The organism is Streptomyces sp. GL_148, assembly GCF_057834205.1.
This window is the reverse complement of sequence record NZ_CM174396.1, coordinates 8066418-8123302: the sequence shown is the minus strand read 5'-3', so window position 1 is coordinate 8123302 and position 56885 is coordinate 8066418. Positions and strand designations below refer to the sequence as shown.

The 56885-nt window shown below is 73.7% G+C and carries 46 protein-coding genes (2 of these 46 cut by a window edge); 23 read left to right on the top strand and 23 right to left on the bottom strand.

Going from position 1 to position 56885, the window contains the following annotated elements; translation table 11 throughout:
* Positions 1-1203 carry the 3' portion of an acyltransferase family protein gene (locus AC3IYI_RS36645; RefSeq protein WP_489411805.1) on the top strand. It extends 60 nt beyond the left edge of the window, so the window shows 1203 of its 1263 coding nt (coding positions 61-1263); its start codon lies off the left edge, out of view; its stop codon occupies positions 1201-1203.
* 265 nt (positions 1204-1468) lie between these two features.
* On the opposite strand, the gene AC3IYI_RS36640 is transcribed toward AC3IYI_RS36645, so the two are convergent.
* Positions 1469-1891: a DUF350 domain-containing protein gene (locus AC3IYI_RS36640; protein ID WP_250741629.1), complete on the bottom strand. Its 423-nt coding sequence runs from the start codon at positions 1889-1891 to the stop codon at positions 1469-1471.
* Between the two features lie 105 nt (positions 1892-1996).
* On the opposite strand from AC3IYI_RS36640, the gene AC3IYI_RS36635 reads away from it, so the two are divergent.
* A complete protein-coding gene (locus tag AC3IYI_RS36635; RefSeq protein WP_489407738.1) occupies positions 1997-3919 on the top strand; it encodes a GNAT family N-acetyltransferase in 1923 nt (640 codons plus the stop codon).
* Positions 3920-3975: 56 nt separating this feature from the next.
* Here AC3IYI_RS36635 and AC3IYI_RS36630 read toward each other — a convergent pair whose 3' ends face one another.
* Complete coding sequence (locus AC3IYI_RS36630) at positions 3976-6147, bottom strand: AMP-binding protein (protein ID WP_489407737.1); 2172 nt, start codon at positions 6145-6147, stop codon at positions 3976-3978.
* Between the two features lie 136 nt (positions 6148-6283).
* On the opposite strand from AC3IYI_RS36630, the gene AC3IYI_RS36625 reads away from it, so the two are divergent.
* The 4 genes from AC3IYI_RS36625 to AC3IYI_RS36610 all read left to right on the top strand — a co-directional run bounded on the left by AC3IYI_RS36625 (position 6284) and on the right by AC3IYI_RS36610 (position 10104).
* Positions 6284-6664 (top strand): VOC family protein, encoded by a 381-nt coding sequence (locus AC3IYI_RS36625; protein ID WP_489407736.1) that lies wholly within the window; start codon positions 6284-6286, stop codon positions 6662-6664.
* Positions 6665-6745: 81 nt separating this feature from the next.
* On the top strand, positions 6746-8674 hold the full coding sequence (locus AC3IYI_RS36620) for an ABC transporter ATP-binding protein (protein WP_489407735.1): 1929 nt from the start codon (positions 6746-6748) through the stop codon (positions 8672-8674).
* A 65-nt stretch (positions 8675-8739) separates the two neighbouring features.
* The gene (locus AC3IYI_RS36615) at positions 8740-9120 is read left to right on the top strand and encodes a VOC family protein (RefSeq protein ID WP_243332111.1); all 381 of its coding nucleotides are present in this window, start codon (positions 8740-8742) and stop codon (positions 9118-9120) included.
* A 123-nt stretch (positions 9121-9243) separates the two neighbouring features.
* Positions 9244-10104, top strand: a complete 861-nt coding sequence (locus tag AC3IYI_RS36610; protein WP_489407734.1) for an NAD(P)-dependent oxidoreductase — start codon at positions 9244-9246, stop codon at positions 10102-10104.
* A gap of 28 nt (positions 10105-10132) precedes the next feature.
* Here AC3IYI_RS36610 and AC3IYI_RS36605 read toward each other — a convergent pair whose 3' ends face one another.
* From AC3IYI_RS36605 to AC3IYI_RS36595, 3 genes are all read right to left on the bottom strand, one after another.
* Positions 10133-12364, bottom strand: coding sequence for a regulator (locus tag AC3IYI_RS36605; RefSeq protein ID WP_489407733.1), 2232 nt, complete (start codon positions 12362-12364; stop codon positions 10133-10135).
* Positions 12365-12404: 40 nt separating this feature from the next.
* Positions 12405-12755, bottom strand: coding sequence for an RING finger protein (locus AC3IYI_RS36600; RefSeq protein WP_489407732.1), 351 nt, complete (start codon positions 12753-12755; stop codon positions 12405-12407).
* 138 nt (positions 12756-12893) lie between these two features.
* Positions 12894-13670, bottom strand: a complete 777-nt coding sequence (locus AC3IYI_RS36595; RefSeq protein ID WP_489407731.1) for an NAD(P)H-dependent oxidoreductase — start codon at positions 13668-13670, stop codon at positions 12894-12896.
* Positions 13671-13807: 137 nt separating this feature from the next.
* Between AC3IYI_RS36595 and AC3IYI_RS36590 the strand changes: the two genes are divergently transcribed.
* A complete protein-coding gene (locus tag AC3IYI_RS36590) occupies positions 13808-14656 on the top strand; it encodes a helix-turn-helix transcriptional regulator (protein ID WP_489407730.1) in 849 nt (282 codons plus the stop codon).
* A 59-nt stretch (positions 14657-14715) separates the two neighbouring features.
* Here the strand turns inward: AC3IYI_RS36590 and AC3IYI_RS36585 are convergent, their stop codons facing one another.
* On the bottom strand, positions 14716-15384 hold the full coding sequence (locus tag AC3IYI_RS36585) for a FadR/GntR family transcriptional regulator (protein ID WP_489411804.1): 669 nt from the start codon (positions 15382-15384) through the stop codon (positions 14716-14718).
* Between the two features lie 243 nt (positions 15385-15627).
* Here AC3IYI_RS36585 and AC3IYI_RS36580 point away from each other — a divergent pair, with 243 nt between their 5' ends.
* Positions 15628-16143 (top strand): gluconokinase, encoded by a 516-nt coding sequence (locus tag AC3IYI_RS36580; RefSeq protein ID WP_489407729.1) that lies wholly within the window; start codon positions 15628-15630, stop codon positions 16141-16143.
* Positions 16144-16201: 58 nt separating this feature from the next.
* Complete coding sequence (locus AC3IYI_RS36575; protein WP_489407728.1) at positions 16202-17599, top strand: GntT/GntP/DsdX family permease; 1398 nt, start codon at positions 16202-16204, stop codon at positions 17597-17599.
* 113 nt (positions 17600-17712) lie between these two features.
* Here the strand turns inward: AC3IYI_RS36575 and AC3IYI_RS36570 are convergent, their stop codons facing one another.
* The 7 genes from AC3IYI_RS36570 to AC3IYI_RS36540 form a co-directional block, all read right to left on the bottom strand.
* Complete coding sequence (locus tag AC3IYI_RS36570; protein ID WP_489407727.1) at positions 17713-17997, bottom strand: hypothetical protein; 285 nt, start codon at positions 17995-17997, stop codon at positions 17713-17715.
* Positions 17994-19151: a hypothetical protein gene (locus AC3IYI_RS36565; RefSeq protein ID WP_489407726.1), complete on the bottom strand. Its 1158-nt coding sequence runs from the start codon at positions 19149-19151 to the stop codon at positions 17994-17996. Before AC3IYI_RS36565 ends, AC3IYI_RS36570 begins: the two co-directional genes overlap by 4 nt.
* 149 nt (positions 19152-19300) lie before the next feature.
* A complete protein-coding gene (locus AC3IYI_RS36560) occupies positions 19301-20563 on the bottom strand; it encodes a cytochrome P450 (protein WP_489407725.1) in 1263 nt (420 codons plus the stop codon).
* Positions 20564-20761: 198 nt separating this feature from the next.
* Positions 20762-21337 (bottom strand): protein-tyrosine phosphatase family protein, encoded by a 576-nt coding sequence (locus tag AC3IYI_RS36555; protein WP_489407724.1) that lies wholly within the window; start codon positions 21335-21337, stop codon positions 20762-20764.
* 40 nt (positions 21338-21377) lie between these two features.
* Positions 21378-22397, bottom strand: coding sequence for a serine hydrolase domain-containing protein (locus AC3IYI_RS36550; RefSeq protein ID WP_489407723.1), 1020 nt, complete (start codon positions 22395-22397; stop codon positions 21378-21380).
* 203 nt (positions 22398-22600) lie between these two features.
* The gene (locus AC3IYI_RS36545; RefSeq protein ID WP_489407722.1) at positions 22601-23500 is read right to left on the bottom strand and encodes a DUF4436 family protein; all 900 of its coding nucleotides are present in this window, start codon (positions 23498-23500) and stop codon (positions 22601-22603) included.
* Positions 23497-24663, bottom strand: a complete 1167-nt coding sequence (locus AC3IYI_RS36540) for an agmatine deiminase family protein (RefSeq protein ID WP_489407721.1) — start codon at positions 24661-24663, stop codon at positions 23497-23499. The genes AC3IYI_RS36545 and AC3IYI_RS36540 overlap by 4 nt, the downstream gene beginning before the upstream one ends.
* A 277-nt stretch (positions 24664-24940) precedes the next feature.
* Here AC3IYI_RS36540 and AC3IYI_RS36535 point away from each other — a divergent pair, with 277 nt between their 5' ends.
* On the top strand, positions 24941-26719 hold the full coding sequence (locus tag AC3IYI_RS36535) for a serine/threonine-protein kinase (protein WP_489407720.1): 1779 nt from the start codon (positions 24941-24943) through the stop codon (positions 26717-26719).
* Positions 26720-26779: 60 nt separating this feature from the next.
* Entirely contained in the window at positions 26780-27511 is a 732-nt protein-coding gene (locus tag AC3IYI_RS36530; RefSeq protein ID WP_489407719.1) for an ATP-grasp domain-containing protein, read from the top strand.
* Positions 27512-27577: 66 nt separating this feature from the next.
* Here AC3IYI_RS36530 and AC3IYI_RS36525 read toward each other — a convergent pair whose 3' ends face one another.
* Positions 27578-31162, bottom strand: a complete 3585-nt coding sequence (locus AC3IYI_RS36525; RefSeq protein ID WP_489407718.1) for a S8 family serine peptidase — start codon at positions 31160-31162, stop codon at positions 27578-27580.
* 161 nt (positions 31163-31323) lie between these two features.
* Here AC3IYI_RS36525 and AC3IYI_RS36520 point away from each other — a divergent pair, with 161 nt between their 5' ends.
* Positions 31324-32829, top strand: coding sequence for an MFS transporter (locus AC3IYI_RS36520; RefSeq protein WP_489407717.1), 1506 nt, complete (start codon positions 31324-31326; stop codon positions 32827-32829).
* Positions 32830-32860: 31 nt separating this feature from the next.
* Here the strand turns inward: AC3IYI_RS36520 and AC3IYI_RS36515 are convergent, their stop codons facing one another.
* Positions 32861-34816: a glycosyl hydrolase family 28-related protein gene (locus AC3IYI_RS36515; protein WP_489407716.1), complete on the bottom strand. Its 1956-nt coding sequence runs from the start codon at positions 34814-34816 to the stop codon at positions 32861-32863.
* A 296-nt stretch (positions 34817-35112) separates the two neighbouring features.
* Between AC3IYI_RS36515 and AC3IYI_RS36510 the strand changes: the two genes are divergently transcribed.
* Both AC3IYI_RS36510 and AC3IYI_RS36505 read left to right on the top strand, forming a co-directional pair.
* On the top strand, positions 35113-35769 hold the full coding sequence (locus AC3IYI_RS36510) for a DUF6629 family protein (protein WP_489407715.1): 657 nt from the start codon (positions 35113-35115) through the stop codon (positions 35767-35769).
* A gap of 448 nt (positions 35770-36217) precedes the next feature.
* The gene (locus AC3IYI_RS36505; RefSeq protein ID WP_489407714.1) at positions 36218-37876 is read left to right on the top strand and encodes a GMC oxidoreductase; all 1659 of its coding nucleotides are present in this window, start codon (positions 36218-36220) and stop codon (positions 37874-37876) included.
* 86 nt (positions 37877-37962) lie between these two features.
* Here AC3IYI_RS36505 and AC3IYI_RS36500 read toward each other — a convergent pair whose 3' ends face one another.
* The 5 genes from AC3IYI_RS36500 to AC3IYI_RS36480 form a co-directional block, all read right to left on the bottom strand.
* On the bottom strand, positions 37963-38442 hold the full coding sequence (locus AC3IYI_RS36500; protein ID WP_489407713.1) for a carboxymuconolactone decarboxylase family protein: 480 nt from the start codon (positions 38440-38442) through the stop codon (positions 37963-37965).
* Positions 38439-39521 carry an NAD(P)H-dependent amine dehydrogenase family protein gene (locus AC3IYI_RS36495; RefSeq protein ID WP_489407712.1) on the bottom strand — a complete coding sequence of 361 codons (1083 nt, stop codon included), beginning with the start codon at positions 39519-39521 and terminating at the stop codon, positions 38439-38441. The genes AC3IYI_RS36500 and AC3IYI_RS36495 overlap by 4 nt, the downstream gene beginning before the upstream one ends.
* Before the next feature lie 64 nt (positions 39522-39585).
* A complete protein-coding gene (locus AC3IYI_RS36490; protein WP_489407711.1) occupies positions 39586-39768 on the bottom strand; it encodes a DUF6126 family protein in 183 nt (60 codons plus the stop codon).
* A 17-nt stretch (positions 39769-39785) separates the two neighbouring features.
* Positions 39786-40475, bottom strand: a complete 690-nt coding sequence (locus AC3IYI_RS36485; protein WP_489407710.1) for a helix-turn-helix domain-containing protein — start codon at positions 40473-40475, stop codon at positions 39786-39788.
* Positions 40476-40544: 69 nt separating this feature from the next.
* Complete coding sequence (locus AC3IYI_RS36480) at positions 40545-42113, bottom strand: ATP-dependent DNA ligase (RefSeq protein WP_489407709.1); 1569 nt, start codon at positions 42111-42113, stop codon at positions 40545-40547.
* A 400-nt stretch (positions 42114-42513) separates the two neighbouring features.
* On the opposite strand from AC3IYI_RS36480, the gene AC3IYI_RS36475 reads away from it, so the two are divergent.
* From AC3IYI_RS36475 to AC3IYI_RS36465, 3 genes are all read left to right on the top strand, one after another.
* A complete protein-coding gene (locus AC3IYI_RS36475; RefSeq protein ID WP_489407708.1) occupies positions 42514-45240 on the top strand; it encodes an alpha/beta fold hydrolase in 2727 nt (908 codons plus the stop codon).
* Positions 45237-46175, top strand: coding sequence for an ABC transporter permease (locus tag AC3IYI_RS36470; protein WP_489407707.1), 939 nt, complete (start codon positions 45237-45239; stop codon positions 46173-46175). The genes AC3IYI_RS36475 and AC3IYI_RS36470 overlap by 4 nt, the downstream gene beginning before the upstream one ends.
* 153 nt (positions 46176-46328) lie before the next feature.
* On the top strand, positions 46329-47216 hold the full coding sequence (locus AC3IYI_RS36465; RefSeq protein WP_489407706.1) for a carbonic anhydrase: 888 nt from the start codon (positions 46329-46331) through the stop codon (positions 47214-47216).
* Between the two features lie 13 nt (positions 47217-47229).
* Here the strand turns inward: AC3IYI_RS36465 and AC3IYI_RS36460 are convergent, their stop codons facing one another.
* Positions 47230-48180 (bottom strand): aldo/keto reductase, encoded by a 951-nt coding sequence (locus tag AC3IYI_RS36460; RefSeq protein ID WP_489407705.1) that lies wholly within the window; start codon positions 48178-48180, stop codon positions 47230-47232.
* A gap of 285 nt (positions 48181-48465) precedes the next feature.
* On the opposite strand from AC3IYI_RS36460, the gene AC3IYI_RS36455 reads away from it, so the two are divergent.
* Together AC3IYI_RS36455 and AC3IYI_RS36450 are read left to right on the top strand one after the other, a co-directional pair.
* On the top strand, positions 48466-49581 hold the full coding sequence (locus AC3IYI_RS36455; RefSeq protein ID WP_489407704.1) for a LacI family DNA-binding transcriptional regulator: 1116 nt from the start codon (positions 48466-48468) through the stop codon (positions 49579-49581).
* A gap of 351 nt (positions 49582-49932) precedes the next feature.
* Entirely contained in the window at positions 49933-50925 is a 993-nt protein-coding gene (locus AC3IYI_RS36450; protein ID WP_489411803.1) for a hydroxyacid dehydrogenase, read from the top strand.
* 157 nt (positions 50926-51082) lie between these two features.
* Here the strand turns inward: AC3IYI_RS36450 and AC3IYI_RS36445 are convergent, their stop codons facing one another.
* Positions 51083-51883, bottom strand: coding sequence for a sugar phosphate isomerase/epimerase family protein (locus AC3IYI_RS36445; RefSeq protein ID WP_489407703.1), 801 nt, complete (start codon positions 51881-51883; stop codon positions 51083-51085).
* On the bottom strand, positions 51880-52992 hold the full coding sequence (locus tag AC3IYI_RS36440; RefSeq protein WP_489411802.1) for a LacI family DNA-binding transcriptional regulator: 1113 nt from the start codon (positions 52990-52992) through the stop codon (positions 51880-51882). Before AC3IYI_RS36440 ends, AC3IYI_RS36445 begins: the two co-directional genes overlap by 4 nt.
* Before the next feature lie 240 nt (positions 52993-53232).
* Here AC3IYI_RS36440 and AC3IYI_RS36435 point away from each other — a divergent pair, with 240 nt between their 5' ends.
* The 4 genes from AC3IYI_RS36435 to AC3IYI_RS36420 all read left to right on the top strand — a co-directional run.
* The gene (locus AC3IYI_RS36435; RefSeq protein WP_489411801.1) at positions 53233-54357 is read left to right on the top strand and encodes a Gfo/Idh/MocA family protein; all 1125 of its coding nucleotides are present in this window, start codon (positions 53233-53235) and stop codon (positions 54355-54357) included.
* Complete coding sequence (locus AC3IYI_RS36430) at positions 54354-55511, top strand: dihydrodipicolinate synthase family protein (RefSeq protein ID WP_489407702.1); 1158 nt, start codon at positions 54354-54356, stop codon at positions 55509-55511. The genes AC3IYI_RS36435 and AC3IYI_RS36430 overlap by 4 nt, the downstream gene beginning before the upstream one ends.
* The gene (locus AC3IYI_RS36425; protein WP_489407701.1) at positions 55508-56362 is read left to right on the top strand and encodes a sugar phosphate isomerase/epimerase family protein; all 855 of its coding nucleotides are present in this window, start codon (positions 55508-55510) and stop codon (positions 56360-56362) included. Before AC3IYI_RS36430 ends, AC3IYI_RS36425 begins: the two co-directional genes overlap by 4 nt.
* Positions 56363-56436: 74 nt before the next feature.
* Positions 56437-56885: the start of a polysaccharide lyase 8 family protein gene (locus AC3IYI_RS36420; protein ID WP_489407700.1), read on the top strand. 1945 nt of this gene lie beyond the right edge of the window; 449 of the gene's 2394 nt are visible here — the first part of the coding sequence; its start codon is at positions 56437-56439; the stop codon falls past the right edge of the window.

Sequence of the window (56885 nt, the reverse complement as noted above, 5' to 3'; positions counted from 1 at the left end):
CTCACCAAGGTGCGGGCGGCCGCCGGCCGGATCGACGCGAAGACCCCCGCCCACCGGGACCGGGCGGTCGACGGGCTGCGGGCGCTGGCCCTGCTGGCCGTTCCGACCGGGCACTGGCTGCTCGGCGGGTTCAGCCTCGACTCCGACGGGGCCCTGCACAACGCCAGCCCCCTCTCCGCCTTCGGCGGCCTGGCACCGGCCAGTTGGGTGCTGCAGATGCTCGGCGTCTTCTTCCTCGTCGGCGGCTACGCCTCGGCGCTCTCCTTCCGGCGGCACACCGGATCGGCCGGGGCCTGGCTGAAGGGCCGGATCGCCCGCCTGGGGCGGCCGGTGCTCGGGGTCACGGCGGTGTGGGCGCTGGCCGCGCCCGTGCTGTACGCGGCCGGAGTGCCCGAGGCCACCCTGCGGACCGGGGCGAAGCTGGTGATCCAGCCGCTGTGGTTCGTCGGGGTCTACGTGGTGGTCACCGCGCTGACCCCGTACTGCGTGCGCGCCGCGCACCGGTTCGGCGGCTGGGCGGCGGCCCCGCTGCTCGTCTCGGTCGCCGTGGTGGACTTCCTGCGCTACGGGCCCTTCGCGGACTCGGTGCCCGGGTGGGTGGCGCTGGTGAACATCCTGCCGGGCTGGCTGTTCGCGTACCAGCTCGGCGTGGACTGGGGCGAGGGCCGGATCGGGCGGCGCGGTGGGTGGCTGCTGCTGGCGGGCGGGGGCGCGCTGTTCGCGGCCCTGCTGATGGTCTTCCACTACCCGGCGTCGATGGTCGGCGTGCCGGGCGAGGCCCGGACCAACTCGCATCCGCCGTCGCTCCTGGTACTGGCCCTGGCCGCGGCCCAGTCAGGGGCCGCGATCCTGCTGCGGGACCGGCTTGCGCGGCTGCTGGCCCGGCCGCTGCTGTGGGCTCCGGTGGTCGTGATCAACCTGTGCGCGATGACGATCCTGTGCTGGCACCAGACGGCGATGCTGGCGGCGGCCGTACCGGGTTCGTTCGCGGGCGGGCTGGCCGGGCTGACGACGGCGCCGGACAGTGTGGGGTGGATCGTGGCGCGGCTTGCGTGGATGCCGGTGTTCGCGGCGCTGCTGGTGGGCATCGCCCGGTACGCGCGCCGGTTCGAGCAGCCGTGGAAGCGGGCCACGGCGGTGCGCCGCACCGCGGCGGGCCTGCTGGCGGCCGGGTTCGCGGTCTTCGCGCTGGGGCTGGCCTAGGGCCTGTCGTCAAACTCCCGTCGTCGCCCGAAGGGCGGCCGCGCGGCGTCTGGTGCGTGCTCTCGGCGCGCCGGGCGAAAGTCCGCGTACTGGACGTACTCGGGCTTTCGCCCGGTGCGGCGAGAGCGCGTGCCAGGCGTCGCGAGGCAGACGGGAGTTTGACGACAGGCCCTAGGGCCTGTCGTCAAACTCCCGTCTGCCGCGTACGAAACGAGAGCGCCGCTCCCCTCGGGGAGCGGCGCTCTCGTGCGGTCTCGGTGAGCCGTCAGGCGATGGAAGCGGCGACGATCGCGGCGACCGCGAGGTTGCAGGAGGCCGTCACCCACACGGCGGGGTGCGGCTCGGGGTCGACCACGATGGCGCCGAGCTTGCCCGGGGTCACCAGGTCCAGCACCAGGAAGGCCACGGCCATCAGGACCAGGCCGAGGAGTCCGAACGCGGCCGTGGAGAGCAGGCCCTTGCCGAAGCTGTCGTACGTGGTCCAGATCGAGGTGAAGACGATGCCGCCGATGCCGAGCAGCGCCGAGGAGAGCATCACGGCGGCGTTCCGGTTGCGCTCTTCCCAGATCTGCTTCGGCAGCTTGCCGGGGGTCAGCACGTCCACCAGGACGATGCCGAGGATGAGCAGCACCAGGCCGACGCCGCCGAATGCGGTGGTGCGGCCAAGTCCGTTGATGATGTCGCTCATTGGGAAGCCGTCTCCGGGGTGGGGTAGGAAGTACGTCGCGTGCCTGTCGTCGCGGTGGCCGAATCTATCGCACGGCATGGCGCCCGACCATGGGGAGGTCAGGAAATGGCAGAGCTCAGGGCCGCGCGGGCCGGGGAGGCCGCGGAGCTGACGGGGCTGGTCATGCGGTCCAAGGCCCACTGGGGGTACGGGGCGGAGTTCCTTGCCGCGTGCGCGCCGGAGTTGCGGATCGGGGCCGGGGACGAGGTGCGGCGGCGGATCGTGGTCGCCGAGGGCGCGGCCGGGGCTGCCGGGCGCCGGTCGGGCGACGGCCCGTCCGCCGTGCTCGGGCTGGCCTCCCTGGACGGGGAGCCGCCGCTCGGGCGGCTGGGGCTGCTCTTCGTCGAACCGGCCGCCATCGGCGGAGGTGTGGGTCGCCTGCTGTACCGGGACGTGCTGCGGCGCGCCGCCGGGCTCGGCTTCCGCCGGCTGTTGATCGACGCCGATCCGCACGCCGCCGGGTTCTACCGGGCGATGGGCGCGGTGGCCTTGGGGCCGGGTCCGGAACCGGAACCGGGGCCGGATGCCTCCGGCGGGCTGGTGCGGTTCGAGGTGGCTCCCGTGCCCCTGGCGGACTGGGCCCGGGCCTGGACGGGCGGCGGGGCGGCCGTGCACGTGGGCAATGTCGCCGAGTACAACGCGCAGTTCGCGGACGCCTCCCTGGACCGGGAACAGCGGGCCGCCCACCACTACGCCTGTCTGGCCGCCTTCTACAGCCCGCGGCCGGCCGCGCTGGTGCTGCCGCGCCCGGTGCCGCCCGGCTGGATCTCCCTGCTCGGGCGCCAACTGGACTGGCCCGCCGGTGTGGAGGTGTACGACGGGCTCGCGGAGCGGGATCCGGTCCTGTCGGACGCCGTACGGTCCCGGCCGGCGCTGGCCGCACGGCTGACCGGGACCGGGGCCGAGGCCGGGCCCGGAGCCGAGGCCGGGCCCGGGGCCGAGGCCGGGCCCGGAGCCGAGGCCGGGCCCGGAGCCGGGGCCGCGCCCCTCGTCCCGTGGGGTCTGACCGCGCCCTTCGCCCGGCTGGCTCGGCGGCCCTGGCGGCCGGACGAGCTGCGGTACGAGTCGAAGTCCGCGGCTCACGGGCTGTTCGGCCGGATCCTCGCGGAGGGCGGGCACCCCGCGATCACCCTGCCCGCGCAATGGCGGGCGGACACCCGGCGGGCGGCGGTCCGGCTGCTGGCGTCCCGGACCAAGGCGGGCGAGAGCACCGTTCTCAAATCGGAGCACGGCGTGGGCGGCTCGGGCACCACGGTGATGACCCCCGAGCGGGTCCGCGCGGCGGGCGGCGCCCGTGCGGTGGTGCGGGCGCTGCCGCGCGGACCGCTGCTGGTGGAGGAGTACGTACGCGGTCCGGCGGATCCGGCCGAGCCGCGCGACCTCACGTACGACGGGTTCGTGGACGCGCGGGGCCGCGTGCACGAGGTCGGCGGGGCGGTGATGGACGTGGCGGACGGCGGGTACCGCGGGGCGACGGTGGGCCCGGGGGTGGTCCCCGGGTGGGCGGCAAAGCCGCTGCTCGCCTTCGGCCGCGCGGTGGGCCTCGAGCTGTCGGCCGCGGGCTACCGGGGCTGGTTCGACGTGGACTTCGTCGCCGACGGCGCCGGACGGCTCGCCCCGACCGAGACGAACCTGCGCCTGACCGGGCCGTCCGTGGCCTTCGTGGTGGCGGCCCGGCTCGACGAGCTGCGGGGCGCGGGACACTTCGTACGGATCGCCGACCGGGTGGAGCTGGGCGCCCGGCTGCCGGAGGCGGCCTTCGGCGAACTGTGCGAGCGGCTGTCCCGCCGGTGCGCCGGGATCGGCGCGGTGTTCCTCCCCGCCATCCCCACCGGCGCCTTCGAACCGGCGCCCTGGATGGGCGCCCTGGTGGCCGCGACCGGCAGGGATCTGCTGGACGCGGCCGAGCGGCTGGTGCGGGCGGAGGCGCTGTCCGTCGGGGCGATGTTCGATCAGGCGGCCGGGACTCGGGCGGCCGGGGCCCAGTAGGCCGGGACTCGGGCGGCCGGGTCTCAGCCGGCCGCCCGTGCTGGGGCCACCGGGTCTCAGCCGGCCGGATCGGTGGCCCGGGCCCCGTCCCGCTCCGGCGCCTGCGCCGGAACCGAGGCCGAGGCCGAGGCCGACATCGTGTCCGCTTCCACCTCCACGCCCACGTCGAAGGCGCTGAGCGGCGGACGGGACGCGTAGACGGCCACGATTCCGGCGGCGATCATCAGCGGAATGTTGAAGGCGTAGACGAGCGCGGCCTGTCGGGGCCAGTCCTGCTTGGCCGCGAGCCGGTAGAAGTTGTCCTGCGGCCACCAGGCGACCAGCAGGTAGACGATCGCCAGATGGGCGGCCGCGGTGATGCGGGGGCCGCGGCGCCCGTGGCGGCGCATCCGGGACCGGCCGGCGAACAGGAACCACACACCGGCCGCGAACGCCCAGCACTCGCACATGTAGAGGAGGAAGAAGAGCGTGGCGTACGGGTTCGGGACGCCGGAGAGGTCCGTCGAACCGGGCCAGAAGATCATGGTGAGGAGCATGGTGAAGCCCGCCACCAGGACCAGCCCGACCCCCATGAAGAAGATGAGGTTGGCCCATCCCGCGATATTGGGCCCCCAGTCCTTCCACACGTACCTGTGGCCGTAGTTGGCGCCGTACTTCCCGCTCCCGCCACCGCTGGGCTCCTCCCCGTTGCCCTCGCCCCCGCCCCGCCCCGGCGGCATCGGGAGCGCCGACCGCTGCTCTCGGCCCGCCCGGTCCCGGGGGATGCGGGGCACCCGGACCACGGCGCCCGGCATCATGGCCCCGGGGAGCCTGCCCGCCAGGTGGCGGCGGAGTTCCGCGCCGTTGGGGAGGTCGGAGCCCGGGGGCCAGCTGTCGTCCTCCTCGGGCGGGGCGAGGAAGGCGACGAGCAGCGGCCGCGCGTTCACGCCCGTACCGGCGCCCTTGACCTCGGCCAGGAGCGCCGCGCCCACCCTTTCGTGGCTGCGGATCGCGGACTCGACGGGATGCGGGTCGAAGGCCTTGCCGTCCGCGGTGAGCCGGTCGCGGATCCGGCCGCGGAACTCCAGCAGCCCGTCGGGGCGCAGCACTCCGAGGTCCCCGGTCGGGACCGGTTCGCCGCCGCCGGGCACGGAGAGGCGGATCTCCCCGTCGCGTACGTCCAGCCGGCAGCCGGGGAAGGCGGTTCCGATCAGCGAGAGCTCCTCGGCCCCGTCCAGGGGCGCCGCGAGCTGCGGGAGTTCGAACCGGGCGCCGGTGCCCGCCGCTTCGGTGGGCCCGTAGACGTTGAGCAGCCGGGCGCCGGGCCGCAGCCGGGCGAGCAGGGCGGCCTGTTCGTCGAGGTAGAGGCGGTCTCCGGCGACCGTGACCATGCGCAGGGACCGCAGTCCCTCGTCGGGGCGGTGCAGGGTCCGTGACAGGGACGCCTCCCGGTCGCGTACGAGGAGTTGGGTGGCGGTGCCCGGGTCGGTGTGCAGGACGGTGACCCGCTCGGCGTCGACGGCGCGGCGCAGCGACTCCGGTGTCCAGCGCGGGCCTTCGGGCAGGACGAGCGCGCCGCCTTCGCACAGGGCCCGCGTCCATCCGGCGGCGAAGCCGGTGAGGTACGGGGCGGCGGTGATCAGGTGCCGGTCCTCGGGAACCGGCCCCGCCACCGCGGCCCACCCTTCGTGGGCGGCGAGGAGCCGGTCGTGGGAGAGGGGGACGGCCCGATGGTCCGCGCCCCCGGTGAACAGCACGGCGGCGGTGTCCCCGCGCGAAGCCCGATCCGGCGGGTCGGTGGGCAGCCCGCCCGTGGCGACCGCGTGCTGCCCGCCGATGCGGATCACCCGCAGGTCCCCGCCGTCGTCGAGGCGGGCCTGCTCCGCGGTGTCGGCGAGCAGGGCGAAGGGCCGGACCGCGGCGAGCTGGTGCTGTCCGGTGCGCGGGTTCTCTACGTCGATGACGGCGTAGGCGGCGCCGGACTTGAGGATGCCGAGGAGGAGGACGACGAGCTCCGCGCGCGGGGCGGAGCCCACGGCGACGACAGCCCCTTCGGGCAGTCCGCAGTCGAGCAGGTGGCGGGCCGCCTGGTTGGCGCGCGCGTCGAGTTGTCCGTAGGTGAGGCTGTCGGTGCCCGCGGCGACGGCCTGGGCTCCCGGGGTGTCGCGGGCCCAGCGTTCGAAGCGGGAGAGAACGGTGTCGCCGGCGCGTCGGCCGGAGTGCGTGAAGGGCTCTGATCCCTGCGTCATGGGCCGATTCTGGCACCGGGCACCGACAGGCACGAGGGCCGCGAAAATACCTCGTACGAGCGAGGGTTGATCCACTATCGTCCTGCGCTGGTGCCAACTGGTGCCGGTGGACAGGTTTCGAATGGTCGGAGGCCCCATGGCCAAGGAATTGCAGGTGGCGTACGACTGCGCCGATCCGGGCGCGCAGGCGGTGTTCTGGGCACAGGCACTGGGCTATCGCGTCCAGCCGGGGGGCTCCGCCGACTGGGCGGCCATCTCGGATCCGGACGGCAAGGGGCCGCGGCTCTACTTCCAGAGGGTCCCGGAGGCCAAGACCGAGGCGAAGAACCGTCTGCACCTGGACGTGCGCTCGGCACCCGGCCTGAAGGGGGACGAGCGGATGGCCGTCCTCGAGGCGGAGGCCGCCAGGCTGGAGGCGCTGGGCGCGAAGCGCCTGTACCGCCTGGAGTCCGATGAGGTCAACGAAGGGATCATCGTGATGAACGATCCCGAAGAGAATATCTTCTGCCTCGACTGACCTGTCGAACAGGGTTCCTGGTCACCCAGGGGCCATCTGCCTCTTGACCTCAAGTTTGGTTGAGGTCCTACCGTTCGGCTCATGGATATGGAAGTCACCGCCTGGACCTCGCTCCACAGCGCGATCAACGCCCAGCAGGACCGGCGCCCGCTCTCGCGGGCCGGCCTGCGCCGGATCGCCGCCTTCGCCCGCCCGCACCGCCGCGGGCTCACCTTCTTCCTCCTCCTCAGTGTGGTGACCGCGCTGCTCGCGGTGGCCACCCCGGTGCTCGCGAGCCGCGTGGTCACCGCGATCGTCGAGGGCCGTGAGGGCGGTACGGTCACCCGCCTCGCCCTGCTGATCGCGCTGATCGCGGTCGCGGAGGCCGGGCTGGGGCTGGTCCTGCGCCGGCTGTCGTCCACGCTCGGCGAGGGGCTGATCCTGGATCTGCGGACGGCGGTCTTCGACCACGTGCAGCGGATGCCGGTGGCGTTCTTCACCCGGACCCGCACCGGGGCGCTGGTCAGCCGACTCAACAACGACGTGATCGGCGCGCAGCGGGCCTTCAGCAACACCCTGTCGGGGGTGGTGTCCAATACCGTGACGCTGCTGCTGACCCTGACCGTGATGCTGGGCATCTCCTGGCAGATCACGCTGCTGGCCCTCGTGCTCCTGCCGGTGTTCGTGCTCCCCGCACGCCGGATGGGGGTGCGGATGGCGGCCTTGCAGCGGGAGGCGTCCGCGCTCAACGCCTCGATGGGCACACAGATGACCGAGCGCTTCTCGGCGCCGGGCGCCACCCTCGTCAAGCTGTTCGGACGGCCCGACGAGGAGTCGGCGGAGTTCGCGGCGCGCGCCGCCCGGGTGCGTGACATCGGGATCCGCACGGCGATGGCCCAGTCGGCCTTCATCACCGCCCTCACCCTGGTCTCCGCACTGGCCCTGGCGCTGGTCTACGGGCTCGGCGGCCACTACGCGCTCGCCGGCACCCTGGACGCGGGCTCGGTGGTCGCCCTGGCCCTGCTCCTGACCCGGCTGTACGCGCCGCTGACCGCGCTCGCCGGGGCGCGGGTGGAGGTGATGAGCGCGATGGTCAGCTTCGAGCGGGTCTTCGAGATCCTCGACCTGAAGCCGCTGATCTCCCAGAAGCCGGACGCCCGCCGGGTGCCGGAGGGGCCGGTAGCGGTGGAGTTCGACCAGGTCTCCTTCGGCTACCCCTCCCCCGACAAGGTCTCCCTCGCCTCCCTGGAGGAGGTCGCGACCCTCGACGCGCGGGGCGGTACCGAGGTGCTGCACGAGGTGTCCTTCCGGGCCGAGCCCGGGCAGATGATCGCCCTGGTCGGCTCCTCGGGCGCCGGGAAGTCGACGATCGCGCAGCTGCTACCCCGGCTGTACGACACCGACGCGGGTGCGGTCCGCCTCGGCGGGGTCGACGTACGGGACCTCACCGCGGACTCGATCCGCGAGACGCTGGGCATGGTCACGCAGGACGGCCACCTCTTCCACGAGTCGGTACGGGCCAACCTGCTGCTGGCCCGCCCGGAGGCCGGGGAGGACGAGATCTGGGAGGCCCTGCGCCGCTCCCGGCTGGACGGACTGGTGGCCTCGCTCCCCGACGGGCTGGACACGGTCGTCGGCGAGCGCGGCTACCGGCTCTCGGGCGGGGAGCGCCAGCGGCTGACCATCGCCCGGCTGCTGCTGGCCGGCCAGCGGGTGGTGATCCTGGACGAGGCCACGGCCCATCTGGACTCCACCTCGGAGGCGGCGGTCCAGGAGGCCCTGGCCGAGGCCCTGGCGGGCCGGACCGCCGTGGTGATCGCGCACCGGCTGTCGACGGTGCAGGCGGCCGACCTGATCCTGGTGGTGGAGGACGGCCGGATCGTGGAACGCGGCACCCACGCCGAGCTGCTGGCGGTGGGCGGACGGTACGAGGAGCTGTACCGCACCCAGTTCGCGGCGGCGGGCCCAGACGGGGACACGCCGGCGGCGGATGCCGTTCCGGGCGGCGCGGCGGCGGTCTCCGGCGGATGATGGCCAACGGGGCGGCCGGCAGCGGCCCCCCGCAACCGCTGGGACACCGGAGTCAGGAGCAGCCGATGGACATCAAACTGGAACTGGTCGCCGTACCGGTCACCGACATCGACCGGGCCAAGGCCTTCTACGAGCGCATCGGCTTCCACGCCGACCACGACATCACGGTCAGCGAGGAGATCCGCTTCGTCCAGCTGACCCCGCCGGGCTCGGCCTGTTCGATCGCCCTCGGCAAGGGCCTGACCCGGATGACACCGGGTTCGCTGGACAACATGCAGGTCGTGGTCGCGGACATCGAGGAGGCCTTCGCCGACCTCAAGGGCCGGGGCATCGAGGTGACGGAGATCGAGGACATGCCCTGGGGCTCCTTCGTCTACTTCTCCGACCCCGACGGCAACGGCTGGGCCGTCCAGCAGACCACCCCGCGCACGGGCTCGACGGGCTGAGGCCGCGGCCTCTCGGCGACTCCCCGGTGGCCCTGTGGAGCCCGGTGGGCGGGATCCGCTCCCGGACCGGTGGAGACTGGCCCCGGGGGACGCATGAGGGATCGTCGAAGAGGGAGTAACGCCATGAGTACCGTCGCGCTGCTGGGGACCGGAATCATGGGGACGGGAATGGCCCGGAATCTGCTGCGGTCCGGGCAGGAGGTCCGGGTCTGGAACCGGACCCGGGAGAAGGCGGCCGCGCTGGCCGCCGACGGTGCGGTGGTCGCCGACAGCCCGGCCGAGGCGGTGGCCGGGGCGGACGTGGTGATCACCATGCTGGCCGACGGTGCGGCGGTGGCCCGGGCCATGGCCGCCGCCGTGGAGGGGCTGAGCGCCGGTCAGGTGTGGGCGCAGATGGGCACGGTCGGCCTTGCCTCCCTCGAAGAACTGGCCGCCTTCGCGGCGGAACACGGGCTGGTCTTCGTGGACGCCCCGGTGCAGGGCACCCGCCAGCCCGCCGAGGCCGGGACCCTGGTGGTGCTGGTCGGCGGCCCGGCCGACCCGCGCCTGGACCCGGTCTTCGCCGCCGTCGGGAGCGAGGTGCTGCGGGTCGGGGAGGAGCCGGGGTCCGCGACCCGGCTGAAGCTGGCCACCGTCGGGTACGCGATCACCGTGACGGCCGCGGTCGGCGAGGCCCTGGCGCTGGCCGAGGGGCTGGGGGTGGACCCGGACCTGTTCGCGCGGGTCGTGACCGGCGGGCCGATGGACAGCCCGTACCTCCAGACCAAGATGCGGGCCGTGCTGGACCGGGACTTCACGCCGAGTTTCACGGTGCGCGGCGCGGAGAAGGACACCGGTCTGATCGCCGAGGCCGCGGAGTTGGTCGGGGTGTCGGTGGACCTGGCCGTCGCCGCGCGGGCCCGTTTCCACCGCGCCGACGCCCTGGGGCACGGCGACGAGGACATGGCGGCCGGCTACTTCGCGGGCTTCCCCGACCAGCCCTGAGGGACGGCCCCGCCCCGGTGAGCGGGGCTCAACCCTCGTACGGGTGGGGGCGGGTGCGCAGGGCCTGGCCGTGCCGCAGGCCCTCACGGAAGGCCGCCTCGTACGCCTGGTCACCGAGCGCTCCGCGCGCCGTGCGCTCGAACTCCTCGCGCACCGAGGCCAGTTCGGGCGTACCGCGCTGTGGGTGGCCGACGGCCTGCCAGTAGGCGTGGCCCGTGCCGTACGCACGGGCCGCGCCGGCCCCGTCTCCGGTCGCCGCGCGGGCCGCCGCGAGCAGGTCGAGACCGAGGGCGGTGCCGAAGCTGTCGCCCAGCTCCCGCTTGCTCTCCAGCATGGCGCGGGCGTGGGCGGCGGACTCGGCGGGGCGCCCCTCGAAGAGGCAGATCAGGGCCAGTTGGTAGTCGGCGTAGGCCCGGGTCCAGTGTTCGCCCCGCTCGGCGCAGCCGGCGCGCAGCAGCTCCGCTTCTTCCCGGGCGTCGGTGAACAGGCCCGTGCCGGTGAGCGCGAAGACCCGTACGAGGTGGCAGCGGAGCCGGGGCCCCGAGTCGAAGGGCGTGCCGGGGAAGGCCTCCAGGGCGTTGTCGGAGACGATCCGCGCGGCCAGCGGCCGCCCGGCCAGCAGGTGGCTCAGGCCCAGCAGGTACGCGGCGTCCAGCGCCGGCCCGGGGTCCCCGTCGAGCCCCGCGGCCAGCGCCTCGCAGCCGACGGCGATCCGGTGAGCCTGCTCCTGTTCTCCCTGGAGCAGCAGGGTCACCCCGAGGGCCCACAGGGCGCGCACCCGGATCCGAGCGGGCACCTCCTCGGGCCGCGCGGCGGCCAGCGCCCGCTCCAGGTAGCCGCGGGCGGCGTGCAGGTGGCCGCAGCAGGCCCAGTAGAAGCCGGCCCGCGCAGCCAGATCCAGGGCCCGCTCCGGGACGGTGGCCAGGTGGTGGTCGAGGGCCGCGCAGAGGTCTCCGTGCACCGCCTCGACCTTCCGGTACCCGGTCCGCTGGGCGGGCCCGAGCCAGTCCCGTTCGGCGGTGCGCACGAGCTCGGTGAAGTACGCCGCGTGCGCCTCCCGCAGCGCCTCGCGCTCCCCGGCCTCGTCGCGCCACATGGCCCCGTACTCCCGGATCGTGTCCAGCATCCGGTACGAGCCGTCCGCGCCCCGGCGTACGACGGACTTGGCGACCAGCGCGTCGAGCAGCGGCGGGACGTCCGCCTCGGCGAGGGGGGCGGCGGAGCAGACGGCGCGTGCGGCCGCCAGGTCGAAGGAGCCGCCGAAGACGGACAGCCGCAGCCACAGCAGCCGTTCGCGCGGTGCGCACCACTCGTGGCTCCAGCCGATGGCGGTGCGCAGCGCGCGGTGGCGCGGCGGCTGGACGGAGGCGGCTGCGGGTGCGGGTGCGGACAGCGGGCCGATCCTGCGGGCGAGCCGCTCGGCCAGCTCCTCGATGGTGTGGTCGGTCAACTGGGCGGCGGCCAATTCGAGCGCGAGGGGGACCCCTTCGAGGCGGGCGCACACGGAGCGGGCGGCCGCTAGCCGCGCCTCGGTCCAGGGCGGCGCCTGCCCGGGGGCGGCAGCGGCGGCCCGCCGGGTGAACAGGGCGAGGGCCTCCTCGGCTCCGAACGGGTCGACGGCGTGCGGCAACGGGCCGATGTCCAGGACGTGTTCGTCCGCGAGTCCGAGCGGCTGCCTGCTGGTGAGCAGCAGGACGAGGTGCGGGGCCGCGTCGAGCAGCTCCCGTACGAGGCTCCGTACCGCCGTCACCAGGTGCTCGCAGCAGTCCAGCACGAGGAGCAGCCGGCGCCCGCCGATCCATTGCCGCACCGCTGCGGCCGGAGCACGGGCGGTGTGGTCGGCGAGGTCCAGGGCGTCGGCCACGGTGGCCACGAGCAGTCGCCCGTCGGGCAGCGGGGAGAGGTCGGCCCAGTGGACCCCGTCGGGGAAGGGGGCCGCAGGATGGCCGGCCCCGGGATTGCCGGACCCCGGATCGCCGGACCCGAGCGGACCGGACCCGGGATTGCCGGACTCCGGATCGCCGGACCCGAGCGGACCGGACCCGGGATTGCCGGACTCCGGATCGCCGGACCCGAGCGGACCGGACCCCGCCAGGGCCGCCGCCCGGCGGGCCAGGCGGGTCTTGCCGACGCCGCCCGGCCCGGTCAGGGTGATCAGCCGGCCCTCACGCAAAGCCCTTTCGAGCAGGGCCAGTTCACCGGTCCGCCCCACGAAGGAGGCTCGGTCCCCGGCCTCGTACCCGTCGCCATGTCCCAGCACCCGCCCAGTGTGGCGTACGGGACGGGTGCCGCAGGTGCGGTCACTCGCGGACGGGGTCCCGGGTCAGGGCGCCGGCGGCGGGGGGCGTCACGGCTCCGGGCTGCGGATGCACGGGCGCCCGGGGTGCGTCGCAGGTGACCGAGCGCCCGTTGGTCCCGCAGTGGGGGTGGTAGAGCGTCCCCGTCTTGGTGATGGCCTTGATCTTCACGTCGTTGCCCTGGATGGTCAGGGCGACCGTGCAGACGTCGGCGGGGTAGCCGGTGACCGGTGCCACGGTGAGGTCGGTCCAGCCGAAGTCGCCCCACTGGCCCGCCATATCGCGGGTGCGGCGGCCGAGGTAGGCCTTGCCGTCCTTGAGGACGAGCGCGAACTCCTCGGAGTTGTTGGGCATCTGGTTGTCCACCGAGGCACAGGGACCGATGGGACCGGGCACCCCGCGCGCGGGCCCACCGGCCCACCGGCCCACCGGCGCAGACCAACCGGCCCGGCCGGCCCGGCCGGCCCGCCCAGTCCACCCCGCGGCCAGCGGTCACCGCACGTGCAGCCCGAATCCCGTGCGCCCCGCAGGCTCCAGACCCTCCTTCAGGTGCAGCGAGGGGATCTCGTAGTCCCCGAAGTTCTGCCGCCGGAAGGCGATGGGCTCGGTCGACTCCAGGGTGAGCAGGCGCTCCACCCAGGCCTTGGCCACGTCCGTGTAGTCCTCGCCGGTCATCCGGTCGGCGCCGTACAGCACGAACGGCGGCAGCGCCTCGATGCCCGGGTAGTAGAGGATCCCGTGGTGGATCGGGAACAGCAGGTCGTCGATGGGGCCGTTGATCCCGCGAGCGGTGTAGTGCGACTCCGGGCCGCCGGTGGTCACCGAAAGCAGGGCCCTGCGGCCGGCGAGCGTGCCTTCGCCGAAGCGCTCCCCGTACTTGGTGTCGCTGTGCTCGCCGACTCCGTAGGCGAAGCGGTAGGTGAACACCCGGTCCACCCAGCCCTTGAGGATCGCGGGCATCGTGTACCACCACAGCGGGAACTGGAAGATGATCGTGTCGGCCCACAGCAGCTTCTCCTGCTCGGCGAGCACGTCCGGGGTGAGCGCCCCGGCCTCGAAGGCCCGGCCCGAGTCCAGGGCGACCTTCAGCGGACTCGACGCGTGGGGGCCGTAGTCCGCGGCGTCCACGGCCGCCTTCCAGTGCATCGCGTACAGATCACTCACCCGCACCTCGTGCCCGGCGCCCTCCAGCGTGGAGACCGCCAGGTCCTTCAGCGAGCTGTTGAGCGACTTAGGCTCGGGGTGGGCGTGGACGATCAGCGTCTTCACGGGAACTCCTCGGGGTCGGATGCCTCGATCCTGGGCCCCGCGGCGCCCGTTGTTCAGGGGCGCGTCTTCCATCGGACCGGACTTCCTGGTACCGGCAGGGCCACCTTCGCGGGCGCCGCCGCGACCATACTGGGCCCATGGACGATCTTGCGGGCTTCCTGCGGACCCGGCGTGCACGGGTCGACCCGGCGGCCGTCGGCATCCCCACCGACAGCCGCCGCCGGGTCGAAGGGCTGCGCCGGGAAGAGGTCGCGCACCTCTCCGGTGTCAGCGTCGACTACTACGTGCGCCTGGAGCAGGGCCGTGCCACCCAGCCCTCCGAACAGGTCCTCGACGCGCTCGGCCGGGTCCTCGGCCTCGACGAGACCGAGCGCGAGCACCTCTACCGGCTCTCCCGGCAGCGCCGCCACCGCGCGAAGGCGCCGGGCGGGAGGATCCGCCCGGAGGTGCTGCGCGTCCTCGACCTCGTCGTCGGCGCGCCCGCGCTGATCATGGACCACCGCCTGAACGCGCTCGCCGGGAACCGCCTCGCCGGGCTCCTGTTCGGCCGGCCGATGCCGGGCCTGAACATCGCCCGGCACCTCTTCCTGGAAGAGACCGAGCGCGGCCTCTACGCGGACTGGGAGCAGTGCACCCTCGACGTGGTCGGGCACCTGCGCCTGGCCGCCGGCCAGTACCCCGAGGACCCCAAGCTGGCCTCGCTCATAGGCGAACTGGCGATGGGCAGCGAGCGCTTCCGCCGCCTGTGGGCCCGCGCGGACGTGCGCGCCCGCACCCACGGCCGCAAGGCGTACAGTCACCCGCTGGTCGGACTGCTGGAACTGCACCAGGAGAACTTCGCGCTGCCGGGCGACTCGGGCATGGAGCTGCTGGTCCTGTCCGCGGCCCCCGGCAGCCCCGCCGAGGACGGGCTCCGGCTCCTCGCGGGACTGGGCGCGGACAGCGCCGACGTTCGTCCCCCGGTGAACGTCCGGGTACACGACTGACCGGGTGGGCGGCCCGCCCCTCCGCCCTCCGCCCTCCGCGCGCCGGCCGGCCCGCCCGCCTACGGCGCGAGTACGTCCAGTTCTTCCAGCGCGCCCACCGCGATCTGCCGCGTCAGCGCCTCGGCGCCGGCCGCGTCCCCTTCCCGTACGGCCTCGGCCACCCGCACGTGCAGGGTGACGGCGGCCGGGTCGGGGTCGTGGAACATCACCGCGTGTTGGGTGCGCCCGGTCAGGACCTCGGCGACGACGTCGCCGAGCCGCGCGAACATCTCGTTGCCGGAGGCGTTGAGCACGATCCGGTGGAAGGCGATGTCGTGGCGGAGGTACCCGTCGAGCTGATGGCCGCGTGAGGTGCGGACCATGCCCAGGGCCGCCTCGGTCAGTTCGGCGCACTGCTCCGGGGTGGCCCGCAGCGCCGCGAGTCCGGCCGCGACCGGTTCGATGGCCGAGCGCAGCACGGTGAGGGAGCGCAGCTGGCGGGGGCGGTCCGCGCCGGCGAGGCGCCAGCGGATGACGCGCGGGTCGTAGACGTTCCACTCCTCGGTGGGGCGGACGGTGACGCCGACCCGGCGGCGGGACTCGACCAGTTGCATCGATTCCAGCACGCGGACCACTTCGCGGACCACGGTCCGGGAGGCGTCGAAGCGTTCGGCGATCTCGTCGGTGCGCAGCACGCTGCCGGGTGGGTGCTCCCCGGCCGTGATCGCCAGGCCGATCGTGTCCAGCACGTGGGAGTGGAGCCCTTGGCCGCCCGGCCCGCCCGCTCCGGCTTGGCCGCCTTCTCCGCCTTCTCCGCCCGGTCCGCCCGGCCCGTCAGTGGTCATGGCGTAAGCGTACGGCGACCCCCGCATGGACAAGAGATGTGATGTTTTACCGGGCACCCCTTGAATAAGTACTACGTAATGGGCTTCAGTGGTACTCCCCAGGCCTTCCGGGCCGATGTCGACGAGGACAGCGAAACGAGGTGCGCGATGGCGCGCGTCATTGTGGTGATGGGCGTGGCCGGGACGGGAAAGACGACCGTGGGCCGGATGCTCGCCGACGCCCTCGCCGTCCCCTACGCGGAGGGCGACGCCTTCCACCCGGCGGCCAACGTCGCCAAGATGTCCGCCGGCATCCCCCTGGACGACGCGGACCGCCGGCCCTGGCTGGACTCGATCGGCGAGTGGATGCGCAACCGGGCCGGGGTCGGCGGCGGGGTCATCTCCGCCTCCTCCCTCAAGCGGGCCTACCGCGACCGGCTGCGGGCCGTCGCGCCGGACACCGTCTTCGTCCACCTCACCGGCGACCGGCCGCTGATCGAGGAGCGGATGGCCGCGCGCAAGGGGCACTTCATGCCCACCACGCTGCTGGATTCGCAGTTCGCCGCGCTGGAGCCGCTCCAGCCGGACGAACTCGGCGTCCTCGTCGACGTGTCCGCAGGCCCGGAGGAGACCACCGCACGGGCGCTGTCGGCCCTGCGCCGCCTCCCGGCGCCGGTCGCGTAGCCGCCCGGACCCGCCCCGTCCCGCCGCCTTTGGAACGAGAACGAAGGAATCCATCACCGTGACCAGTCTCAGCGTCGAGACTCTGGCAGCGGCCGCCACCGAGCCGATCACCTCGGCCGGCAACACCCAGCTGGGAATAGCCGTCCTCGCGGGCATCGCCGTCATCGTCCTGCTCATCACCCGCCTCAAGCTGCACGCCTTCCTGGCGCTGACGCTCGGCTCGCTAGCCCTGGGGGTGTTCGCCGGCGCTCCCCTGGCCAAGACCATCTCCAGCTTCACGGCCGGGCTCGGCGCGACCGTCGCGGGGGTCGGCGTACTCATCGCGCTCGGCGCCATCCTCGGGAAGCTGCTCGCCGACTCGGGCGGCGCGGACGAGATCGTGGACACCATCCTGGCGCGCGCCAAGGGCCGGGCCATGCCGTGGGCGATGGTGCTGATCGCCTCGGTGATCGGCCTCCCGCTCTTCTTCGAGGTCGGCATCGTGCTGCTGATCCCCGTGGTCCTGCTCGTGGCCAAGCGGGGCAACTACTCGCTCATGCGGATCGGCATCCCCGCGCTGGCCGGGCTGTCCGTGATGCACGGGCTGATCCCGCCGCACCCCGGTCCGCTGGTCGCCATCGACGCGCTCCACGCCAACCTGGGCCTCACCCTCGCGCTCGGCGTGCTCGTCGCCATCCCGACCGTCGTCATCGCGGGCCCGGTGTTCTCCCGGTACGCGGCACGGTGGGTGGACATCCCAGCGCCCGAGCACATGATCCCGCAGCGGCCGTCCGCGGAGCTGGAACACCGCCCGCGCTTCGGTGCGACGGTCTTCACCATGCTGCTGCCGGTGGTCCTGATGCTGATGAAGGCCCTGGTCGACATCGTGGTCAACGACCCGGCCAACGCGGTCCAGCGGGTCACCGACGTGGCGGGCTCACCCCTGATCGCGCTGCTCGCGGCGGTGCTCGTGGGCATGTTCACCCTCGGCCGGGCAGCCGGCTTCACCAAGGCGCGGCTGTCCGTGACGGTGGAGAAGTCGCTGGCCCCGATCGCGGGCATCCTGCTGATCGTGGGTGCGGGCGGCGGCTTCAAGACGACGCTGATCGACGTGGGCGTCGGTCAGATGATCATGGACCTGTCCGAGAGCTGGGCGATACCGACCCTCCTGCTGGCCTGGCTCATCGCGGTGGCCATCCGCCTGGCCACGGGCTCGGCCACGGTCGCCACCATCTCCGCGGCCGGCCTGGTGGCCCCGCTCGCGGCGGGCATGTCGTCCACGGAGACCGCCCTGCTGGTCCTCGCCATCGGAGCGGGATCGCTGTTCTTCAGCCACGTCAACGATGCCGGGTTCTGGCTCGTGAAGGAGTACTTCGGCATGACGGTCGGCCAGACCCTCAAGACCTGGTCGGTGATGGAGACCATCATCTCGGTGGTCGGCCTGGGCTTCGTCCTGCTGCTGTCCCTCGTCCTCTGACCCCGCCCCTCGCCGCCGACTCCCCCGCCGGATCCGCGCCCGGTCCGCGATGGGTCCGCGCCCGATCCGCGCCCGATCCGCGCCGGGTCCGGCGGGGATCAGACCGCGTCCGATCAGCCGGTCCGCCGGTGCCTGCCCCGCATGCCCTTCCGGGACCCGGGGCGGGCCAGTTGGGCCGCCGCCAGCTCGAAACCGCCCGCCGCGGTGGCGCAGCGGTCGGCCAGCGACGCCACCTCGGCGCGGAAGGCGTCGCCCCCCGGGCCCTGCCAGCGCAGGTCTCCGGCGGCGCGGCGGAGCCGTTCGGCGTGCGAACGCAGGGCGGCCGAGTGGGCGCGCAGGCCCTCGGCCGGGGCCGGACGGGTCTCGGTCCGGGGCGCGGGCCCGGCGGTGTCCGTCACTGGGTCCGCCCCGGGACGTAGACGTCGGGATGTCCCGGCAGCCGCACCAGGTGGCTTCCGGTGACCCGGCCCCCGAAGCCCTCGAGGGCCGCCGCCGGACCCGGCTCGGGGCCGGAACCCACCCAGGTGACCCGGTAGACGGTGGTGAACTCCCGGCTCGCGGCCAGCCGTCCGGCCGTCCGGGCACCCGGGCCGTGGCCGAGCAGGGCGAGTTCGGTCCCGGAGGGCACCAGGCGGCGTACGGTCGCGGCCACCTCCCGGACGTGCGCGGCCGGCTCCCCGTACGGGCCGTCGGCGCGGCCGGACTCCCTTGGTGGTCCGGCGAGTTGAAGCACGCACCGCTCGACTCCGTCCGGGCCGACGACCTGCTGGAGCAAGGCCGCGCCCGCGGCCCCGCCGATCCGGTCGGCATTGCCCCGGTACCCGGCCGGGGTGCCGGTGGTGTCCAGCTCGGCGAGGAGGCGGTCCCCCGGTTCGGAGCAGGCGGGTCCCCGGTCGAAGAACGCCCGCAGTGCGGCTCCGATCCCGAGGAGCGGCTCGGCGGTCACGGCCCTGCCGGTGGCGACCTGCCAGCCGGCGTGGTCGTTGAACGGGTTGTCGTCGGTCAGCGCGTTCCAGGCCAGGATGTCGGCGAAGGAGGGGTTCAGCAGGGCGAAGGCGGGACCCTCGCCGCGTCGGCGCACGAGGTCGCGGAACGCCCGGACGGCGTCCGCCTGCCGGCCCTCCTCCACCGCGAGGAACACCTCGGCGGCGGCCGGGTCTGCCGCGCGAGCCGGGTTACGGGTGCTCTCGGCCCGGATCCGGCCCTTCAGGCCGCACACCGCGAGGCTGACGGCGAGGCTCTCCCGGCCGGTGAAGACCCCGGCGAGCCAACCGGCCCGCGCGACGCCCCGGCCCCGGGCGGCCCAGCCGAGTCCGTCGGGGTCGGTGAGGGCGCGCAGCAGCGTACGCCAAGCCGCGCGGCGGCGGCTGCCGAAACCCAGTGCGGTGACCGGCAGCCGGGAGCCGAGTGCCAGCCGGGAGGCGTAGCGCGAGGCTTCACCGACGGCGTCGGCCGCCTCGGCCAGTTCCCGGCACAGGGCGCCCAGTTGATCGGCGTCCGGGTCGGTGGGCGCGGAGGTCGCGGAGGTCCCGGGGGTCGCGGCGTCGGACATGGATTCCTCGTCGGGTCGGATGAGCATCGGGCAGGACGGGGCGGGACGGACGGGTCGGGCAGGTCGGGCAGGTCCACAGGCGGGCAGGTCGGGTGGGCCGGATGCCGTGGCGCCGCCGGGGTGCGGGCGGGGCCGGGCCGGCGCCGGGGTCAGCGGCGGGTCAGGCGCAGGCGGATGCCCTGCGGGTCCAGGGCCGCGGGGAGCGGGCCGAGGGGGTCGAGCACGGGCCGGACGGGCCGGACCCGGTGTCCGCGCAGCACCTCCGCGCAGAGCGCGGCGGTGACCAGCAGCCCCAGTTGTTCGCCGGGGCAGCGGCCGTCGGCATGGCTGAAGGGGGCCATCCGGACGTCCCGGTCCGCTTCGCGGGAAGCCCACCGGCCCGGTACGAAGACGTGCGCGGCCGGCACGTGTTCGGGGTCGCGTTGGTGGAACAGCACGGGCAGCACCACACAGGTCCCGGCGGGATGCCGCACGCCCCGCCATTCGGTTTCGGCCCGGGTGATCCGTATCAGGTCGGGGACGGCCGGATACAGCCGCAGCGATTCCCGGACGCAGGCCCGCAGCCGGGGCAGCGCGCCCTGGGCTGCGCCCTGCGCCCATCCGGCGGTGCGGGCCTCGGCGGCGACGGCGTCCTGTTCGGCCGGGTGCGCGCCGAGGAGCAGCAGGGTGCGCAGCAGGACGCCGGGGACGAGGTCGAAGGCGGCCAGCCACTGGCGGACCTGCCCGACCGGATCCGCCGATGGCCGGCCCGGCCGGCCGAGGGGGTCCGCGTGCCGGCGGGCCCGCCCGATGAGGGTGTGCGGCTCCGCGAGGTCGGCGTACGCGGCGATCCGTGCGCCGGCCCTGTCGTGCGAACGCCCGAGCCTTCGGCCGAGTTCCGCGTCCTCGGCGGCCGCGTCGCCGAGGACGATGCGCCGGGCCGCGCGGGTCACGGAGTGCCGGACGCGGGCGAGTTCGAGGGAGCCGCCGGCCGTCAGGCGCCGGGCCTCGTCGGTGAGGACCGAGAGAAACGCCCCGCACGAGGGGTGCACGGTCAGCCCCGCGGCGAGCACGGAGTCGTCGACCGCCCTCCGCCCGGCGTGGAGCCCGGTGTGGAGCCCGGTGTGCACGCAGCCGTCCGGCTCTCCGGCGGGCCGCACGGGGGATCCGACGGGTTCGGCGTAGAACTGCCGGATGTCCTGCGGATCGAGGATGAGCAGGACGGTGCCGGTCAGCCCCCGCACGAGCACGGGCGCCCCGCCGTGCCGCTCGCGCAGGGCCCGCAGGGTGGCGGCCGACCAGCGTGGCCGGCCGGGCCCCGCGTGCCCGCGCACCGCACGGGGCCGCACGCTCACGAAGCCCCGTACCAGAGCGGGCAGAGCGTGGGCGGCGGCGAACCGGGCGCTCTCGCCGCGCCCCGCCCCGGCCGTCATACGGGGGCCTCCGCGGCCGGGGCCGGTGGCGTGCGCGCATCGAGGGCGGTCTCGTGGGCCGTACGCATCCGTGTACCTCCGCGCAGCCTGGACTCGACGGTCGGTGATCTCGCGCTCACCGTACGTCGACCGTCCCGGGTCCGCGCTCCGAGGACCACGAGGGGGGTACGGGAGGTCAGCGGGCGGGCTACGGGTGGACTACGGGCGGGACGGAGCGCCCGGTTCGGGACCGGGGCCGGGATCCAGGCCGAGATCGGGGTCGAGGTCGGGGTCTAGGTCGACGAGCAGCGCCGCGACCTCCGGGCCGGCGACGAGATAGTCCGTGAAGGTCTCGTTGTGCAGGGCCCAGGGCGAGCGCCCTAGACGGACGAGGCCGATGGCGGCCGCCGGCGCGAGGCCTCCCTCGACGAGGCACTGGGCGACGACCAGCCCGGACCGGTTGTAACCGGAATGGCAGCGCACCAGGATCCGCCGTCCGGAGTGCAGGGCCTCGCGGGCGGACGCGGCGAGCCGGAGGACGGTACGCAACTGCGCGCCCGTGAGCGGGGCGTCGGGCAGCTCGCCGACCAGGTGTTCCACGCGCGGGTCGGGGCCGTGGCCCGGGCGGGTGAAGAGGCTGATGACGAGATCGAACTCGGCTCCGACGACGACCGGCCGCAGCTCCCCGGCCGGGTCGGTCCAGTAGTGGCCGCCCATCCACAGGCCGGGGGCGATCTCGTCCCAGGGGCTCTGCGGACCGGGCACGTCACGGTCCTTGTGCCGGGTCTTCTTCATCGGACTCCGAAGATACAACGGCGGCGCCCTGTACGGTATTTCAGGCGAAGGCCGCCTCCCGGAAGGCCGTGCGGAGCGGGGTCGAGGGGGTGGTGGGGAGGAGGGCGGCCCAGCGGCGCCCGCGCGGGGAGATCCACAGGGCCGGGCCTTCGCCGTGGGACCAGGAACCGTGCGCGGCGGGGTGCCAGAGGAGGCCTCGGGCGGGGAGCAGTTCGCCGGTGCGGATGCGGAGCGACTGCGCCGTCCAGGCCCGGCTGACGGGGCCGCCGCCCGCCGGGGCGAGGAGGTGGCTCAGGAACCGGCCGAGGTCGGCGACGGGCGCGCGCAGGGTCCCGTCGGCGGCGAAGCCCGTCCGGGTCATGCCGAGCGGCGCCCAGATCCGCTCGGCGGCGAACCCGGCGAGGGGGCTGCCGCACAGCCGCTCGGCGAGCCCGGTGAGCGCGGGTGACACCCCGGAGCCGTGGGTGAGCAGGTGGTGCGCGGTGGTTCCGGCGGGCAGGCCCTCGCCCGCCCCGTAGGCGGTGAGCGGGGTGTGCAGGGCCAGCTCCCCCGCGTCCACGAGCATCCCGATGACGGGCCAGACGGCCAGCACGCCCGCCAGCCCGCCCACATCGGGGGCGGTGGCACGGTCCCCCGCCCGGGTTCCGGCGCCGGCACACTCCCCGGCCCCGGAACCAGCTTCGGCAAGCTCCCCGGCCGGGGACTCGGCTCCCGCCCGCTCCCCAGCCCATGATTCGGCTGCGGCACGCTCCCCGGCCCGGGACTCGGCTCCGGCCGCAGCTCGGGCTCCGACCCGGCCTCCGGATTCAGGTCCGGCCCCGGCCGCGACTCCCGGCCTCTCCAGGACCTCGATCCCGGCCTCCACCACCGCGTCCGGACCGTCCGCGCCACCGACGGCCCAGCCGGCCCCGGGGTCCGCGTCCCGTACGAGAGCCGCGATCTGGTCGACGCTCCTCGCCGGAGCGTGCTGCGTGACCGGCTCGCACTGCCCGCACTGCCCGCGCTGCTCGGCATGCCCGGTCTGGTCGGCCTGTCCGGCCCGGTCGCTCTGGAGCGTCATGGTCAGCCACGGTACGGCGCCCTCCGCGCCTGCCCCGCGCGTCGCGCGGTCGGGCCGGGGCGGGCCACCCGAATGCCCCCGCACCGTGCCTGGTACCCCCGTGCGCGGGGGCTCGGGGGCTCGGGGGCCTCGGGGCCCCTACCCGTGCGGCCCGTCGGGCCCGGCCCCGTACGCCCGGCCCCGCCGCGGAGCCGTACGCAGGTTCAGGCCCCCGCCGCCCCGTCCGCCCCGTCCGCCGCCGGTTCGGCGCGCGGCTCCGCCCGGATCCCCGTGACGACCACGGTGATCAGGCAGAACGCGATGAGGATCTCCGCCCAGAGGAAGGCGAGGTAGTCGAGGAGACAGCCGATCGGCGGTGTGCCCGGGGCAGTGTTGCGGAAGGCCGCCAGGGCGAACAGTGTGGCCGCCATCCAGCCGAGGGCGGGCCAGGTGAGCCCCTTGCGGCGGGTGACGAGGAACCACCCGCCGATCAGGACGGACACGGCGAGCGCCCACATCGCGATCATCATGAACACCGCGAACACGAGCACGCTGTTGGAGCGGGCCAGCCCGATGTCGAGGACGGCCGCGCCGTCGTTCGCCGTCGAGGCCTCCACCGTGGACGAGAAGAGCACGTCGTTGTTGGAGAACAGGACCCGCACGGGAACCTTCTCCTGGCCCAGTACCGCCGCGAACTCCACGTCCGTCCCGTAGCCGTCGAACGGATAGTCCGTGATGGAGCCGCCCGTCAGGGCCACCTGCACGTCCCGGCTGGAGATGCGCTGGTGGGCCTTGAAGGTCAGGTCGGCGCGGGTGGCCGTCGAGGTCTGGAGGGTCAGGTCGTCGACGGGTGCGATCCCGCCGGCCTCGGCCAGCGCCCCCCGGGGCGTGACCAGGACCCGCAGCACCAGCTCGCGCCCGGCGGCGTCGACGCGCTGGATGGTCGCCTCGACGTCCACCCGGTCGGAATCGGCCCGGCCCGCGGTGTGGACGGTGTCCTGGGCCTGGCGTTCGCCGAACTGGAGCCAGGCCCCCACGCCGACCGCCGCCACGATCGCGAGCAGGAGCAGCGCCGGCAGCAGCGGGAAGCGCCGCCCGGACGGGCGGCGCCGCAGGGCACTCACGCGGCGGGCTTGCCGGGCTGGTCGTGGGTCGAGCAGTGGATGCCGCCGCCGCCCGAGGCGATCGTGTCGATCGCGACGGGGACGATGTCCCGCTTGGGGAAGTGCTCCTGCAGGATGCCGCGGGCCCGGTCGTCGGCCTGGCGGTCGCCGAACTTCGGCATGAAGACGGAGTCGTTGGCGATGTAGAAGTTGGCGTAGGTCGACACGAAGTCGTCGCCCTCGCCCGTGATCTTGTCCAGGTCGGGCTGCGGCAGGTCGATGATCTCGAACTTCCGGCCGCGGGCGTCCGTCGCCTTCGAGAGGACCGACTTCGCCTGGTCGGCGGAGCGGGACCAGGAGTCCTTCGGGGTGTTCGGGTGGGCGCGGTCCAGCAGGACGACACCGGGCGCGGCGAACCGTACGAGGCTGTCCACGTGGGCGTCGGTGATGTCCTCGCCGCGTACGCCGGCCAGCCAGATCACCTTCTCGACGCCCAGGGTCTGCTTGAGTTCGGCCTCGATCTGATCCCGGCTCTTGCCGCGGTTGCGGTTGTCGTTGACGATCGAGCTCTCGGTGATCATCAGGGTGCCCTCGCCGTCGGCCTCGAAGGAGCCGCCCTCGGCCACCAGCGGAGCCTTGACCCGGAGGATCCCGTACTTCTGGAGCAGGAGGCGCCCGACCTGGCCGTCGTTCTTGTGCTCCTGCTTGTTGCCCCAGCCGTTGAAGTTGAAGTCGACGCCGATGACCTTGGCCCCCTCCTCGACGAAGACGGGGACGGTGTCGCGGGCCCACAGGTCGTCGACGGCCAGCGGGATCACCTCGACCTCGGAGCCGCACGCCCGCTGCGCCGCGGCCACCTGCTCGGGCCGGGCCATCATGATGACCTCCTCGTACCCCCCGACGGCCCGGGCGATCCGCGCGATGTCCTCGCGCACGTAGCGCAGGTCTTCCATCCAGACCGCGTCCAGCGCGGGCCAGGCCATGAAGGTGCGGGTGTGGCTCTCCCACTCGGCGCCGAGCCGGCGCTCGGGGCCGGCGGCCGGGGAGGGCTGCGCGGTGCCGGGGGCGGCGTTGGAGCGCGGGGCGCTCTGCGAGGGGCCGCAGGCGGCGGCTCCGAAGGCGAGGGCGCCGAGCCCGGCGAAGGTGCGGAGGGCCGTCCGGCGCGTGGGGGGCAGGTGGGACACGGGAGAGCTCCGATCGAGGACTGGCGGGACGACTGCATCCGGCCAGAGCGGGCGCGGGAGGCACGGCACGGGCCGACCGTCCCGAGCCCCTGGGACAAGGGTCCGCCCTTCGTCCGCGAAGGGCCGCGACGCGGGGCGGACGGTGCGGGCACGTGTCGCCCACTCTGGCACTGACTGAAAATTCAGTCAATTCATGGCACGATGCGCGCAGGCCCCTGCCGCGTTTCGCATCGCATCGCATCGCACGCATCGCACGCATCGTCGAAAGAGCCACCGCATGTCCGAGCAGCACTCCGGCGCACAGCCGGCCCGTACGGCACTGTCCGCAGACGATCCCCACGAGATCGGCGGCTACCGCCTGCACGCCCGGCTCGGCTCCGGCGGCATGGGCGTGGTCTATCTGGCCCACACGCCCGGCGGCCGCCCCATCGCGCTGAAAGCCGTCCGCAGGGAGCTCGCCTCCGATCCCGAGTTCCGCCGGCGGTTCGCCCAGGAGGTGGCCAGTGCCCGCCGGATCCACGGCCTGTTCACCGCCCAGGTGATCGACTCCGGGGTCGAGGACCCCACGCCGTGGCTCGCCACCGCGTACGTGTCCGGTCCCTCGCTGCAGGAGGTCGTACGACGCCACGGACCGCTGCCGGTACGTACGGTCCTGCTGCTCCTCGCGGGCATAGCCGAGGCGCTCCAGGCCATCCACGGGGCGGGCGTGGTCCACCGCGACCTGAAGCCGGCCAATGTGCTCCTCGCGGAGGACGGCCCCCGGGTGATCGACTTCGGCATCGCCCGCGCGGCCGACGCCGCCGCGCTCACCGGTACGGGGCTGCGGATCGGAACGGCGGCCTTCATGGCGCCCGAGCAGGCGCTCGGCCATCCCGCGACGCCGGCGACCGACGTCTTCGCGCTCGGGACGCTGGCCGCGTACGTCGCGTGCGGGATCGCACCCTTCGGGAACGGGCCCGAGTCCAGCGCCCTCTACCGGGTCGTCCACGAGCATCCCGACCTCACCCGGGTGCCGCACGAGCTGTATGGCCTCGTCTCGTGGTGCCTCGCGAAGCAGCCCGAGGACCGTCCGCAGCCGGCCGAAGTGATCGCCTCCGTGCGGGCGCACCCCCTGGTGTGCGGGCACCCGGAGTTCACCGACGGCTGGCTGCCCCGGCCGGTCCGGGAGGAGCTCGGGGGCGGTGACGCGGGCTCGGGCGCGGGCGCGGGCGCGGGCTCAGGCTCGGGCTCGGGTGACACCGCTTGGCCCGCCCCTGCGCCGCTCCAGGCCACCAGGACGGCCACCGCGTACCCGGGCCCGGCGGGTGCGGCTCCGCACTCCCCCGGACCGGCCTTCCCCGGACCGCGCACGGGTGCCGGAGCCGGGCCCGACGGACACGCACCGGCATCCGCCTCCGCACGGGTCCACGCTCCCGTCCCTGCCGCGGTCCCCGCTCCGGCATCCTGCCCCGGCCCGGGCCGGGGCAGGCCGGGCCGCGGGCGAAGGCTCCCGCTGCTGCCGGCCCTCGTCGTGGCCGGCACCCTGCTCGTCGGCGCCGGAGCCGTGTACTACCTGGACGACCCCGCGGGCGAGGACCAGGTCACCGGCGGCAACCCCGTCACCGGTCCCACCGGCCCCACCGCCACTGCGCCCACGGCCTCCCCCGGAACCACCCCGCCCGACCCTGCCGCCGCCTACCTGCCGGGCTACACGAAGACCGAGCTCACCGCCCCCGACTCCGGATACGAGTTCGACCTGAAGGCCGGGAAGGTGGTGCCCGCGGAGACGGCCGCCTGGTACCTGGCGCGCGACGGCCAGGCCCTGGTCCCCTCCGAGGACTCGGACTCCTTCGTGTCCGACGTTTCCGGCTCCGGATCCGGGGAACTGACGGTGGCCACCTGCCTCCAGGGCATCGAGACCCGCCCGGCCGCCGGCCTGCCCCTCGCCGCCCTCGCGCAGGCCCGCCCGTTCTGCGTGCGCAGCCCGGACCGGAGCGAGGTGGCGATCGTGAGACTGGTCGAGGCCCCGGCCGGCGACTCCGTCACGATCCTGGTGGACCAGTACCGCCGCACCTGACGCCCCGTCCGGCTCCGAAACCCGGATGACGCCGGCCCCGGCCTTCGGCAGGATCTCCGCATGACCCTGCTGCTCCCGCCCCGCGTGACCGCGTCCGCCGCCCGTATCCGGGACGCGGCGCACGCGCGCGGGCTGGCCACCGTACAACTGGACGGCTTCGCCGTGCCCGACGGGCTGCGGGCTGACCACCTGCACGCCGGGCCGCGGTTCGCCGATGCCATGGCCCCTGGGCTCGGCATCGGCCTGCTGGAGGCTCCGTCCGACTGGCTGGCGCGGCTGCCCCGGGAGTTCACCGGGCGGGAGGTCCTGCTGATGCCGATCCGTGAGGCGTACGGGCTGCGCAGGCCCGTCTTCGTGAAGTCGCCGAACGACAAGGGCATCCCGGCCCTCGTCTACGCCGACGGCTCCCGCCTGCCGGGGCCGGACGCGGTGGATCCGGGGACGGAGGTGCTGGTCAGCGACGTGGTCCGGTTCACGGCGGAGCACCGCCTGTTCCTGCTCGACGGGGCCGTGCACACGGCGAGCCGCTATGCCGAGGACGGTCGCCTCAGCCCGGGTCCGGCTTCGGCCGACGCCCTCGCCTTCGCGTCCGGCCTGCCCTTCTCCACCCTCCCGTCCGCGATCGTCGTCGACGTGGGCCTCGCCGGCGGACGATGGTCGGTGATCGAGGCCAATGCCGCGTGGGCCAGTGGTACGTACGCCTGCGACCCGGGGCGCGCTCTGGACGTGGCCCTGCGTGCTGCGGCCCCGCTCCCCTCCTTCGCGGACCGCGACCGGGAGTTCCTCCGGTGACCACCGGGGACTGACGGCGAAGGGCGGGGCCCCGGAGGAGCCCCGCCCGTTGTGCTGTCGCCGGGGTCAGCTCTTGTCGGGGCGGTCGGTCACCCGCAGGGAGTTCAGCAGGGGTTTGCCGAAACCGGTGTGGGTGACGAAGCGGATGTTCAGGGTGCCGTCCGTGACCGTGACCGTGTAGCTGCGGGTCAGGGCCGTGTACGTGCCCGCCTCCAGGGAGACGTCCAGCGAGGGCAGTACCTGGGTACCTTCCGCCAGGACGTCGAAGACGCGCTTGTTCGGCTTGGTGGAGGAGAGCTCCGCGAAGCCCAGTTCCACGGTGTAGGTGCCGTTGGGGACGCCGTCGAAGCGGTATTCGTACATGCCCTCACGGGCGCTGCGGAAGAGCTTCTGGTCGTCCGTGCCCGCGATCGTGCGGCTCGTGGACTGGGCCGAGCTGTTGCCCTGGTAGCCGTACGAGCCCGTCGTGTACTTGCGGTCGGGGGACCAGCCGTCGCCCAGCGAGTCCGTGCTCGCGCCCGTGGAGCCGGCGTCCAGGGCGACCTGGTAGCGCGGGACGACGAGCTTGACGGGGACGGTGAGCACCGGGGTCCGGCCGCTGGCCGAGGCGATCTTCAGGTCGGCCGTGAGGACGGTGCCCGGGGTCAGGCCCGTGGTGTCCACCGCCAGGGTGAGCGGGGCCTTGCCGCCCGTCGGGAGGTCGCCCGCGCCCGGGGTCGCCGTCAGCCAGGCCGCGTCCTCGGCGACGGTGAAGGCCGTGCCGAGACCGGGGTTGGTGAGGTCGAGGGTCCGCGTCCGCTTCTGGCCGGGCGGCAGGACGATCTCGACCGCCGGCTTCGCCGGGGTCACCTTGCCGGTGCGCAGGGACCGGGTCACCTGGGTGACGTCGGCCGCCTTGACGTCCACGGTGGCGGCCGCCGGCTCGTACTGGGCCGCGGTCAGCGCGAGTTCCCGTGCTCCCGACGGGCTCTGGACCACGTACCCGCCGTCTGCCGCCGTGGTGGCGGAGACCGCGGTGGCGCCCGTGCCGACGGTCACGGTGGCTCCGGCGACGCCGTTGCCGTCGTTCGCGTCGAGCACCCGGCCCGCCACCACTCCGCTCCTGGTGGTGCGGAAGGAGACGGACAGGCCGTCCGTGATCACCGGCGTGTTGAAGGAGTACCGGTAGGCGTCGGTGCCGGTCGCGTTCTCCACGCCGACCGTGGCGGTGGAGCCGCCCTTGATGCCGGTGCCGCCGGTCCCCCGGTAGGAGTACCGGACGGTGCCGTCCTCGCCGATGGCCGCCGCGAAGGAGAACTTCTCGGACTGTGCCGACCAGTGCGACACCTCGCGCCACTCGATGACGTAACTGCGGTGCGGCGCGGTGCCGGTGACGGCGGTGAAGACTCCGGAGCCGCTGCCGGCTGCGCCGACGACCAGGTCGTCCCAGAACGGGTAGAGCGCCGCGTTGGGCGTGGCCGTGCTCGGGATGTCCCCGTTGACGTCGGCCGTGTTGTTGCCGCCGAAGCTGACCGTGCCGTTCGTGCCGATCCAGGCCTGCCCGTACGTCTTGCCGTAGAGCGGCAGCGGGAAGGGCAGGTCGACGCGTTCGGTGGTGTTGTCACCGGTCAGCGCGAGCCGCCGGTCGCCCGGCTCGTACGGTCCGCCGCCCGAGGCCGCGCAGGCGTAGCCGTAGCCGTCGGTGCGTTCGGGCAGGTTCACCGCGACGGTGGTGTCCCCGGCGACGGTGACGGCGGCCGCGCCGGAGGTGAGGCAGCGGGAGGTGTGGGTGGCGTTCACGGTGTAGGTGCCGTGCGGCAGGGTGATCTCGAAGCGGCCCTGGCCGTCGCTGGTCGCGGTGACCGGGGTGTCGGCGACGGTCACCGCGGCGCCGGCCACCGGGCCCGCGGCCGAGGAGACGGTGCCGGTGAGCTTCCCGGAGTCCGCCTGGACGAGGTCGATGTCGCCGGTGGCGGTGGTGTCCTCGACGACCGACACGGTCGCGGCCTGCTGTCCGTAGCCGAACTTCGACGCGGTGAGCGCGTACGCGCCGACCGACAGGGTCGGGAAGCGGTAGGTGCCGTCGGCCGCGGTGGTCGTCGTACGGTCGATGGGGCCGTCGGCGACGATCTTCACGCCGGGGACGGGCTGCCCGCCGGAGCGCACGGTGCCGGCGAGCGCGCCGAGGGCTCCGCGCGGCGCGGAGGTGACGGCGGCGAGCGCGTCGAGCTTGCCCTCGCCGAAGACGTTGTTGTCGGCGGCGGCGCCGCCGCACTGGCTGCTGTCGGTGTCCAGCGCGGTGCCGTCGAGCAGTGCTTCGGTCTGCGCGATGTCGCCTTCGAGGGCGGGGGCGGCCGACCAGAGCAGCGCCACGGCCGCGGCGGTGTGCGGGGAGGCCATGGAGGTGCCGGAGAAGGACGCGTAGGCGCCGCCGGGGACGGAGGAGCGCACGTTCACGCCGGGGGCCGCGATGTTCGGTTTGACGATCCCGCCGGGACCGGCGCCGCGCGAGGAGAAGGAGGCGATGGCGCCGTTGATGTCGAAGGCGCCGGAGCTGTAGGAGCTCGCGTAGTCACCGGGTGATCCGCTGGTGGCGCAGCCGGGTCCGGAGTTGCCGTTGGAGAAGGCCGGGAAGATTCCGGCGGCCCGCCAGGTGTCGACGATCTGCTGGTACCAGGTGTCGCCGCCCGGGCCGCCCCAGGAGTTGTTGACGATGTGCGGGGCCAGGTCGGGGCGCGGATTCTGGCCGTTCAGGTCGGTGGGGGCGACGATCCACTGGCCGGCGGCGAGCAGTGAGGCCTCGGAGCAGGAGTTGCTCTCGCAGCCCTTGGCCGCGATCCACTTGGCTCCCGGGGCGACACCGATCTTGTTGGCGCCGCCGTCGTCGCCGACCATCGTCCCCATGGTGTGGGTGCCGTGGTCGTTGTTGTCGCAGGGGGCCGCGGTGGCGCAGACGCCCGCCGGGTCGAACCAGTTGTAGTGGTGGTCGTAGGTGCCGTCCGCGGCCCGGCCGCGGTACTGGGTGGCCACGGCCGGGTGGGTGTGGTCCACTCCGCTGTCGATGTTGGCGACGACGATGCCCTCGCCGCGCACGCCCAGCTGGTCCCAGACCTGCGGTGCCTTGATGCGGTCGATGTTCCACTCGACGGCGTCGGCGGCCGCCTTCTCCCGGGTGCCTTCGGCGGGCTCGGGGAGGGCGATCCGGTCGTCGGCGTCGATCCGGGACACCTCGGGGCGCTGGGCCAGGGCTCCGGCGAGCTTGTCGCTGCCGACGACGCGGACCGCGTTGACGATCCAGTACGAGGTGTACTCGGCCTTCGCGCCGTCCAGGGCCTTGATCACTTCGGCCTGGCTGCGCGCGGCGTGGTCCTTCTTCAGGCGCAGGACCGTTTCCGCCTTCGCGGCCCGGGTCTGCTGCCCGTGCGCGGCGGTGAGGTCGGCGGCGCTGTCGAGGTAGACCCAGAAGACCGCCTTGGCGGAATCGTCGAGCTGGGCGCGGAGACTCGGTTCGATCTTGCGTTCGGCCGCGCCCGGGGTGGGTCCGGGGCCGGGGGCGGCGGCCGCCGCGCCCGCGCCCAGGGGCAGCAGCAGGGCCGCCGTGAGGGCGGCGAACCCTGTGCGCAGGGGCCGTAATCGTGAGCGGGGGGTCCGTCGGGTGTCGCTTCGTGCCACGTGTGGTCTCCTCGTACGCCGTGTGCAGGTCGTGCGGAAAGGGTGTGCGTGACGTGCGCGGGCCATGGTGTGCGAGGTGTCATGCCCGCTACAAGAGCGCCTAATGAGCCGAACCGCCCGACCGGGTGGCCGTTCCCGGCCACCCGCGCCAGCCTGGTGGGGTGAGCGACCCCGCCCTCCCACCGTCCTCCCCGGCCCCCTCCGCCTCCCCCGGCGTGCGGCTCGGCACCGCGCAGGGCCGGTGGATCGTCCTGACCACCGTGCTCGGTTCCGCCATGGCGCTGCTCGACTCGACCGTGGTCAATGTGGCCCTGCCCGCCATCGGGCGGGATCTCGGCGCCGATCTGGCGGTGCTCCAGTGGACGGTCAACGCCTACCTGCTGACCCTCGCGAGCCTGATCCTGGTCGGCGGGGCGCTCGGGGACCGCTTCGGGCGGCGGCGGATCTTCGTGCTCGGGGTGGTGTGGTTCGCGGTGGGCTCCCTGCTGTGCGGGATCGCGCCGAACGCCGGTGTGCTCATCGCCGCCCGCGCCCTCCAGGGCATCGGCGGGGCGCTGCTGACGCCCGGTTCCCTCGCGCTGATCCACGGCTCGATCCATCCCGACGACCGGGCCCGCGCGGTGGGCCTGTGGTCGGGGTTCGGCGGGGTGGGCGCCGCCGTGGGGCCGTTCCTCGGCGGCTGGCTGGTGGACGGGCCGGGCTGGCGCTGGGTGTTCCTGTTGAACGTGCCGGTGGCCGCGCTCTGCGTCCCGGTCGCACTGCGGCACGTACCGGAATCGCGGGATCCGGCGGCGCACGGGCGGTTCGACGTGGCCGGGGCGGTCCTGGGCGCGGCCTCGCTCGCGCTGCTGACCTACGCGCTCATCGAGGCCCGGTCGGGCGCCGCGTTCGTGGTCGGCGCCGCCGTGGGCGGAGTGCTGCTGGGCGGGGTCTTCGTGGTGGTCGAGCGGCGGCGGGCCGACCCGATGGTGCCGCCGGACATCTTCTCCTCGCGGCTGTTCACCGCCGTCAACCTGGTCACCCTGTGCGTGTACGCGGCCTTCGGCGGCTTCTTCTTCCTCGTGGTGCTCCAGCTCCAGGTGGTGTCCGGGTACTCCGCCCTCGGTGCCGGGGCCGCCCTGCTGCCCACCACGGCCCTGATGCTGCTGCTGTCGGCCCGGTCGGCGCAGCTCGGGGAGCGGATTGGCCCGCGCGTCCCGCTGACGGTGGGACCGCTGCTCTGCGCGGTGGGGATGCTGCTGATGCTGCGGGTGGGCCCGGAGGCCTCGTACGTAGGGGACGTGCTGCCGGCGCTGCTCGTGATGGGGCTGGGCATGGCGGCCCTGGTGGCTCCGCTGACGGCGACCGTCCTGTCCTCGGTGGACCCCGGGCGGGCGGGCCTGGCCAGCGGCATCAACAACGCGGCCGCGCGCGCCGCGGGACTCCTCGCGGTGGCCGCACTGCCGCTGCTGGCGGGGATGGGGCCGGACGCGTACCTCTCGCCCGGGGCCTTCGACGCGGCCTTCGGGCGGGCGATGTTCTGGTGCGCGGGGCTGCTGGTGGCCGGGGCCGCCGTGGCCTGGACGACCGTTCGCTCCCCCGCGCCCGGGGCCTGTCACCCGCAGTGCCGTACGAACTGCGCGGTGACCGCTCCGCCGCTGGAACCCCCGGGCGCGGCGGAGCGGTAGTAGCCCCTGGTGGGTATCGCCGGGCCGGCCCCTACCAGGGGCTCGGCGCCGGCGGGGCGACGACCGGCGGGCGGTCGTCGCAGGTGATGGTGTTGGGCAGTTCCCAGCCGGCCAGCCAGGGTCCCGTGGCGCCGCCGCCGTCGTTGCCGCCGCGGTCGACGAGGGTGAACTCCGAGCCGGTGGCGGGGAAGTTGAAGGAGCCGCAGTTGTTGACGCCGACGGCGCCGACGTTCCGGGCGTCGACGTTCTCGAAGCTCGCCGAGCCGGCCGCCCGGGCGCTGACCACCGAGGTGCCGGTGCCGTCGACCCGGACGTCCTTGAAGTGGACGTGTCCGATGCGCACCTTGTCCTTCACCGGCCAGTCGCTGACCAGCATGACCGCGTTGTAGGTGCTGTCCAGGAAGGAGTTCGCGGTGACCCGGATGTCGGCCTGGTCGATGTCGCGGTCCAGGGCGTAGAACCAGATCGCGCCGAGCCCGATGTTCCAGTTCAGCTCGTACGTGCCGGAGCGCACGGTGGTGTTGCCGTCGATCCGCAGGCTGCCGGTGAAGGGTTCGGCTCCGAAGCGGGAGCCGACGTGCAGGGCGCTGCCCTCGCGGACCGGGTCGGCCACGAGGTTGGCGGAGACGGTGGTGTCGGCGCCGCCGTAGATCGCGATGCCGTTGGCCAGGGTGGGGCTCTGCACGGTGTTGTGGTCGAAGGTGTTGCGGGCGTTCGTGGTCTTCTCCGCCCACAGGGCGAGGCCGTCGTCGCCGGTGTTGCGGACGAAGTTGTCCTGCACGAGGGAGTCGGTGACTCCGGTGTGGAAGTTCAGGCCGTCGGCGATCTGGTCGGTGATGACGTTGCGGGTGACCTTCACGTCGCCCATCGGGCCGTCGAACCAGAGGCCGGCCTTGGTGTGGTGGATGTGGAGGGAGTCGATGGTGGAGTCGCTCATCGCGCCGCCGACTCCGTTGACCTGGTCGGTGTCCACGCGTTCGCGGACGTCGCCCTCGATGGCGAAGCGGGAGAGGTGGACGCCCCGGCTGCCGCCCTGCGCGGCCTCCTTGCCGTAGAAGCCGACGCCCTTGCCCTTGACGGTGGTGTACCAGCTGCCGGCGCCGTTGATGGTGACGCCGTCCACGATGATGTGGCGGTTGACCTGGTAGGTGCCCGGCGGCAGGTAGACCGGGAGCCGGTGGCGCTTGGCCAAGGCGATGGCCCGGTCGATGGCGTCGGCGGAATCCCGGCGGCCCGTCGGGTCGGCGCCGAACAGAAGGGCGTTGGCAGCGGCCGCCTCCACGTGCGGGGCGCCGACGCGCTGCGAGTCGAGCAGGTCGATGACCGTCCAGGCGGCGGGGCTCCCGGCCGGGACGGTGAGCCGGACCGTGTCGCCCGCCCGGTGGGTGCGGCCCAGGAGCAGGCGCTGCTCGTCGTACATGTGGGTGGGGCGGAACGGCTTGGCGATGACCGGGGCCGGGGTGGTGGCCGCCGGGACGCAGCCGCACTCGGTGATCCACCAGTCGGGGTGCAGGAGGCCGGCCTGCGGGTCGCTGCTGAACGGGTACTGGTTGTACAGCCAGGAGTACTGCGAGGTCAGCGTCATGGCGCGGCGGTTCTTGCCGTTCACGGTGACGTCGAGCGGGGCGGTGATGCCGCCGCCGGCCGGGGCGTCGGGGAGGCTGTAGCGGACGGTGACCGCGTCGGCCGCCGCGGGCAGGGTGAACTCCACGTACTGGCCCGGGACCAGCCGTACCGCCTTGCGGCCGGAGGCTTCGGCGGGCAGCGAGTAGGCGGAGCGGTCGGGGCCGATGAGCGTGCCGGTGGTGACGGCGTTCTCCGCCTCCTGCTCGGCGAAGTCCACGCGAGCTCCGCGGCCCTCGGCCAGTACGGGATCGAGGGCGGCCCGGGTGACGGCCGTGGGCGCCGCGGGGTCGGCGTCGCCGGGCCGGGCCGCGGCCGGTCCCGCGCCCAGGGCGCCGAGGCCGAGGACGGACGCGGTGAACACCGCCAGAACGGCGGCGGCCCGCGCGGGAACGGCCCGTGCAGGAACGGCCCGCGCGGGAACGGCCCGTGCGGGAACGGCCCGTGCGGGAACGGCGGTTCTCCTTGCGGCGCCGGGTGCGGCTGCTCTTGCGGCGAGGCTTGCGGCTCTTCTTGGGGGCATGGCCGGGACAGTAGGACCCCGCACGCAAACACGGCAAGACTCGTGCAGGATTCTTCCGCATCTTGTCAAATTCTTCCACGGATCCGTGGTGTGGCAGACGTTCACACCTCGGCCTACCGTGGGATCGGGAGGGCCTCATGTGCTGGAGCGCGACGGCCGACCTGACGGCGGGCACGGTCATCACCGCCGTCGGGATCGCCTGCCTGGTCCGGAACCGGCGCGCCCGGGACCTGCCCGTCGCCGCGCTCCCGCTGATCCTGGGCGCGCACCAGCTGGTCGAGGCCGCCGTCTGGAACTCCGGCGGCGGCTGCGGTCCGGCCACCACCGCCTGGGCCGTGATCGCCCTCCCGCTGCTGCCCGTATGGGTGCCGCTCGGGGTGCTGCTCGCCGCCGCGCCCGAGCTCAGGCCCCGGATGTACTGGCCGGCCGCCGCCGGACTCGCCACCGGCGCGTACCTCTCGTACTGCCTGGCGACCCGCCCGGTGAGCGCCGAGGTCCGCGGCCACACCCTCGGGTACGGCGTGAACGTTCCGTGGATGCCGCTGGTCCTGGCGGGCTACCTGTTCGCCACGCTCGGCGCCCTGCTCCTCTCGGGAGACCGCCGGCTGCGCCTCCTCGGCCTCCTCCTGGGGGCCGGGGCCCTGGTCTGCACCGCCCTGTGGAGGCTGGAGTTCGCTTCCACCTGGTGCGCCTTCGCGGCGGCCACCTCGACCCTGATCCTGGTCTGGACCGGCGACCGCACGCGTTCCCCTTCTGTACGCGGGGGCGCCGGCCGAGGTGCGCCGAGCCTGTAACACCGGCCCGGGCGGGGAACAGGAGCGTGCGGCGAAGGTAAAAAGATTCGGGCGCCGACCACGGCCCACCTTGCGGTTTGTCGCTTTTCGGCCTCGGAGCCCACCGGATGCAGCCACGACGGAGTGGCTGGGTGCGCCGAGAGCCCCGCCACACCGGGGCGGCGGGGCTCTCCGCAACGCGTTCGACTTCTGACGTGGTGGATTCGGGCGGGCCCACCGCACCCGCAGGCCCCTCCCCCCGGGCGCTCGCGTCACTCCGGGAGTACCGGCCATCCACAGCGGGTCGTCGTTCCCAGTGTCCGATGGGACCTTCAACCCCTTTCCACAGGCCGCGAATCGGCGCCGCCCACGGCCGCCACCCACGAAAGACGCCTTGACGTATCTAGTGACTTCGCAAGCACTCGGCAGTAGAACTCGTTCTCATTCCGCCTAGAGTGAGGAAGCTCACATGAGCGACAAAGGCCTGCACAAAACGAACCAGAACGGCGTCTCGCGTCGAGGATTTCTCGGTAGAACGGGTTCCATACTGGGCGCAATGGCCCTTGCCGGTCAGATCGCCCCGTCCCAGGCCCAGGCCGCCACGGCCGGCGCGGCCGCCGCCGCCGGCCCCATCGACAACGGAGCGCACGTACCGGCCCTCGTGATCGGTACCGGGTACGGCGGTTCCGTCGCCGCCCTGCGGCTCGCCCAGGCCGGTGTCGACGTCCACATGATCGAAATGGGCATGGCCTGGGACACCCCCGGCTCGGACGGCAAGATCTTCTGCAACACGACCACCCCGGACTACCGCGCCTACTGGCTCCGCACCAAGACCAAGGCGCCGCTGAGCAACTTCCTGGGCTTCCCCATCGACAAGGCGGTCCCGCGCTACACCGGCATCCTGGACGCCGAGGAGATGGGCGGGATCATCGTCTACCAGGGCCGCGGCGTCGGCGGCGGCTCGCTGGTCAACGGCGGTATGGCGGTCACCCCGAAGCGCGCGAACTTCGGCGCCGTCCTGCCGACCGTGAACGCGGACGAGATGTACGACACCTACTACCCGCGCGCCAACGCGGGCCTCGGGGTCAGCATGATCGACCCGGCCTGGTTCGAAAGCGTCGACTGCTACCAGTTCTCCCGCGTCGGCCGCAAGCACGCCCAGCGTGCCGGGTTCCCCTTCGTCTTCGTCCCGGACGTGTACGACTGGGACTACATGGAGCAGGAGGCGGCCGGGACGGTCCCCAAGTCCGCCGTCGCCGGTGAGATCCTCTACGGCAACAACGCCGGCAAGAAGTCCCTCCAGCAGACCTACATCGCCCAGGCCAAGGCCACCGGCAAGGTCACCATCTCGCCCCTGCACAAGGTGACTTCGGTCTCCCCGGCCTCCGGCGGCGGGTACACGGTCGTCATCGACCAGATCAACACCACGGGCGACACCGTCGGCACGAAGACCGTCGTCGCGGACAAGGTGTTCTTCGCGGCCGGCAGCGTCGGCACCAGCAAGCTGCTCGTCCGGCTCAAGGCCACCGGCGCCCTGCCCAACCTGAACAGCGAGATCGGCAAGGGCTGGGGCGACAACGGCAACATCATGTGCGGCCGGGCGAACCACATGTGGGACCCGACCGGCAAGGTGCAGGCCTCCATCCCCTGCGGCGGCATCGACAACTGGGATGCGGGCGGCGCGTTCGCCGAAGTGGCACCGCTGCCGACCGGCATCGAGACGTACGCCTCGTTCTACCTGTCGATCACGAAGAACCCGAACCGCGCGGAGTTCACGTACAACGCGTCGACGGGCGGGGTCGAGCTGAACTGGCAGACGGCGTGGAAGGCGCCGTCCATCGCCATGGCCAAGACCATCTTCGACAAGATCAACTCGAAGGAGGGGACGATCTACCGGACCGACCTCTTCGGCACCAACAAGATCTGGGGCGACCACCTCACCTACCACCCGCTCGGCGGGGCAATCCTGGACAAGGCCACCGACAACTACGGCCGCCTCCACGGCTACACCGGCCTGTACGTCATCGACGGCGCGCTGATCCCCGGCAACACCAGCGTCAACCCGTTCGTCACCATCACGGCGCTCGCCGAGCGCAACATCGAGAAGATCATCGCCACCGACCTGTAAGAGGGTGCGGCGGACAGCACGAAGACCGGGGCCGTCGGATTCTCCGACGGCCCCGGACCCGTGTGCGCACCGCACGCGCTGCGCGCTCAGTGGCCCGGCAGCACACAGACGCTGTCGAGGCCGAGCACGTGGTTGAGCCGGCCGAAGGCCAGCCAGGAGCCGATGCTCATCGTCAGCTCCACGATCTCCACCTGGCTGTAGCGGGCCGTCATCCGCTCCCAGAACTCCTCGTCCAGGCCGTGGTGGTCCAGGCAGTACCGCTCCGCGTACTCCGCCGCGAGCCGGGTGCGCTCGTCGAAGCGGTCCGTGGTGCGCCACTCGGTGACGGCCTCGGGGAACTCGTCCTCGACCTTCTCCCCGTCCCGGTCGGTGCGCCAGTCCAGGCAGAAGACGCAGCCGTTGATCTGGGCGACGCGCAGCCGCGCCGCTTCGAACTCCCGCAGCCCCAGGGTGGTGTGGGCGTACACCGACAGCGAGAAGTTGGCGGCGGCCATCCCGATGCCGGGTACCAGGTCGCCCCACACGTACTCGATGGGGTGCTGGCCTTCGGGGATGTCGATCCTCATGACAGTTTCCTTCCGAGTTTGCCGACGGCGGGGCGCAGGGGGACGTCCAGGGCGTCGTAGAGACCCGGTTCGGCCTCCACCAGCCAGTCGATGGCTCCTACGAGACGTCCGACCGCGGTGGCGTTGCCGCCGGCCGAGCGGTTCTCGCCCTCGTCGGTGGCCTCGATGGTGACCTCGATGTGCGGGCGGCCCTCGATGATCACCCGGTGGGCGCCGTCGCCGCCGTCGGGCGGGGCCGGCCAGTCGGGGGCGCAGGAGGCGTGGATGCGGGTGACGTGCTCGATGACGATGCGGGGTTCGCCCTCGACGATCCCTTGCACCTCGAAGCGGATGGCACCCTGGGTGCCTCCCTCGAACTCCCCCATCGTGCGCGTGGTGACGGTGGTGTCGAGGGCGCGGCGCTCCACGGTCTCGCGGATGTCGTCGAGTTCGACGCCCAGCGCCCGGGCCATCATCCGTATCTGCCCGCCCCACACCATGGTCGGGATGGACGGCATGAGCATCATCGGCTCGTAGTCCATGGGCTGGCCCATGCCGATGAGGTAGCGGACGGAGTCCGGTTGGTCGTAGGTGGAGTAGTCGAAGATCTCCTGGCAGCGGATGACGTCGATCCGGGTGCCGAGTCCGCTGAGCAGCAGCGGGAGGACGTCGTTGCCCCAGCCGGGGTCGACGCCGGAGGCGAAGAGCGAACCGCCGCCCTCCGCGACCGCGGCGGTCACCGGATCGAGGAACTCCGGTGGGGCGCTGCGGTAGTCGTAGAGCGGGTAGAGGGCGGGGCTCACGACGACGGCCCCGGAGCGGATCGACCGGGTGATGTCGGCGAGCGCGTCGTCGGGGCGGATGTCGCCGGACGCCGCGTAGACGATCGCCTGCGGACGGTCCGCGAGGACCGCCTCGATGTCGTCGGTGGCCACGACGCCCGTCTCGTAGTCGAGTTCGCCGAGTTCACCGGCGTCGCGGCCGACCTTTTCCGGATGGTGGACGATGACGGCGGCCAACTTCAGCGCCGGATGGGCCTCTACGGCACGGATGGCCAAACGGCCGACGTTGCCGGTACCCCAGACAACCGTGGAAATCATGCGCGGAGGGTAGCTTCAGGACCTGTAGGTTCCTAGAGCCGTGTACGGAAATTCCGGCCCGCTGTCACTGGTTTTGCGCACCCAGCACGAACAGCAGGTAGACGAAGAATGCGAACAGATGGCCTACGAACAAGTAGGCGATGAGCCGGATGATGAGACCGCGCGGAAACTTCGACTGCTGCGCTTGCCGTGTCGGCTGCACTTGCTGTGTCGGCTGTGTCTGCTGCGTGTTCTGCGTATCGGGCATGGCGTACGGCTCCTCGCCTATCGGTGGTGTGTGGTCGTCACGGCGCCGCCGCCGAGGCACAGGCCGGCGAGGCTGCTCTGCAGCAGGGTGTGGACGAACAGCAGCTCCGCCCCGGCGGCCGAGGCTGCGCCGATCCGGTGTGCGGTGAGCGAGTCGAAGTGCGCGCTGTCGCCCGGCTCCAGCAGGTACTCGCTCTCCCCCAAGTGCAGCCGCAGCCGCCCCTGCAGCACGTACAGCCATTCCTCCCCGGGATGTACGCGGACCAGCTCGCCCTGGCTGCGGCCGTAGGGGACGTGCACGCGCAGCGCCTGCATCCCGCGGCCGGAGCCGCCGGCCTGCCAGTACGTCCAGCCGTCCGCCTCGCGGGCGCCAAGGCCGCCGGCCCGTACGATGGGATCGGCTACGGCCGGGGTCTCCCCGAGCAGCTCCGAGACCGTCGTGCCGTAGGTGCGGGCGAGTCCGAGCAGCAGCGGCAGCGAGGGCTGGCGGCGGCCGGTCTCCAGCCGCGACAGGTGCGCCGGCGAGAGCCGGGCCCGGGCGGCGGCGGCCTCCAGGGTGAGCCCGGCCCGGCGGCGCAGATCGCGCAGCTGCGGGGCCACGGTGGGCAGCTCGGCTTCGGGGGCGGTGTCGCCCGGGCCCGTATCGCCCGAGGCGCCGGGGGCCGGGTCGGCCGCTTCGCCGGGGCCGGGGGCAGGACCGGTTGTCATGCCCCGATTGAGCCAGATCCTTACCTTCCTGGCAATCCGTCTTGCCTCTGAGGCAAACCACCGCCCCCTTTACGAGGCGTCGCCGGGTCCAGGTCCAGATCCGGGCCCGGTGGGGCCGCCGAGCACCGTCTCCACCGTGTCCGCGTCCTGCGCCCGCTTGTCGGGACGGTGGCGCAGGACCCGCGCGAAGCGCAGGGCCACCCCGGCCGGGTAGCGGGGGGAACGCTGCAGGCCGTCGTAGGCGATCTCCACCACCAGTTCGGGGCGCACCCGGACCGTGTAACCGTCGTCCTCGACCGCGAGCTCGCCGAGCCGCTCGGTCTGCCAGCGCAGCATCTCGTCGGTGAGTCCCTTGAAGGTCTTGCCGAGCATCGCGTAGCCGCCGTCGGCGGTCCGGGCGCCCAGGTGCAGATTGGACAGGAGGCCGGTGCGCCGGCCGTGGCCCCGCTCCACGGCGAGCACGACCAGGTCCAAGGTGTGCACCGGTTTCACCTTGAGCCAGTGTTTGCCGCGCCGGCCGGCCGCGTAGGCGGAGTCGAGGGCCTTGAGCATCACGCCCTCGTGCCCCCGGCCCAGGGTGCGCGTCCAGAACTCCTCCGCCTCGGCCGCCTGGCCCGCCGGGTCGTCGACCACGAGCCGGCCGACCCGGTACTCCTCCGGTACCAGGGCGGTGAGCGCCGCGTACCGTTCGCGCACCGGCAGGTCGAGCAGTACGCGGTCGCCCGCCGCCAGCACGTCGAAGAAGTAGGGGACGACCGGGAGGGTCCGCCGCGCGGCCTCGACGTCGCCGCGGGAGCCGACCCGGCTCGCCACCTCCTGGAACGGCACCGGCCGCCCGTCCTCGGCGGACCGTCCGATGACCTCCCCGTCGAGGATGAACCGGTCCCCCGGAAAGGACCGGGCCAGCTCGGCCACCTCCGGCAGCCGGTCGGTGATCTCGTCGAGGGAGCGCGTGTACAGCCGTACATCGTCCCCCTCGCGGTGGACCTGCACCCGGATCCCGTCGAGCTTCTCCTCCACCGCACACGGCCCGAGCGCGGCCAGGGCCTCGGCCACCGACTTGGCGGTGCTCGCCAGCATCGGCTGTACGGGCTGCCCCACGCGCAGGGTGACCTCGCTCAGGGCCGCCGCCCCGTCGGAGAGCACGGCCGCCGCCACCCGGGGCAGGGAGCCGTCGAGCATGGCGGCCCGGCGCAGGGCGGCGGCGGGCACCCCGGCCGCGGCAGCCACCCCCTCCAGGGCCACGGCGTCGAGCGCACCCTGGCGCACCTCCCCGCCGAGCAGGCTGCGCAGGAACCGCTGTTCGGCCGCGGTGGCGGCGCCGAGCAGACCGTCCAGGATCCGGCGGCGCTCGGCCTGGGCGCCGGCCCCGGCCACCGCGGCGAACCGGGTCACGGCCTCGTCGACGGCGGTCACGGTCAGGGTGGCTTCGGCGGCCGGTTCGGTCTCCCCGGCGAGCGCGCGCCAGCCGATCCCCGGGCGGCCCTGCGGGAGCCGCCCGGCCAGGTAGGAGACGACCAGGGCCGCTTCCCCGACGGGCGCGGCGGCGAACAGCTCCGCGAGCAGGGCCGTCTTCCTCGACCTTGCGGAGGTTTCGGCGACCTCCCGGGACACGCGCGCGACCTCGGCGAGCAGCATGCGGCCATCCTCCCGCCGGGCGCCGGGCACCGCAGCCCGGCGGGGCGCAGCTCGGCAGGACGCAGGCCGGCAGGCACCGCAGCCTGGCAGGCGTCGCGGCCCGGCAGACGGCAGCAGCCCCGCCTGCGCATCCAGCCCCTCCGGCGTTTGAGGAGCGGGGTCTGGGGCGGAGCCCCCCACGCGGCGGAGCCGCAGAATGCGGCACAGCCGGGAAGGGGCGGGGTGGGGGAAAGCCGGCCCCGGCCGGACCCCGAGTCGGACTCGGCTGGCGGGGCCGGCCCCCCGCCGCCGCGTGTACCGCAGGCGCGGTATGCCGACCGGTCGGCGTACTCCTTGAGGACGTCCGCAGTTCAGCCTGCGGGAGCGCGGCCACCGGCGGCCTGGCGCTTAGGGTTCCCGTATGAAGCTCCGACTGCCCCGGCGCCGCCGAAGCCGCCTGCTCGCGGGCGCGGCCGCGCTCGCCGTCGTCGCGGGGGCGGGCACCCTCACGGCCACCGCCGCGGCCGGCGACGCTCCGTCCGTGCGCCGCGAGGACAAGGTCCTCGACATGCCCGGCGCCGGCATCGACATCTCGTACTTCACCAGCGGGGACACCGCGGGGGACGGCGGGGCGAAACGTCCCGCCGTGCTCCTCGCCCACGGTTTCGGCGGCAGCAAGGAGGACGTGCGCCCGCAGGCCGAGCGCCTCGCGCGCGACGGGTACGCCGTGCTGACCTGGTCGGCGCGCGGCTTCGGCCGCTCCGGCGGGAAGATCGGGCTGAACGACCCCGACTACGAGGTCAAGGACGTCTCCCGGCTGATCGACTGGATCGCTGCCCGGCCCGGGGTGCGCCTCGACGCGGCCGGAGATCCGCGCGTCGGACTCGCGGGCGGCTCCTACGGCGGGGCGATCTCGCTGCTCGCGGCCGGCAACGACCCGCGCGTGGACGCCATCGCCCCCTCGATCACCTACTGGAACCTCGCGGACTCCCTCTTCCCGGGCGGCGTCTTCAAGAAGCTGTGGGCGGGCCTCTTCTTCACCACCGGTTCCGCGGGCGGGCTGCAGCCGGGAGCCTCCGCCCAGGGCGCCGCCCCGCAGGCGGCCCCGCCCGCGCCCGGCTGCGGACGCTTCCAGCCGGAGCTGTGCGCCATGTACGAACGGGTCGCGGTGGCCGGCAAGCCCGACGCCGAGGCCCGCGCGCTGCTGGAGCGGCGCAGTCCCTCGGCGGTCGGCGGCGCGATCAAGGTGCCGACCCTGATCACGCAGGGCCAGGACGACTCCCTCTTCCCGCTGGACCAGGCCGATGCCATGGCCCGGGCGATCGCCGCCAACGGCGCGCCCGTCTCCGTGGACTGGGCCGCCGGCGGCCACGACGGCGGCATGCGCGAGGCCGACCGCGTCGAGGGCCGGGTGAAGACCTGGTTCGACCGCTACCTCAAGGACGACACGGCCGTGGACACCGGCCCCGCCTTCCGCGTCTCCCGCTCCGGCGGCATCGACTCCACCGACGGCCGGGTCACCCTGCGCGGAGCGAGCGGCTCCACCTATCCCGGACTGCTGTCCGGTCCGCGCGAGTTCGCCCTGACCGGCCGGGAGCAGACCTTCGCAAACCCGGCGGGCGCGGCCCCGCCCGCGCTGTCCGCGCTGCCGGGCATCGGCGGGCAGCTCGCCGCCCTCGGAGGCGGCCTGTCGCTGGACTTCCCCGGGCAGAACGCCCGCTTCGACTCGGAGCCGCTGACCGGGGAAACCCGGATCACCGGGACCCCGACCATCACCCTAAAGGTGAGGTCTACGGCTGAGGACGGTTCGGCCGTCCTGTTCGGCAAGGTGTACGACGTCAGCCCCGACGGGCGCCAGCAGGTGCTGCCCAGTCAGCTGGTGGCCCCGGTGCGGGTGGAGGGCGCGCAGCAGGACAGGACCGTCGAGCTGCGGCTGCCCGCGATCGACCACGCGGTCGAGGCCGGGCACCGGCTGCGGCTCGTCGTCGCCGCCACCGACCTCGGCTACGCCTCCCCGGCCGCGCCGGCGTCCTACACCGTGTCGACGCAGGGCCCGCTGGCCGTGCCCGTCGCGGCCGGGGTGCGCACGGCGTCCTCCGGTCTGCCCGCCTGGACCTGGTGGATGCCGCTCGGGGCCGCGCTGCTGGCCGCGGCGCTGGTGGGGGCCCGGAGGACCGGCCGGGGGCCGGGCGGGGGCGGGGCGGGCGCAGCGCAGCCCGACCCGGCGCTGGCCGACGTACCGCTGGAGATCACGGGGCTGACCAAGCGCTATGCCAAGGCGCAGGACCGCTACGCCGTACGGGACCTGTCCTTCCGGGTGGAGAAGGGCCAGGTGCTCGGTCTGCTCGGGCCCAACGGCGCGGGCAAGACCACGACCCTGCGGATGCTGATGGGCCTGATCGGTCCGGATGCCGGGGAGATCCGGGTCTTCGGGCACCAGGTACGGGCCGGCGCGCCCGTGCTCTCGCGGGTCGGGGCGTTCGTGGAGGGTGCCGGCTTCCTGCCGCACCTGACGGGGCGCGCCAACCTGGAGCTGTACTGGCAGGCCACGGGCCGCCCCGCCGGGGACTCCCACATGGAGGAGGCCCTGGAGATCGCCGGGCTCGGCGACGCGCTGGAGCGGGCGGTGCGCACGTACTCGCAGGGCATGCGCCAGCGCCTCGCGATCGCCCAGGCCATGCTCGGCATGCCGGACCTGCTGATCCTCGACGAGCCGACCAACGGTCTGGACCCGCCGCAGATCCGCGAGATGCGCGACGTGATGATCCGGTACGCGGCCGGCGGGCGGACGGTCATCGTCTCCAGCCACCTGCTGTCGGAGGTCGAGCAGTCCTGCACGCACCTGGTGGTCATGGACCGCGGCCGGCTCGTCCAGGCGGGCGAGGTCGCCGAGATCACCGGCGGCGGGGACGTCCTGCTGGTGTCACTGGCCGAGCCGGTGGACGAGACGGTCGTCGGGAAGATCGCCGCTCTGGAGGGAGTGGAGTCCGTGGCGAGCGCCGAGGACGGTCTGCTCGTACGGCTGGACGGCGCGAGCGCCGCCGAGCTGATCGCCGAACTCGTACGGCTGGAGGTGCCGGTCTCGGGAGTGGGACCGCACCGGCGGCTGGAAGACGCGTTCCTCACCCTGATCGGAGGCGCGGCATGAACACCGTGACGGACGTGAACACGAACGCGGACTCGCCCGCGGCCAAGCACGCGAGCAGCGACGTGACACCGGACGGCATCGGCCGCGAGGTCGCCCACGGCTACCGGGCGAACCGGACACTGCCGCTGCGCGTGGAGGCGCTGCGGCAGTGGCGCCGGCGGCGGACGCTGGTGATGGGCGGGATCCTGGCCGCGCTGCCCTTCATCCTGATGATCGCCTTCGCGGTCGGCGGCGGCCCGGGCAGCCGGAGCGGCGGCGACGGCCGGATCACCCTCATCGACACGGCGACGGCCTCGGGCGCGAACTTCGCGGCCACCTGCCTGTTCGTGTCGGCCGGGTTCCTGCTGGTGGTGCCGGTGGCGCTGTTCTGCGGGGACACGGTGGCCTCGGAGGCCAGCTGGTCCTCGCTGCGCTACCTGCTGGCCTCGCCCGTGCCCCGGGCGCGGCTGCTGTGGAGCAAGCTGGTGGTGGCGCTCGGGTTCAGCCTGGCCGCGATGGTCCTGCTGCCGCTGGTGGCGCTCGCGGCGGGTACGGCGGCCTACGGGTGGGGGCCGCTGGAGCTCCCCGCGGGCGGCTCGCTGCCGGCCGGGGACACGGTCGGGCGGCTCGCCATCGCCGTGGCGTTCGTCTTCGTGTCGCAGCTGGTCACGGCCGGTCTGGCGTTCTGGCTGTCGACGCGGACCGACGCGCCGCTGGGCGCGGTGGGCGGGGCGGTCGGACTGACGATCGTCGGCAACGTGCTGGACGCGGTGACGGCGCTGGGGTCCTGGCGGGAGTTCCTGCCGGCGCACTGGCAGTTCGCGTGGGCCGACGCCTTGCAGCCGCAGCTCGAATGGGGCGGGATGATCAAGGGGACGGTGGTGTCGGTGTCGTACGCGGTGGTGCTGTTCGCGCTCGCGTTCCGCGGGTTCGCACGCAAGGACATCGTGTCGTGAGGTTCGGGGTCCACTGAACGGTCCCCGTTCGGCCGAAGGGGGCCAACCGGGGCGGGCCTGCGTGTGCCTGCCGCCCCGGCGGCCCGTACCCCCCAAGAATCGCCTCGGTCAGGACGTACGGACGCGTCCGAACGGCACCGAGGGGTACGACCGATGGACAGAGCGGGACTTCCGCCTCGCAGGTTCGTGCTGACGGGCGGCCTCACGGCCGCCGCGGCCCTGCTCACCGGGTGCGCGGCGAAGACCACCCCGAAGGCGACGACCGCCGCGCCGGAGCCCCGGCCGAGCACCCCCGAAGGCGCGTACAGCCGCCTGATGGAGGGCAACAAGCGCTGGGTGAGCGGCAGCCTCAATCACCCCGACCGGGATCCGGACCGCCGCGAGCTGGTGGCGCAGGCGCAGGATCCGTACGGCGTGATCCTGGCCTGCATCGACTCCCGGGTGCCGCCGGAGCTGCTCTTCGACACCGGGCTCGGCGACCTGTTCGTGCTGCGCACGGGCGGGCAGGCGGTCGGCCCGGTGGTGACCGGCTCGGTGGAGTTCGGGCCGATGACGGCGGGCACGCCGCTGATCATGGTCCTCGGACACCAGCGCTGCGGGGCCGTCGACGCCTCGTACAAGGCGTTGCGGGACGGCGACCCGCTGCCCGGCAACCTGCAGGCGATCGCCAAGGCGCTGGTGCCGGCGTACGAGCTGACGGTCAAGGACCCCGGCGCAGACCCGGTCGACACGATGATCCGCAATCAGATCAAGGTGACGGCGGACGAGCTGCGGGCCAACACGGATCTGGCGCCCCTGGTGCGGAAGGGCTCGCTGGCCGTGGTCGGCGCCTACTACTCGCTGGACACCGGCCAGGTAGAGGTGCTGACCGGGGTGCCGACGGGGAGCGCCTCGCCGAGCCCGTCGGCATCGCCATCGGCATCGGGCTCGGCGTCGGCATCCGCGTCGGCGTCAGAGTCCGCATCCGTATCGGCATCCGTATCCGCCTCGGCGTCCCCGTCGGGGTCCGCTTCCGTCAGTCCGTCGCCCGACGCCCCCTGACGGCGGGATCCGGTCAGCCGGCGGCAGCTGCCGCGACTCCGTCGACCTCCGCCAGGAGTTCGGCATCGAGCGGCCGGTCGGCGACGGCCGCATTGGCCCGTACCTGCTCGGCGGAGGTGGCGCCCGCGATGACGGAGGCGCAGCCGGGCTGGGCGGAGAGCCAGCCGATGGCGAGTTCCAGGACGGTGCGCCCGTGCTTGTCGGCGAGCGCCGCCAGGGCTTCCACGATGTCGAGGCGCTCGTCGGTGAGGTAGGCGTCGCGCCCTTCGAGGCGGGAACCCGCGGGGACGGGGGCGCCCCGGCGGATCTTTCCGGTCAACAGCCCGTTGGCCAGCGGGAAGTACGGCAGCACGCCGACTCCGTAGTTCAGGGCGGCCGGGACGAGCTCGCGCTCCGCCGACCGCTGGAGCAGCGACCATTCGTTCTGGGCCGATACGAAGGGTGCCGCGCCGGTCTCGCGGGCCACGTGGGCGGCTTCGGCGAGCTGCCAGCCGCTGAAGTTGGAGTGGCCGATGTATCGGATCTTGCCCTCGGTGACGAGTTCGGTGAGCGCGGCGAGCGTCTCGGCCACGGGGACGGCCGGATCGGGGCTGTGGAGTTGGTAGAGGTCGATGTGGTCGGTCTGCAGGCGGGTCAGGGAGGCTTCGACGGCGCGCCGGATGTAGGCGCGGCCGGCGCGGGAGCCCGCGGCGGGACCGTAGCCCATGTCCACGCCGTCGTAACCGAACTTGGTGGCGAGGACGACCTGGTCCCGGCGGCCCTTGAGGGCTTCACCGAGGTGGGTTTCGGAGCCCCCGGCGCCCCCGTAGATGTCGGCGGTGTCGAGGAGGGTGATGCCCGCGTCGAGGGCGGCGTCGACGACGGTGCGGGTGGCCCGGGCATCGAGGCGACCGCCGAAGTTGTTGCAGCCGAGCCCGATCGCCGAGACCTGAAGACCTGAACTGCCCAGGGGGAGATGGCGCATGCTTTTCGTTCCTCCGCACTCGTCCGGCACATGATCGACCGAACGGCAGTCTAGGCCGGGGGCGGGGTGCGCCGCCGTCAGTCCTCACGGGCCTGCAAACGGGACCACTGCCCGTGAAGCCGAGACCATGGGCCAGGGCAGAGGCGTTCAGGTCCGCGCCGTCCATGGCCGGCTGTTCGGAATCGAGCGGATCGATCGAATCGATCGTTTCGGCTTTCTGTGGTGGAATCGAGCGGCGCGCACCACGGACACGCACCACGGACCACGCAGACCGCAGGGGGATCCTTGAGAGCACATGTCGACCAGCGTCAGGCCCGGGTGCTCGCCCTCGTCCGGGCCCGGGGCAGTGCCCGTGTCGCGGATCTCGCCAGGGAACTGGGCATCTCCCCCGTGACCCTGCGGCGGGACGTCGAGGCGATGGCGGCGCGGGGTGAGATCCAGCGGATGCACGGGGTGATCAGCCGTCTGGAGTCCGTCCCGGCGGGCCCGGAGGCCGCCACGGGCCGTGGCGCCGGCGGGCTGGTGGTCGGGATGGTCGTGCCGACCACCGAGTACTACTACGCCGACGTCGTACGGGGGGCCCGCGAGGTGGTCGAGGCGCGGGGTGCGCGGCTCACCGTGGGGCTGACCCGGTACCTGGCGGGCGAGGACCGCACGCAGGCGGACCGGTTGCTGTCCACGGGGGCCGACGGCCTGCTGCTGACCCCGAACTGGGAGGCCGGAACACCCGGACCCGGCGAAGGCGCGTGGACGGCCGAACTCCCGGTGCCGACCGTCCTGGTGGAGCGGTGGGCCCCGCCGGGGCATCCGGCGGCCTCCCTGGACCGGGTGGCCTCCGACCACGCGGACGGCGCGGCGCGGGCGGTGCGGCACCTGGCGGAACTGGGGCACAAGCGGATCGCACTGGCCAGCCGGGAGACCCCTACGTCGGGGCGGCTGCGGACCGGCTTCGCGGCGGCGGTGGCCACGCTCGGGCTGGAGCCTGCACCAGCGTGGCCTGCGGCCGACTCGGGCACGGCGGCCGGGGCGGGCACGGCGGCCGGGGTGGCGTCGCGCGCCGAGGCGGCGGCCTTCGCCCGGACCCTGGACTATTTGTGCGCCGCGGTGGCCGAGGGGGGCGTGACCGCAGCCCTGATCCACAGCGACACGGACGCGATCATGCTGATTCCGCGGCTCCAGGCGCGCGGGGTGCGGGTGCCGGAGGACCTGGCAGTGATCACGTATGACGACGAGGTGGCCGAGCTGGCCGACGTACCCCTGTCGGCGGTGGCGCCGGCCAAGCGCGAGGTGGGTGCCCGGGCGGCCGGAATGCTGCTGGACCGACTGGAGGACAGCGGGGCGGGGCGGGAGGGGCCGCGCCAGCATCTGGACTTGCTTCCCCGGCTGACCGTCCGGCCGTAGTTCCGGGACGCGGGGCCGGGGACGTGGGCCGGGGATGCGGGCCCCGAGCGCTTGGCCCTGTGTGCGTTTCGATCGAATTGCGGATTTGCGCTTGACGACATGATCGTCCGCGCAAAAGGATGAGTTTCGCGAACAGCTCCGGGGCCGCCTCTTTGGGGAGCGGCGGCCCCGGAGCCCATCCGGCACGCTCCCGCCCACGTGCGCCCCCGTGTCGTTCCCGGCGCCGCGGCCGGGGTTTGTGACCATCGGGACTTCGGATCTCACCGCAGGAGCCGTCAAGTGACCCACCCCGTCTCGGACTCCGCCCCCTCCCCTCTCACCGCGCCCCGCCGGCCGGTCACCGTACTCGCCATGAGCTCCGGGACCCGGGCCGCCGTCCTCGGTGACCGGATCCTTCCGGAGCTGGTCAGGGTCGCCGATGTGGACCCCGGGCTGCTCGTCACCGACTTCGGCGCCGCCTGCTCCGAGGGCGCCCTGCGGCAGCGGCTGGCCGTGGCCGAGGTCCTGTTCACCGGGTGGGGCTGCCCGCCGCTGGACGCGCGGGCGCTGGAGCTGATGCCGGAGCTCCGGGCGGTCGTGCACGCCGCCGGAAGTGTCAAACACCATGTCACCCCGGCCTGTTGGGTGCGGGGGCTGCTCGTCTCCAGCTCGGCCGCAGTGAACGCCCTGCCGGTCGCGGAGTACACGCTCGCCGCCATCCTGTTCGCCAACAAGCGGGTACTGGACTCCGCGCACGCCTACCGGGCCGCCCGCGGCTACGTCGACCCGCTGCGGCACTATCCCGCCGTCGGCAACTACCGCCGTACCGTCGGCCTGGTCGGCGCCTCCCTCATCGGCCGGCGCGTACTGGAGCTGCTGCGCCCCTTCGACCTGCGGGTGCTCGTGCAGGATCCGTACGCGGATGCGGCCGAGCTCGCCGCCCTCGGTGCCGAGGCCGTCACCCTCGACGAACTGCTCTCCCGCAGCGACGTCGTGAGCCTGCACGCGCCCGAGCTGCCGCAGACCCGCAGCCTGCTGAACGCGTCCCGGCTGGCCCTGATGCCGGACGGGGCCACGCTCGTGAACACCGCGCGCGGCTCGCTCGTCGACACGGCGGCGCTGACCGAGGAGCTGGTCTCGGGGCGGCTGCACGCCGTGCTCGACCACACCGAGCCGGAGGTGCTGCCCGCCGGCTCCCCGCTGTACGACCTGCCCAACGTGCTGCTCACCCCGCACGTGGCCGGTTCCCTGGGCGGGGAGCTGGACCGGCTGGCGGCCTCGGCCGTCGAGGAACTGGAGCGCTACGCCCGGGGCCTCGGCTTCCGCCACGCCGTCGACCGGGCCCGGCTCGGCTACTCGGCCTAGTGCTGTGGCCGGAAAGGTTTGCCGGGTCGCGGCGTTCGGTGCGGTGCATCGCAAGGCGGAGGACCGCGCCTCGTACTGGACGTACCGGCGTGGTCCGACAACGCGGCGAGGTGCCGTGCCGGGCGTCGCGACCCGGTGAACCTTTCCGGTCACAGCACTAGGCAGAGTCGCGGTCCGCCGCGCGGACCAGCCGCTCCAAGTGCTCCCGGCCCGGCCCGAGCCGCTCCGGCAGTTCGCCTGCGCCGGGATACCAGCGTTTCTCGTACTCCCAGCAGAGCCAGCCCCGCGGCGGCAGCAGGGCCACCGCCTCGGCGAGGGGCAGCGCTCCCCCGCCGAGCCCGAGCGGGGTCAGCTCGTGCGCGGACGCCACGTCCTTGACCTGCGTGTACCCCAGGTGCCCGGCGAGGGCCCGGCTCGACTCGGCCGGCGACTCTCCACCGAGCCAGGTGTGCAGCACGTCCCACAACGCGCCCGCGCCCGGATGCGCGACCCGGTCGAGGACCCGGGCCGTGGCGGTCGCGGTGCGGTGCGAATCGTGGGTCTCCAGCAGGATCCGCACCCCGTGCCGCTCGGCGAAGGGGGCGGCGGCCCGGAGCCTGCGGACCGCGTGCTCGTCGGCTTCGGCCGGGGGCAGGTCACCTCCGCCGGGGAAGACCCGTACGTAGGGGGCTTCGAGGTCGGCGGCGAGCCGGATCAGGGCCTGGACCTCGGCGAGGACGGGCTCGTCGGGGCCGGGCGCGGCCACCCGGGCGTAGCCCGCGACGCCGAGCACGGCGACGCCGACGGAGGTCAGGGTGCGCAGTCCGGCCGTGCGGTCGCCGGCGGGGCTGTCGGGGTGCAGGGGTTCCTCGGGGTGGGCCCGTAGTTCGAGTCCCTCGTACCCGTGCGTGGCGGCGAGCTCCGCGCTGCGCTCCAGCGGGGTGCCGGGCAGGCCGAGGGTGGAGAAGGCGAACCTCACGGATGGCCCCCTTCGGTGGCGGCGGACGGTCCGGCGACGGGCCGTCCGGCGGCGGGCGGCGGCGCGGTGGAGGCGCGCACCGTCAACTCGGCCGGCAGCGTGGTGATACCGCCGGGGGGCAACGCTCTGCGGCCCGTGACGAGCTGGGCCGCGAGCACCCCGGCCTCCCGCAGCGGCAACCGGACGGTGGTGAGGGCGGGGGCGGTGTCGACGCAGACGGGCAGGTCGTCGAAGCCGGCGACGGAGACGTCCTCGGGTATCCGCAGGCCTGCCTCGCGCAGAGCCGCGGCGACGCCGGTGGCGACGGTGTCGTTGGCGGCGGCCACGGCGGTGAAGGGCGCTCCGCGGCGGAGCAGTTCACGGGTGGCGTCATATCCGGCGGAGCGCTCGAACCCCGCATGCACGGTGAGGCCGGCGCAGTGTGCGGGCAGTGCGGGGTCGTGGTCGCGCAGCGCGTCCTGGTGTCCGGCGAGGCGCTCCCGGGTGGTGCTCAGTCCGGGCGGACCCGCCACGTAGGCGATGTGCCGGTGGCCGAGCGCCAGCAGGTGCTCGGTGAGCCGGAAGGCCCCGCCCCGGTCGTCGAACATGACGGTGGCGACGGGAAGTCCGGCGGGCATGGGCAGCGGGGGCCGCCCGCACAGCACCACCGGGGCGCCGGTGGCGGCGATGCGGGCGAGGCGGGCGGCGAGCGCCCTGGTGTGCTCCGGATCCTCCACGGCGCCGCCGGTCAGGACGACCCCGCCGGCCCGCTGTCCCTCCAGGAGGGCGAGGTAGTCGAGCTCGGCGGCCGGGGCCCCCTCGGTGTTGCAGACGACGGCGAGCCGGCGCGCACCGCCCTGTCCGCCGGGGGCCAGGGCGCTCTGCAGGGATCCGGCGAGGATCCCGAAGAAGCTGTCCGCGACATCGTGCACGAGGACGCCGATGAGGTCCGAGGTCGCGGCGGCGAGGGCCCGCGCGGGGCCGTTGGCGATGTAGCCGAGGTCCTCGACCGCTTGCTCCACGCGGGTCCTGGTGCCGCCCGCCACCGGGTACCCGCCGTTCAGTACGCGCGAGACCGTGGCGGGCGATACGCCCGCGTGCGCCGCCACTTCGGCGAGTGTGACCGCCATCATCCCCTCCTTCCGATCCGTCCCGGGTCATCGTCTCACCCGGTGTGTGGATCTCCATACTCGCCGACGAAGAAAGCGCTTTCTATCACCCGTAAGAGTCTTGCACCCCGACAGCGCGCGGGCCTAGCCTGATCGGAGAGAAAGCGCTTTCTATGCGGCCTTCTCGGTCACTCGGCACAAGGAACACGCAACAAGACGAAGGAGGGGGACATCGTGCAGCGCAGGACGATCAAGATCGCCATGAACGGCGTCACCGGGCGAATGGGATATCGCCAGCACCTGGTCCGCTCCCTGCTCGCACTGCGCGAGCAGGGCGGGCTCGACCTCGGCGACGGCACGGTGCTGTGGCCGGAGCCGGTGCTGGTCGGGCGCCGCGAGGAGGCCCTGCGGGCCATCGCGGAGCGGCACGGCCTGGAGCACGTGAGCACGGACTTGTCGGCGGTGCTGGCCGATCCGGAGGTCGAAATCTACTTCGACGCCCAGGTCACCAGCGCCCGCGAGCCGGCCGTGCGACAGGCCGTGGCAGCCGGAAAGCACGTGTACTGCGAGAAGCCCACCGCCCTCACCTTCGAGTCCTCGCTGGAGATCGCGCGCCTGGCCGCCGCGGCCGGAGTCAAGCACGGGGTGGTGCAGGACAAGCTGTTCCTGCCGGGCCTGTTGAAGCTCAAGCGGCTCATCGACGGTGGCTTCTTCGGCGAGATCCTCTCCGTCCGCGGGGAGTTCGGATACTGGGTCTTCGAAGGCGACTGGCAGTCCGCCCAGCGCCCTTCGTGGAACTACCGCTCCCAGGACGGCGGCGGCATCGTCGCCGACATGTTCCCGCACTGGGAGTACCTGCTGCACGAGCTGTTCGGCCGGGTCCGCACGGTGCAGGCGCTGACGCGCACCCACATCGGCCGCCGCTGGGACGAGGACGGCAAGCCGTACGAGGCCACCGCGGACGACGCGGCGTACGGGATCTTCGAGCTGGAAGGGGGCGCCGTAGCGCAGATCAACTCCTCCTGGGCGGTGCGGGTGAACCGCGACGAGCTCGTGGAGTTCCAGGTGGACGGGACGCACGGCTCGGCGGTCGCCGGGCTGCGCGGCTGCCGGATCCAGCACCGCGCGGCGACGCCGAAGCCGGTGTGGAATCCGGACCTTCCCCTGACCGAGACGTTCCGCGACCAGTGGCAGGAGGTCCCGGACAACCATCCCGCCGACAACGGCTTCAAGGCCCAGTGGGAGCTGTTCCTGCGCCATGTCGTCCAGGACGAGCCCTGGCAGTGGGACCTGCTGGCCGGGGCCCGCGGGGTACAGCTCGCCGACCTCGGGCTGCGGTCCTCGGCGGAGGGCCGGCGGCTCGTGGTCCCGGAGGTGGCGCTGTGAGCATCCGGCTCCCCTCGGCGGACGGCGGGCTGCGCCTGCACACGCCGGTCACCGCTCCGCTGGCGCCGCTCACCTGCGGCCCGGCCCGCAGCCGCACCTTCTACTCGGCCGCGCACGTGGTCGCCGATCCCCTCTGCGCCTCGGCCGATTCCGGGCCGGTGATCGACTGGGAGAGCACGCTGGCCTTCCGGCACACGCTGTGGGCGCAGGGCCTCGGGGTCGCCGAGGCCATGGACACGGCGCAGCGCGGGATGGGGCTGGACTGGCCGGGCGCGGCGGAGCTGATCCGCCGTTCGACCGCCGAAGCCCGGTCGGTGGGCGGCCGGATCGTCTGCGGGGCGGGCACCGACCAGCTGGCTCCGGACACCACGCATTCCCTGGCCGCCGTCACCGCGGCGTACGAGGAGCAGCTGGCGCTGGTCGAGGAGTGCGGGGCGACGCCCGTGCTGATGGCCTCGCGCGCCCTGGCCTCGGCGGCGCGCGCCCCGGAGGACTATCCGGAGGTGTACGGGAGGCTGCTGCGGCAGAGTTCCCGGCCGGTGGTGCTGCACTGGCTGGGGCCGATGTTCGACCCGGCGCTGGAGGGGTATTGGGGTCACGCGGACCTGGACGAGGCCACGGACGTCTTCCTGAAGATCATTTCCGAGTATCCGGAGAAGGTCGACGGCATCAAGGTCTCGCTGCTCGACGCGGGGCGCGAGATGGACATCCGGCGGCGGCTGCCGACAGGGGTCCGCTGCTACACGGGCGACGACTACCACTATCCGGAGCTGATCGCCGGTGACGGCGAGCTGGCCAGCGACGCCCTTCTGGGCATCTTCGATCCGATCGCCCCGATCGCGGCGCGGGCGGCGCTCGCCCTCGACCAGGACGACACGGCCGGGTTCCGGGAGCTGCTCGATCCGACGGTGGCGCTGTCCCGGCACCTGTTCGCGCCGCCCACCCGCTACTACAAGACGGGTGTCGTGCTCCTGGCCTGGCTGGCAGGGCACCAGGAGCACTTCGCGATGGTGGGCGGACTGCACTCGGCCCGCTCGCTCCCCCATCTGGCCACCGCGTACGAACTGGCCGACAACCTGGGCCTGTTCCCGGACCCGGAGCTCGCCGAGGCCCGGATGCGCCGACTGCTCGCGCTGCACGGGGTGGCGTCATGAGCCCGGCGAAGACGCCGCCGCCGGCGGCGCCGGCCCGGTTCAGCCTGAACCAGGAGACGATCCGCCAGTGGTCGATCCCCGAGCTGGTGGCCGGGTGCACCGCCGCCGGGGTCGGCGCGGTCGGGCTGTGGCGGGATCCCGTACAGCGGTTCGGGGTGCGGGAGACCGCGAAGCTGGTCGCCGACGCCGGACTCCGGGTCAGCTCGTTGTGCCGGGGCGGCTTCTTCACCGCCGCCGATCCCGTGGGGCGCGCGAGCGCCCTCGAGGACAACCGCCGTGCCGTGGAGGAGGCCGCCGAACTGGGCGCCGACACCCTGGTCCTGGTCTCGGGCGGCCTTCCGGACGGGGACCGGGACCTGGCGGGAGCCCGGCGGCGGATCGTCGACATCCTGGGCGACCTGGTCCCGTACGCCGCCGGGCACGGGGTGCGTCTGGGGATCGAGCCGCTGCACCCGATGTACGCGGCGGACCGCTGTGTGGTCTCCACCCTCGGTCAGGCCCTGGACATCGCCGAGCAGTTCCCGGCGTCGCGGGTGGGGGTGGTCGTCGACTCCTACCACCTGTGGTGGGACGAGCGGCTGCCCTCCGAGGTGCGGCGGGCCGGTGAGGCCGGGCGGATCGTGTCCGTCCAGGTCGCCGACTGGGTGACACCGCTCCCCGAGGGCGTGCTGCTGGGGCGGGGACAGCTGGGCGACGGCTCGATCGACCTGCGGGCCTTCCGGGAGCTGACCGACTCCGCGGGGTACCTGGGGCCGGTCGAGGTGGAGATCTTCCATCCCGGCCTGTGGGCCCGCGACGGCGAAGAGGTACTGCGGGAGGTGATCGACCGCTACCGCGAGCACGTCGCATGAGGGGGTGCGTGAACCGAAGACACGGGGGCCACAGCGTTTCAGGCGAAGCAGCGTTTCAGTCAAAGGAGACTGTGATGACAGATGTGTGGAGCCGCCGTGCCTTCCTCACGGCGGTCGGTGGCAGCGTGGTACTGCTCGGGTCCCCCGTCCTCCCGGCGACCGCCGGGACGGTGACCGCTGTGCACGCCGCCATGCGCGCGGTGTGGCAGGGCCTCGTCCTGGGGACCGTGTCCTCCCCCACCGCGGAGCCGTTCCGCACCCGGCTGACCGCGCTGGGCACGCAGGCCGGGCAGTGGCGGTCCTCGATGGCCCCGGCGACCGGTTCGCTCTGGCCCGACCAGGTCTTCACCACCGACCCCGAGTGGATGGCGCAGAGCTACTACCGGCTGCGGAGCATGGCGGAGGCCTACGTCAGGCCGGGGACGGGGCTCACCGGCGACGCCGCGCTGCGCACGGCCGTGCTGACGGGGCTGGACCACCTCCACGCCCAGGTCTACAACGCCGGCCAGGCACGGTACGGAAA

What these genes read in the sequence shown, in the direction of transcription:
- AC3IYI_RS36640 (WP_250741629.1), bottom strand. Translation starts at nt 1,891, where the DNA reads ATGAGCGACATCATCAACGGACTTGGCCGCACCACCGCATTCGGCGGC.
- AC3IYI_RS36635 (WP_489407738.1), top strand. Translation starts at nt 1,997, where the DNA reads ATGGCAGAGCTCAGGGCCGCGCGGGCCGGGGAGGCCGCGGAGCTGACG.
- AC3IYI_RS36630 (WP_489407737.1), bottom strand. Translation starts at nt 6,147, where the DNA reads ATGACGCAGGGATCAGAGCCCTTCACGCACTCCGGCCGACGCGCCGGC.
- AC3IYI_RS36625 (WP_489407736.1), top strand. Translation starts at nt 6,284, where the DNA reads ATGGCCAAGGAATTGCAGGTGGCGTACGACTGCGCCGATCCGGGCGCG.
- AC3IYI_RS36620 (WP_489407735.1), top strand. Translation starts at nt 6,746, where the DNA reads ATGGATATGGAAGTCACCGCCTGGACCTCGCTCCACAGCGCGATCAAC.
- AC3IYI_RS36615 (WP_243332111.1), top strand. Translation starts at nt 8,740, where the DNA reads ATGGACATCAAACTGGAACTGGTCGCCGTACCGGTCACCGACATCGAC.
- AC3IYI_RS36610 (WP_489407734.1), top strand. Translation starts at nt 9,244, where the DNA reads ATGAGTACCGTCGCGCTGCTGGGGACCGGAATCATGGGGACGGGAATG.
- AC3IYI_RS36600 (WP_489407732.1), bottom strand. Translation starts at nt 12,755, where the DNA reads ATGCCCAACAACTCCGAGGAGTTCGCGCTCGTCCTCAAGGACGGCAAG.
- AC3IYI_RS36590 (WP_489407730.1), top strand. Translation starts at nt 13,808, where the DNA reads ATGGACGATCTTGCGGGCTTCCTGCGGACCCGGCGTGCACGGGTCGAC.
- AC3IYI_RS36580 (WP_489407729.1), top strand. Translation starts at nt 15,628, where the DNA reads ATGGCGCGCGTCATTGTGGTGATGGGCGTGGCCGGGACGGGAAAGACG.
- AC3IYI_RS36565 (WP_489407726.1), bottom strand. Translation starts at nt 19,151, where the DNA reads ATGTCCGACGCCGCGACCCCCGGGACCTCCGCGACCTCCGCGCCCACC.
- AC3IYI_RS36560 (WP_489407725.1), bottom strand. Translation starts at nt 20,563, where the DNA reads ATGACGGCCGGGGCGGGGCGCGGCGAGAGCGCCCGGTTCGCCGCCGCC.
- AC3IYI_RS36555 (WP_489407724.1), bottom strand. Translation starts at nt 21,337, where the DNA reads ATGAAGAAGACCCGGCACAAGGACCGTGACGTGCCCGGTCCGCAGAGC.
- AC3IYI_RS36550 (WP_489407723.1), bottom strand. Translation starts at nt 22,397, where the DNA reads ATGACGCTCCAGAGCGACCGGGCCGGACAGGCCGACCAGACCGGGCAT.
- AC3IYI_RS36535 (WP_489407720.1), top strand. Translation starts at nt 24,941, where the DNA reads ATGTCCGAGCAGCACTCCGGCGCACAGCCGGCCCGTACGGCACTGTCC.
- AC3IYI_RS36530 (WP_489407719.1), top strand. Translation starts at nt 26,780, where the DNA reads ATGACCCTGCTGCTCCCGCCCCGCGTGACCGCGTCCGCCGCCCGTATC.
- AC3IYI_RS36510 (WP_489407715.1), top strand. Translation starts at nt 35,113, where the DNA reads ATGTGCTGGAGCGCGACGGCCGACCTGACGGCGGGCACGGTCATCACC.
- AC3IYI_RS36505 (WP_489407714.1), top strand. Translation starts at nt 36,218, where the DNA reads ATGAGCGACAAAGGCCTGCACAAAACGAACCAGAACGGCGTCTCGCGT.
- AC3IYI_RS36500 (WP_489407713.1), bottom strand. Translation starts at nt 38,442, where the DNA reads ATGAGGATCGACATCCCCGAAGGCCAGCACCCCATCGAGTACGTGTGG.
- AC3IYI_RS36495 (WP_489407712.1), bottom strand. Translation starts at nt 39,521, where the DNA reads ATGATTTCCACGGTTGTCTGGGGTACCGGCAACGTCGGCCGTTTGGCC.
- AC3IYI_RS36490 (WP_489407711.1), bottom strand. Translation starts at nt 39,768, where the DNA reads ATGCCCGATACGCAGAACACGCAGCAGACACAGCCGACACAGCAAGTG.
- AC3IYI_RS36485 (WP_489407710.1), bottom strand. Translation starts at nt 40,475, where the DNA reads ATGACAACCGGTCCTGCCCCCGGCCCCGGCGAAGCGGCCGACCCGGCC.
- AC3IYI_RS36480 (WP_489407709.1), bottom strand. Translation starts at nt 42,113, where the DNA reads ATGCTGCTCGCCGAGGTCGCGCGCGTGTCCCGGGAGGTCGCCGAAACC.
- AC3IYI_RS36475 (WP_489407708.1), top strand. Translation starts at nt 42,514, where the DNA reads ATGAAGCTCCGACTGCCCCGGCGCCGCCGAAGCCGCCTGCTCGCGGGC.
- AC3IYI_RS36470 (WP_489407707.1), top strand. Translation starts at nt 45,237, where the DNA reads ATGAACACCGTGACGGACGTGAACACGAACGCGGACTCGCCCGCGGCC.
- AC3IYI_RS36465 (WP_489407706.1), top strand. Translation starts at nt 46,329, where the DNA reads ATGGACAGAGCGGGACTTCCGCCTCGCAGGTTCGTGCTGACGGGCGGC.
- AC3IYI_RS36460 (WP_489407705.1), bottom strand. Translation starts at nt 48,180, where the DNA reads ATGCGCCATCTCCCCCTGGGCAGTTCAGGTCTTCAGGTCTCGGCGATC.
- AC3IYI_RS36450 (WP_489411803.1), top strand. Translation starts at nt 49,933, where the DNA reads ATGAGCTCCGGGACCCGGGCCGCCGTCCTCGGTGACCGGATCCTTCCG.
- AC3IYI_RS36440 (WP_489411802.1), bottom strand. Translation starts at nt 52,992, where the DNA reads ATGGCGGTCACACTCGCCGAAGTGGCGGCGCACGCGGGCGTATCGCCC.
- AC3IYI_RS36435 (WP_489411801.1), top strand. Translation starts at nt 53,233, where the DNA reads ATGAACGGCGTCACCGGGCGAATGGGATATCGCCAGCACCTGGTCCGC.
- AC3IYI_RS36425 (WP_489407701.1), top strand. Translation starts at nt 55,508, where the DNA reads ATGAGCCCGGCGAAGACGCCGCCGCCGGCGGCGCCGGCCCGGTTCAGC.